This window comes from Vibrio sp. 1CM2L, from assembly GCF_023161695.1.
GTDB lineage: Bacteria > Pseudomonadota > Gammaproteobacteria > Enterobacterales > Vibrionaceae > Vibrio > Vibrio coralliirubri.
In genome coordinates, this window is sequence record NZ_JALNTT010000005.1 from 115,344 (window position 1) to 173,014 (window position 57,671).

Here is a 57,671-nt window from a genome sequence, read left to right on the forward strand (position 1 = left end):
ACTAACTATCAGTGAGTTCTGATAACGCGTTTTCAATAGCCACCGCTCTGCGCTTCTCTTGCTCTTCTCGAATATCTTTGCCTTGAAAACCATCGGCAATAATCGCCTTAACTTCGACTTGCAGCGCCGCTTGGTAAGCCACTTCAAAACGCGCTTTTTGAGGATACGGCTGCTCTTCTAATCCTTTTCGGCCTGCGTGATCGGCTTGGCAGCAAAGCAGTATATCGTCGAGCCTATCTGGCTTACGCCAAACATCAAACTTGTTGAGAACCTTGAGAAAGGTGGTTGGTTTGAGCTCGCCTGCACGATGGATATTAGAATGCTGCTCGCACACTAACAATGCAAGGTCTCTGAACTCATTGGGTACTCTGACTCGTTCACACAGCTTCTTAATGATTTTTAAGCCTGTGTGGCAATGCATTTTGTGGCTTGGCCATTCGTTTTCTGGTGTAACGCCTTTACCTAAGTCATGCACTTGAGCGGCAAAGCGTACCGGTAGCGATGGGCTTAATAGTGCGGCTTGCTGAGCAACCATCAGGGTGTGAATACCCGTGTCGATTTCAGGGTGCCATTTCTCAGGTTGAGGGACGCCAAATAGAGCGTCAATCTCAGGTAATACGACTGCCAATGCACCACATTCTTTCAATATAGAGAGGAACACTTCAGGGTGCGGCGTACTAAGAGACTTATGCCACTCTTGCCAAACTCGCTCTGCAGTGAGGTGTGCCAGCTCACCAGATTGGACGATCTCACTCATCATATCCATGGTTTCAGGTGCAACCGTGAAGTTAAGATGGTGAAGCTTGGCGGCGAAGCGAGCCACACGCAGTACACGAAGAGGGTCTTCAACAAAAGCGTCTGAAACGTGTCTTAAGATACGATCTGAGAGATCTTTCTGACCATGATAAGGATCGTGAAGTTGGCCTTTATCATCTTGAGCTATAGCGTTGATGGTCAGATCTCGACGCATCAGATCTTCTTCCAAACTCACGTCTGGAGCGAAGTAGCACTCAAAGCCAGTGTAACCGGAACCGGATTTTCTCTCAGTGCGAGCCAGTGCGTGCTCTTCTTTGGTTTTTGGGTGCAAGAATACGGGGAAATCTTTTCCCACAGCAGTAAAGCCAAGGTTTTCCATCTCTTGAGGGGTACTCCCTACCACGACCCAGTCTCTATCATAACTATCAATATTGAGCAGCTTATCGCGCACGGCTCCACCGACTAGATAGCGTTGTAGCCCGTTGTCTTTTGGTAGGCTATCGTAAATTTGCAACTTATCACCTCGAAATGTTTTATCACTGCTGGACTTTACTGCAAGCAATGGTACTTTCCATTAATCGTAATTATAGGGCAGCACATGTATAAGGAATATTTTGGCTTCGTTGAGATGCCATTTTCGATTGTACCAAATTCTCGCTACTTGTTTTTGAGTCAGCGCCATCAAGAAGCGATGCAGAACCTACAAGCCGGTTTAGGCGAGGGTGGGGGCTTTGCGATGCTTACTGGTGAGGTTGGTACAGGGAAAACAACGGTCGCTAAGGCGATGTTGTCTTCATTGGATAGTCATACTCAGGCTGGCCTTATACTTAACCCTACGTTTTCAAATACGGATTTACTTGAAGCTATCTGCGATGAGTTTGAAGTCGAGTACCCAGAACAGGCATCGTTGAAACAGCTCAGTCAGGCTATTCATTATTTTCTACTTGATAGCCATGCCGAAGGCATTCAAACCCTATTGGTAATAGATGAAGCTCAACATCTCGCTGCCGATGTGTTGGAGCAGCTACGCCTTCTAACAAACTTGGAAACCGACAGTCGCAAGTTGTTAAAAGTACTGTTGGTCGGCCAACCTGAATTACAACAGCACTTACAAACTACGCAACTGCGTCAGCTAGCGCAGCGCATTACCGGTCGTTATCACTTGCTGCCTCTTAATACCGAAGAAACGGGCAAGTACATCGCGTTTCGTTTGGAGACGGCGGGTGGCGAGCAGATGTTGTTTTCGAACCGTTCTATCAAGCTGATTGCTCAATATACGCATGGTATTCCAAGGCTCATTAACTTGGTGTGTGATAAAGCACTGCAGTTGGCTTTTCATGATGGTGAGCAGCTACCGAGCAATGAAACGGTTAACCGAGCATGTCAGCAGGTTATGTCCTTTCAGGCCGATGTCTATCACGTCGAGAAACCTCGAACTTCTCGTGCTGCGCCTAAGTTATTCCAATACGCAGGGATTGCGACGTTAAGCGTTGGTCTTGCAATAGCGACCTTTAACTTGGCTCCAAGCTATATCAATGCTTGGTTGCCTACGGATGCATCAAATGAAGCGAAGACGGAAGTGTTAGCACGTACTCAGCGTTCTTTGGTATCAGATGTTCCTAAGTTGGTTGCTGAGCCAAAACCTGCCAAGTTTGAATTGCCACAACACATTCAACAACATTTGATGCAGGGGACCAATCGTTCTCTTGCTATCAAAGACTTGTATACGCTGTGGGGATATCAATCTTCACTGCGTGATGGATTATGCTTAAGTGAGCCACAGAGTGTTTTTGTGTGTGAGCAGCAGCAAGCCAATTTGGATACATTGTTAGAACTCGGCGTGCCTGTGGTACTTAATCTCGACATAGACCAAAAGCCTGTGTTTGCTGTGCTGTATGGCGTGTCTGAGGATTCTGTAGAGTTACTGGTGAATGAAAAACTGTTGGTGATGCCGAAGCAATCCTTAGAGCAAATCTGGCAAGGCGATTATGTCGCTATTTGGAAACAGCCGCTGCGAGAGACCCTCAAAGAGGGCTATCAAGGTGAAGCGGTTGCTTTACTTGATCTACTGCTTTCTGAAGTATTAGGAGAGGTTGTTTCCGGTAGTGATGTATTTGATTATGAGTTAAAAATGAAAATCGAAGCATTTCAAACTTGGCAGGGTATGTCGGTTGATGGCATTGCAGGTAAGCGCACCTTGGCAAGATTGCAGAGATTAGCTCAACTCGATTCGCCTAAGTTGATGTCACTAGAAGGGGGCGAAAGCTAATGTCACGTATTATGCACGAACTTAAACACTCCTCTGGAAAACAGTCGTCTATTAATCAGCACTCTCTTAGCAAACCAAGCTTCAAAGGCTACCAGAATCATCATGTTCCTAATTCTGCAAAAGGGATGAGCAACAAACGAGGTTCATCGTTAGCGATGGGGCTACTCTTAATCTTGGTTCCTTCTTTGTTGGTGGGTGGCGTTCTGGCTTATCAATCGTATAGCCAACAACAAGAACCAGTGAACAAAGCTGCCAATGTCGCTCTGCCAGAATTAAAAACTGAATCAGACATTGAGCCTGAAATTGCTGATGCTGATATAGCAAGCATGGATGCCGTGTCTGAGGAAGAAGATGCATTGTTCGCTGTTCGTCCAGCACCGGCGAGCCAACCGTTGAAAGCGCTGCCAAGGCAAGAGATGTATGCACAGATTGATTCTGGTACTAATAGTGCAAACACCGCTGGTGGCTCAGCTGTGATCTTAGCGAATGCTGATAACAACACTCAAATGACAGCCAGTTCTGAATCGTCACCTATTCAACCAACCGTTCAGCCAGGCGCGAGCGATGAAACGACTGATCGGCAATCAAGCACTGATCAGCAAGCAAATAGTGACTTACAATCGGACAGTGACCTGCTGCAAGGGCTAGACCTCAGTGAGTTGCCCCCTGATTTAGCATTGAAACTTGAATCAATCATGGGTGAGCAACAAAGCGCTCCTGAGCCGATGGACTCTAGACCCGCAGGGCAAAGAGGCTCTCAGGTCATTGAGTTGGAAACGCACACCAATAGCTTATCAGGAGTCCTTCCTAAGTTAGACCTACAAACTCATATGTACTCGAGTAGCGAAACTAAGCGTTGGGTAAAAGTGAACGGTCAAGAAGTGGCGCAAGGAGATTGGATTGGACAAGACATTCAATTACTGGAGATTAAGCCACAATCGGTGATCATAGAGTTCAATCAGCAGAAGATAGAAATCCCAGCTCTTTACGAGTGGAAAGGCTAGCGAGCTCCAAAGGTATCTAGATAACAGACAAATAAAAAGGAGCACCTCGGTGCTCCTTTTTGATATTCGATACTGAATTTACTGTACCTGATACAAGCGTTAAGTCTACGCCCAACCGTTTGGTGATTTTCTGCGACGAGGCATGATGTGTGGCAGAACAAGGCCTAGAAGTAGACCAATACCCGCAACACCACCGCCGTACATGAAGTACTTCAATAGAAGGTCGTCTTTCTGAGTGTCTAGCTTAGCGCGTAGTTCACGGTTCTCTGTTTGAGAGCTCGTTAGCTGTTGGCTAATTTCACTGTAGTTCTGTTCTAGTTCAGCAATCTGCTTGTTACGAGAATCTAGAGAGCTTGCTAGGCCAGCTTTTTCGCTGTCAGCACTCTGACGAGCATTCGCTAGCTTACCCTTAACTTCCGTCAGCTCTTTCTCTAGCTTAGGCATACGCAGTGCCATGCTTTCTTGAGTGCTTACAAACTTGCTTTCAACCCAACCTTTACGGCCACGGTTGTCTTGAATTTGGGTGTAACCCGTACTCTTGTTAGTTTGTAGGAATGTAATCTTTTCACCAGCATCAACACTACCGATGATACGGAATGTGTTGTTTGGGCCAGAATGCATATAAGTAAATAGTTTGTCAGCAATATAACGTTCTTGTGCAAAGGCAGCTGGAGCCGCAAGCATTGCGAACAAAACTAAGCTAATCAGTTTTTTCACAGTAAATCCCTTAACGATTCAAATTGGGTAGGCGTATGAGTCAGCCTCAATCAGCAAATAATATTTAGTTTCTTTATGCGGTGCAACAAAGAAGGGAGGCAAAGCCTCCCTTTCTGTGCGTTTGAGTCAATAATGACATGGCATTTACATATCGCTACTGAAGCTCACACTGTTCTGACGCTAGTATTCACTAACGCAGTCGCGATTACATAGTAAACGCAGCTTGAATTCCGTAGAAGAACACAACAGCAAGTAGAGCACCTGCAGGCAGTGTCACAATCCAAGAAGCCACGATATTACGTACAACGCCTAAGTTTAGTGCTGCGATACCACGAGCAAAACCAACACCTAATACTGCACCAACTAGTGTCTGTGTAGTAGAGATTGGAAGGCCAGTACCTGAAGCTAGTACAACTGTACATGCAGTTGCAAGTTGTGCAGCAAAGCCACGGCTTGGTGTTAGTTCTGTAATACCAGTACCAACGGTTGCCATTACTTTATGACCCATTGTTGCAAGACCAACAACGATACCGAAACCACCTAGAGGAAGAATCCACCATGCGATAGTACTCTTACCTGTGATTTCACCCATGTGCTCAACGGTTGATACAACAGCAGACAGTGGACCAATCGCGTTCGCAACGTCGTTTGAACCGTGTGCAAATGCCATCGCACAAGCTGTGATAACCATTAGTACAGAGAAGATGCCTTCAACACCTGCAAAGCCGTGGTCTTCTTCGCGGTTAGCGAATTTCTTCTGGATGTATAGGTAACCGCCGATCATAACAAGCGCAGAAACGCCTGCAGCCCAAACCCATGCTTCAGTGTTGCTTAGGTGCAGACCAACGTGCTTAAGACCTTTCTTGATGGTTACAAGTGCAATTACCATTGTTGTAATGAACATGTATACCGGTACAAAGCGTTTCGCGTTAAATAGCGGGTTCTCTGTATCAAAAATCAGTCGTTGAGCACTTACAAATATGACGTAAGCGAAGAAGCCGGAAATAACGGGTGTGATAATCCAACTGCCCACAATACCTTGAACACTGTTCCAGTCTACAGCTTCAGTACCTACAGAAATACACGCAAAACCGATGATTGCACCGATGATTGAGTGAGTCGTAGAAACCGGCCAGCCCATGTAAGAAGCGAGAAGTAGCCATGTACCAGCAGCAAGAAGTGCCGACATCATGCCGTACACAAGTACATCTGGTTGATGAGCGAATAGAGACGTTTCGATAACACCTTTACGGATCGTGTCTGTTACTTCGCCGCCCGCAAGGTAAGCACCTGCGAATTCAAAGATCATTGCGATAATGATCGCTTGTTTAACGGTTAGAGCTTTAGAGCCTACTGAGGTGCCCATTGCGTTCGCAACGTCATTTGCACCAATACCAATAGCCATCAAGAAACCGAAAGCTGCTGCAACAATAATCAGGACAGTGCCGTAGTTAGCAAGGATATCCATCGTAATACCTAGTTGTTTGATAACAAGCGGAACAAATTTAGACGCAAAAAACCGCTCAGCGAGAGGAATACTCAGCGCATAAGTGGTTTGTTCAAAAAATGCTCTTCGTTATATGGTTAACGTATGATTTAAGATCGAGAAAGCATTACTTCAAGACGAGCGCCTACACGCTGTGCTTGATCTGCAATACCACCAACCCATTCAAGAATTTTGTATAAGAACATGATATCAACTGGATTCAGATCGCCTTCAATTGCCATTAGTTGTTGGCGTAGTTCGATCTGCATCGCATCCGTGTCATCTTCAATTACATCTAATTGATGAATCATTTCGGCAACGAGTGTTACTTCACGGCCTTTAAAGCCAGTCTCAAGTAATTCGTCTAATTCATTGATTACGTTTTGTGCTTGGTTCGCTGCATCTAGACAACGTTTAACGTAAGCGATGAAGTTTTCTTGCATCGGAGCAGGAATGACAAGTTGACGACCATATACACGGCCAGCAATGTCTTTCGCTAGGTTTGCGAGTTTGTCTTGTTGCGTTAATAGCTCCAACATATCGGTGCGATCAACTGGCATAAACAAACCACGAGGAAGTTTAAGGCGAATTTCACGTTTTAGTACGTCAGCTTCTTTCTCAAGGTGAGAAATTTGAGCTCGAATTTCTGATGCTTTTTCCCAGTCACCTTTTGAAGAAACTTCAAAGAAATTAACTAGGTGAGAACAACATTCGTTCACGCATACTACGTGACGCTGCAAAGGTTTAATTGGGGACTTTGCAAATAACCCCATAATTGTATTTACTGGCATGGTCATCCAACCTAATAAATAATAACCTTAAAACAACATACACCATATTCATGGTGAAATGTTAAGCGATGGCTACAAAGTCGCGCATGTTAACCTAATCAATCTCTCATTAAAACTGTTTTAGATCATCATAAGGGCGATATTTCTGACTTGCCGACTTTTCAAATTGGCAATATCCTGTCCCTATCTTCACAGAAAGGTATAACTATGGAAACCGAGATAGAACTGAAGTTTTTTGTTTCTCCTGAATTTTCAGAGACTTTACGCAATAAAATTGCTGAAACTAAAGTACTTCAGCACAGTTGTCGTGAGCTAGGTAACATCTACTTTGACACCGCTGACAACTGGCTACGTAAGCACGATACAGGCTTACGCATTCGACGCTTTGATGACGTATTTGTACAAACCGTAAAGACTGCTGGTCGTGTGGTTGCTGGCCTGCATCAAAGGCCTGAATACAATGCAGAACACGACAGCAACGAACCTAAGTTAGCCCTGCACCCAGAGGATATCTGGCCAGCGGGTAAAGACATCGAAACGTTGCAAGCCGAGCTGACTCCTCTGTTTTCTACCAACTTTACGCGTGAGCAATGGTTGATTGGTATGCCTGATGGTAGCCAAGTCGAGGTCGCATTCGATCAAGGCTTCGTTGAATCAGGCGACCTGCAAGAACCGATTTGCGAAGTCGAACTGGAACTTAAATCCGGTCAAACGGATGCGCTATTTACATTGTCTCGCCAATTCTGCGAACAAGGTGGCATGCGTTTGGGTAACCTAAGCAAAGCAGCTAAGGGTTACCGCCTTGCTCAAGGTTATCAAGGAGATGAAGTCACTCCTTTGACCTTAGTTGATACTGACAAAAGTGATACTGTTGAATCGTGTTTCATTCAATCTTTAGAGCATGCTCTCGCTCATTGGCACTATCACGAGCAGATTTTCACTGAGCGCCAATCGATTGAAGCGCTACATGAGATCAGCCACTCGCTGAGTTTTATTCGTCAAACCTTCACTATCTACGGTGGCATTGTCCCAAGACGCGCGAGTGCTATTTTACGTCAAGAGTTGAAGTGGCTTGAGCAAGAGCTCGACTGGCTGAAAAGCTATGATCACTTCGAAGACTTGCTGGAAGATAAAGGACACGTGCTGCGTAAACTCGATGCGCGTAAGTTCTTAGTCGCTGAGCTTAAAGAGATGCAAGAGCAACTGCCAGATCGTGAAGATCTGCTTACCTTGCTGAGCTCTGCTCGTTACACCGGTTTATTGTTAGATCTGAGCCGTTGGATTTTGTCTCGTGGCTGGCAGCCTTTCTTAGATGAGAAAGCGCGTGAACAAATGGGTCGTGGTATCGAATGGTTTTCTGTGCAGCAACTCGATCGCACATGGGCAGATTTGATGGAAGCTTTCCCGCCAGAGCGAGTGATGACCAGCCAAGCGTATATTGAGCAGCAATACCGTTTGATGCGTAATCTGTATTCTGGTGTTGGTTTCGCTAGTTTATATGATGACGCTGAGCGAAACAGTTTCCGCTTGCCATGGGCCGATATGGTGCAAGGCATTGATGACTTGCTGGCACTTAAAACATTAGAGCCTTTGACTGAGAAGTTGGAAGGCGATGAGAAGGTTCAGCTAGAGCGTTGGTTGGCTCGTCAAGAAGTGTCCATCCTGCATGCGATGGAACAGACACGCCAAATCAGTGTTGAGGTTGAGCCATACTGGCAAGACTAAACTCAATATCTGTATCAATAGAAATATGAATTTGAAAATAGGGCTCCGGCCCTATTTTTTTGTTTGTTGCTCAAGTTTTTCGAGTCGTTCGAGGATTTTCTGTTGCTGCTCGATGATCTTTTCAAGGTGTTTCTCTTTGTTTTCCGCTCGTTGATTCTCATGATGAGTCGGGGAGGTGATCAAAGAAGTAATCAAACCTGAAATCATACCAAACACACCCACACCGCAAATGATCACCAGAGAGGCGACTAACTTTCCTGAGCTCGTGACTGGATAATGGTCGCCATATCCTACCGTACTGATAGTAACGAAAGCCCACCATAAAGCATCTTGCCCAGTGGTGATGTTGGCATTGGGATCTTTGTGCTCTAACAGCAATATTGTTCCCGCCCCTATGGTCAGGAGAATGACCAGCAGCAATATAATTGAGGCGAGGGTGGTTTCTTTGCGATTGCGGAATAGCTCTCTGAAAACACGCTTCCCCGAGCGAAGCACAAGAATCATACGCAGGATCTGAAAAATGCGAGCGAAACGCAGTGGCTCGATCATTGGGATGCTGGCTAAGAAATCGATCCAGTGTACTTTGAGATATTCTTTTTTGTTTTGTGATCTGAATAGATCAATCGTGAGCTGAAAAAGAAAAACACTACAGATTATAAAATCGAGGCCGATAAGGACTTGTTTCGATTCTTTATCGATCGGTACGAACAATAAGCCTGAGATCACAAATAACGCTAAGAAAGAGAGAATCAGTGACAATAAGCTCATCGGCTTGGTGGCGTCTTTGGTATTATTCAACATTCATACGAGGCTCAAAATAAATCGCGAACTTTGACTGACATAGCCACCTCGCGGATATAGAAGCCATCAATATATAAGAATTAATGGAGAACTGACAATGACTAAACTGTCATTCAAGCCGTGGGAAAGGGTAATCTCTGACGTTCGTCTCGTTCCAAAAATGGTCATGCTGATGCTATTCAGCACTATCTTGATCATTTCGAAGCAGCTATGGGACGCAAGTACGTTTTACGATTCATTGTTTGCTGTAACCAACAATGCGCAAGTCGCACAACAGCATTACGAGACTTACCTTGTTCAAGTGGCTTGGCAAACAGCCTTGATGATCATTGTGTTTGTGGTTCTTCTGTTAGCAGCGGCGCGCGTTATGCTGCGCCAGACTCAATACCTTAATGACGCCATTAAAACCATGGCAGACAAGAACTTATCAGTACCGATTCAAATGGACTGTAAAGATGAATACGGTGATGTGGCACGCGAACTTGAAAAAACTCGCGTTCAACTGAATGACATGATCAAAACTCAGGTGGCCTCTTCTGATGAGCTATTTGCTCTGACGGAAGTGATGACCATCAGCATGTCTGAAACCAAAGATTCAGCTCAAGAAGAGTTCAACGAGATCGATCAGCTGGCAACAGCAATGAGTGAGATGACGTCTACTGTTCAAACTGTCGCTGAGCATGCGCAAAGCGCTTCGTCATTGACTGAGCAGGCATCAGGCCAAGCTCTTACTGGTCAGAAGTTCGTTCAAGGGTCAGTGTCTAAGATGAGTGAGCTATCTTCAGATATCGCAGCATCTGCAGCAGCAGTAAACCAAGTAGAAGAGCGCGTTGACTCAATTGGCAGTGTGGTTGGTACTATCCAAGGCATTTCAGAGCAGACAAACCTATTAGCATTGAACGCTGCGATTGAAGCGGCACGTGCCGGCGAAGCAGGCCGTGGTTTTGCGGTTGTTGCCGACGAGGTTCGTAACCTTGCGCAGCGTACTCAGCAAGCGACGGTAGAGATTCAAGACATGATCAGCCACCTACAAAGCAGTGCTAATTCTGCAGTAGAGCTGATGGAGAAGAGTGTTGTAGAAGCGGCTGAAGGCGTTGATCTGGTGACTAACGCGGGAAGTGAGCTTGACGGCATTGTAAGCCAAGTCAATCAAATCAATGATATGAACTTCCAGATCGCGACCGCTGCAGGTCAACAGAGCAGTGTTGCTGAAGAGATGAGCGTCAACCTGACTAATGTACGCGAGCTTGTTGAAGCTTCAGTAGTGGTGGTTGGTGAGCTGCTAGAGACCTCTCAGCTTATGGAAAGCAACGCACAAGAACTCGACGGTAAGATTAAGCAATTTAAGGTTTAGTCCTCAGCACCTAATCTTCATCGGTAAAGGCTTATTTCCAGAGACGGTTTCTCGGTTGTAAGCTCAACCAGATAAGTTAATCGATAAAACGCCCACATTGCTAATGTGGGCGTTTTTTATTGGCGTAACTTTGGTATAACTTATCTTTAGTTATGAAAACTCGTTATTGAAGAACTGAATCGATAAACCGATTGTTCGGCGCGCAGCTTATACAAGGAAGAAACATGCCATTGCCTTCTCAACTCATCACTCACTCCCAGTCTGCTTTTGAGCAATTATTAGAGCATCAAAGCGAAGCAATCAATACTTGGTCTGAGCCACTGACTGAAGATCTTAAACGTGTACTCGGTTTAAGCTGTTTTATTGGTGATTGCCTGCAGCGTGATACGGTTTTATCTGGTGATTTACCTGATATGTTGGCATGTGAAGAGCGTGCTGAAGGTTACCGAGAACGCTTGGCTGAATTACTTTCTGGTTGCACCGATGAAATGAGCGGTCAGCGCGTGCTGCGTCAATTCCGCAATCGAGAAATGACCTACATTGCTTGGCGTGATTTTATGGGGTCGTGGGAGCTAGAGCAGAGCCTAAATCATCTATCGATGTTGGCTGAGGCGATGATCTTCGAAACCTACCAATGGCAGTACGATATTTGTTGTAAAGAGTGGGGCACGCCTTGTAATGAACAAGGCGAAGCACAGCCGATGTTGATCATTGGTATGGGCAAGCTAGGGGGCGGTGAGCTTAACTTCTCTTCCGATATCGATCTGATCTTCACCTACCCAGAGAATGGTGAAACCCAAGGTGCAAGACGCAGCATTGCCAATGCGCAGTTCTTTACACGTCTTGGGCAACGTATTATTAAGGCGCTTGATCAGCAAACCTTTGATGGATTCTGTTATCGAGTCGACATGCGTCTGCGTCCATTCGGTGAGAGTGGTCCACTGGTCATGAGTTACGCTGCGCTAGAAGATTACTATCAAGAACAAGGTCGCGATTGGGAACGCTACGCCATGGTTAAAGCGCGTGTGATGGGCAGTGAGATGTACCCTGAATATCAAGAGCTTCGCCAAATGCTACGCCCGTTTGTGTTCCGTCGTTATATTGATTTTAGTGCGATTCAATCTCTGCGCCGAATGAAGTCCATGATCAGCAGCGAAGTGCGTCGTCGTGGTCTCTCGAACAACATCAAGCTTGGCTCTGGTGGTATTCGTGAAGTTGAGTTTATCGCACAAGTCTTCCAATTGATTCGTGGTGGTCGTGAACCAAGCCTCCGTGGTCGAGGTTTGCTGGAAACCCTAACGGCTATCGAGTCACTGCATTTACTCGAAACAGAAGAGGTGGGTCACCTACGTGATGCTTACTTATTTTTACGTCGTCTTGAAAACCTACTGCAAGCGATGGCTGATAAACAAACTCAAACCTTGCCTGATGGGGAGTTCGAACAACTGCAGCTTGCGGTTGCCATGCAATTTTCCGATTGGGATAGCTTGATTGCGGCAACTCGTGCTCATATGGCGAATGTACATACCGTGTTCGAAGACCTAATTGGCGTTGATGAAGATGACGCTAATCCGATCGCGAGTCACTTTAGTGAACTGTGGGATATGGCCCATAAACCAGACGTGATTGAACATGTACTGGAGCATGATATTGCAGTCGCGAGCCCACCAGAAGCGGCGAAAACGATCATTCAGTTTAAAGCTGATCTAGCTAAGAAAACTCTTGGCCCACGTGGGCGAGAAGTCCTCAATCGACTGATGCCGAAAGTGTTTCAAGCGCTGTACACCGCTAAGGATGCCGAGTTTGGCTTGTCGCGAGTACTGCATCTGCTGCATAAAATTGTTACGCGTACCACTTACCTTGAACTACTAGATGAACACCCTGCCGCGTTGACTCAGTTAGTTCGTTTATGTACGGCAAGCCCGATGATTTCGGAGCAGTTGGGTCGTTATCCAATTCTGTTAGATGAACTCATCGACCCTCAGCAACTCTACAATCCAGTGCCTTTAGAGTCTTATAAGACCGAGCTGCGTGATTACCTTGCTCGCATCCCTGAAGATGATATGGAGCAACAGATGGAAGGCCTGCGTCAGTTTAAGCAGACCTGTATCTTGAGAATTGCAGCCGCGGATATTGCGGGTGCTTTACCGGTCATGAAGGTCAGTGATCATTTGACCTACTTAGCAGAAGCCATTGTGGAGGCGGGGGTCAATCAAGCTTGGTTACAAGTATCCGCCAAGTTTGGTGAACCTACCCATGTCAAAGATCGCGAAGGTCGCGGTTTTGCTGTCGTTGGTTATGGCAAAGTCGGCGGTTGGGAACTTGGTTATAACTCCGATCTCGATATTGTGTTCATGCACGACTGCCCGGTACACATCTATACTGACGGTAAGAAAGAGATCGATGGACGCCAATTCTACTTGAGATTAGCGCAACGTATTATTCATATTTTCTCGACCAGAACCGCTTCTGGGATTCTATACGAAGTCGACACTCGCTTACGCCCTTCTGGTGCATCTGGCCTATTGGTGAGTCCAACCGATGCCTTTGACGCGTACCAGCACAATGACGCGTGGACATGGGAGCACCAAGCCTTGACTCGCGCTCGTATGATTTATGGTGATGAGTTATTGGCTTCGGCATTTAACAAAACGCGTCATGAGGTTTTGTGTTTGGCGCGTGATGAGGCAACACTCAAAAAGTCCGTTGTGGATATGCGTGAAAAAATGCGCGGCCATTTAGGGGGCAAAAAGGCTGATCGATTCATGCTCAAACAAGATGCTGGTGGTATTACCGATATTGAATTCTTGGCGCAATATTTAGTCCTTCGATACAGTAATGAGAAGCCAAAGCTTACTCGTTGGTGTGACAATGTACGAATCTTCGAAAGCTTGTTGTCACAAGGGATTATGGACGAGCAGCAAGGCATGGCATTAACTCATGCTTATACAACGTTAAGAGATGAAATCCACCACCGTAATCTACTCAATCTTGATGCGGATGTGGCGATTGAAAAGTTTGAAATGGAAAGAGAACATGTTGTTCAAGCATGGAAGCAGTGGATGGAAGCATAATCCAGTCACACAGTAGTGACGGATGTGTCTATCTTCATAGGCATTTACTCATTTATCTATAGTTTAGCCTCTGTAATCAGTGTGCTAGACTCTAGCCAGATTCGATTTTTGGAGAGCCATAATGAAACCAATTCTACCTGACTACAGCCAATCAGGCGTTCTTGTTGTCGGTGACGTAATGCTTGACCGTTACTGGTATGGTCCAACTGGCCGTATTTCACCAGAAGCACCTGTACCCGTTGTTAAAGTAGAAAATAACGAAGAGCGTCCTGGTGGTGCAGCCAACGTAGCAATGAATATTGCTTCTCTTGGTGGCCATGCTCATATCGTTGGTTTGACTGGAAAAGATGAGCCAGCTGAGGTGTTAAAAAATACCTTAGGCGCACTAAAGGTTAAATGTGATTTCGTTGAGTTAGAAGATTACCCAACCATTACTAAACTGCGAGTGATGAGCCGTGGTCAGCAGCTAATTCGCCTTGATTTTGAAGACAAATTTGAGAATACGGATCCTGAGCTTGTTTTGTCTCGCATGGAACAAGCGCTTCCTAATGTACGTTCGGTAATTCTATCTGATTACGCAAAAGGTGCCTTGGAGCATGTGCAAAGTTTTATTCAAAAAGCACGTGCGGCAAAGGTTCCGGTATTCATTGACCCGAAAGGCGCAGACTTTGAGCGTTACCGTGGTGCGACTTTGCTTACGCCAAATATGGCTGAGTTCGAGCTGGTTGCGGGCAAAGTAAAATCTGAAGAAGAAATGATCGAAAAAGGACTCGCGTTAATCGAAGAGTTTGATTTCGAAGCTTTGTTGGTAACGCGCAGCGAACATGGTATGACTTTGCTTCGCAAAGGTTTGGAACCATTCCACTTGCCGACTCAAGCGAAAGAAGTGTATGACGTGACGGGTGCGGGTGATACGGTTATCTCGGTACTGGCGGCTTCTGTTGCTGCTGGCAAACCACTGGATGAGGCGTGTGCACTGGCGAACGCTGCTGCGGGTGTGGTAGTAGGTAAGCTTGGTACATCTACACTGTCTACGATTGAGTTAGCGGAAGCGATTCACGGTAGCCAAGACACAGACTACGGTGTTATCTCTGAAGCGGCACTGGTTGAAGCGGTGAAGCGTGCTCGTGCGAAAGGCGAGAAGGTGGTTATGACCAATGGCTGCTTTGATATTCTGCATGCTGGTCATGTTTCTTACATGAATCACGCGGCTGAGCTGGGCGATCGTTTGATCGTTGCGGTGAATACGGACGAATCAGTGAAACGCTTGAAAGGCCCTGGTCGCCCTGTGAACCCTACTGATCGTCGTATGGCGGTATTGGCTGGCTTAGGTGCGGTTGATTGGGTTGTACCATTCTCTGAAGATACACCTCAACGTTTAATCTCTGAGGTACTGCCAAGCATTCTTGTGAAAGGTGGTGATTACAAACCTGAAGAGATCGCTGGTGGTGCGGAAGTGATTGCAGCTGGTGGTGAAGTGAAAGTACTTAACTTTGAAGATGGTTGCTCTACCACTGAAATCATTAAAGCGATTAAAGGTGGCCGAGGCTAAATTTTAGCGCTCAATACCAATATTTGATAGATAATAAAAATGCCGCTCAATGAGCGGCATTTTTGTAACGGTAACTTGAGTAATTAAGAATTACTTACTTGCTACTTTTAGACCTGAGTCGATATCAACAATGTCTTGTTCGCTTAGCGTACCAATGGCTTGGCGAAGCTGAAGTACACTTAGGATGTAGTTGTAACGAGCATCTGAAAGGTTTTTGTTCGCATCGTATAGACGACGAGTCGAATCTAGCACGTCAACGATAGTACGAGTACCTACATCAAAACCTGCTTCTGTTGCTTCTAGAGCAGACTGAGCAGACACTACAGATTGTTCGTAAGCGCGTAGAGCACCAATTGAAGCACTGATGTTGTTGTTGAATGCACGTACGTCTTTTACAACGCTACGGTAAGTCGCTTCTAGATCTTCACTTGCTGCAACGTAGTTGTATTCAGCCTGTTTAGTTAAAGAAGTTGTGCTACCACCCGTGTATAGAGGCACAATTAGGTTAACCCCAACATTGAAATCGTTGTAGTCCCCTTTCGAGCCGTTATTGTCATTACTTTCGTCGCCATAGTTATAGCCACCATCAAGAGTCAAGCTAGGTAAGTGGCCTGAGCTTGCCAGCGAAATGTCATCTTTTGCTATGTCTTGAAGAATACGAGCAGCCAATAAGCTAAGGTTCTTTTCTTCAGCTTGAGCAACAAGTGCTGTTGCAGACTCTGAAGACTTGCTCGCTGAGAAACGGTCAGTATCTAGGATGCTTAGGTTAGAGTGTTCCTGACCTGTAATCTCACGTAGACCTTCGTAGCTGTTAGTCAGATCGTTCTCTGCTAATACTTCATCAGCTAAAACGCCATCGTACTGAGCTTGTGCATCATGTACATCGGTGATTGCTGAAAGACCTACTTCAAAACGCTGCTTAGTTTGCTCAAGCTGACGAGCAACCGCTGCTTTCTCTGCACGAACAAATTCCAGGTTGTCTTGAGCTCGAAGTACGTCAAAGTAAGCTGTTGCTGTACGCAGAATCAACGCTTGTTGTTCTGCCGCGTAAGCTGAATCAAATTGACGAGCAGTCTTCTCTGCCGTATCTAGTGTGATCCAAGAAGAACGTTTGTATAGTTCTTGAGAGAAGCTAATACCGGCTGTCAATTTGTCACTTTCACGACCGTCAATGTCACTGCGGTTAATGTTGTATCCCGCTGTTAAATTAATCTCTGGTAACAAAGAGCTACGGCTTGACGTTACTGCTTCAAAAGCGGCATCGCGCTGCGCTGCTGAACGAAGAAGTTGTGGATCGTTCTGTTTTGCTTGGTCGTAAACTTCAGCTAGCGTATCAGCAAAAGCTGACGAACTCAGGCTGCCAATTGCTGCACTGATAAATAGTGGAAGCAGTTTTTTCATTTTCCTATTCCTGCCTTTTATGGAATTTTCTTTAGAAGAGTTTAACCCAGTTTGGTGGTAATTTACTCGAAACTTTGCACTTTTTTACAGTTAACTGTCCACTTGTGCAATATTTATTTTTTAAAACTTAACTTTAATTATAAATTTTATATAAAAAGTTGAACCTTATCCTTGGTAGTTAACTCGGACAATGAGTAAACTATAAAGATCACTTAGTGAGGTACCAAATGCAACAGTATGACAATCAACGACATGAGTTTACTCCGCAAGATGTGGAAATAGTCTCAAAAGAGACGCTGTTTCGTGGTTTTTTCAAAATGGTTAAGTACACATTTAAACATAGACTGTTTGAGGGCGGCTGGAGCCAACCAATAGAGCGTGAGATGTTTGAGCGTGGACATGCTGCCGCTTTGCTACCTTATGATCCTGTGCGTGATGAAGTGGTGATCGTAGAACAGATCCGTGTCGGTGCCCTAGAGCATGAGAACCCATGGCAATACGAAATTGTTGCTGGGATCATTGATACCGATGAATCACCACAAGATGTCGCTCGTCGTGAGGCGATGGAAGAAGCCGGAGTCGAAGTCGGATCTGTGTTGCCTATTACTTCGTATTACCCTTCATCCGGCGGTTGTTCAGAAAAGCTCGATGTCTTTGTTGGCTCGGTTGATGCAACAACAGCCAAAGGGGTGCACGGATTGGACTACGAAGGTGAAGACATTCGTGTACAAGTGATGAGTCGCGAAGCTGCTTATCAGTTGGTAAAAGATGGTGTATTTGAAAATGGAGCCACGATCATTGCGCTACAGTGGCTACAATTGAACTACCAAGAATTACAGTCAGAGTGGATAGATTAACGTCATGCCAAATATCGCGGTCAAAAAACCGTACCATGTTGATCTTGCTGAATTGATGCGAGTTTACGAGACTAACTATGCCAAACTGAACGCTTTGTTACCGGTTGGGCATGAGGTTGGTGATGTTCGCTGTTACCAAGCCGTTAATATGGTGTATCAATTGACAGTGAATGAGGTCACAAAATACACCACATTAATAGATATATGTCAGAGTGACGCGATGCCAGTGTTTCCTTTGCCAAAAATGTCTGTCAGGCTATATCACGACGCTCGAGTTGCAGAAGTGTGCGCTAGCGGGGATTTTTCGCGAGTCAAAGCGAAATATGACTATCCCAACACTAAGCTTCTGCAAAAGGACGAGAAATTTCAATTGAATAAATTTCTTGGGGAATGGTTAACGTTTTGTTTAAAAACTGGTATCAGCCGAACCCCAATTGCCTTTTAATTGAGCCTATTTATCAACACTTTTAAAGTCTAAACAGTAACGTATCTGGATTTGTTATTTTGGAATTATCACACACTTCAAAATTTGATGAGAGCACTATTAAGCTGGTGCAGCTAACGGACACGCATTTATTTGCGCCGAGCCATGGCAGCTTATTAAGCATCAACACTCAAGATAGCTTTCGTGCTGTAGTCGATGGCATTGTTAGTCAGGGCTTTGACTATCAAGCGATTTTAGCAACCGGTGATATCTCTCAAGATCACAGTGCTGAGTCGTACCAGAAATTTGAGTCAGGGATTCAACCTTTGGAAAAGCCATGCTATTGGCTGCCAGGGAACCATGACTTTAAGCCTAATATGGGCAGTGTTTTACCATCACCACAAATACAGTGTGTTGAGCATGTCTTGCTAGGCGATAACTGGCAGATGGTGATGCTAGACTCGCAGGTGGTTGGTGTGCCTCATGGTCGCCTCAGCGATCAACAGCTTGATCTGTTAGAACAAAAGCTGACGGAGTTCCCTGAACGGAATACCTTGGTTCTATTGCACCACCATCCATTGTTGGTTGGCAGCGCATGGTTGGATCAACATAACCTAAAAGACGCCGATCAATTTTGGGATGTGGTTCAACAGCACACCAATGTTAAAGCGGTACTTTGTGGTCATGTTCATCAAGACATGAACCGAGATCATCATGGTGTACAAGTCATGGCAACCCCATCGACTTGTGTGCAATTCAAACCTAACTCAGATGACTTCGCGGTCGATACTTTGTCTCCGGGTTGGAGAGAGATTGAATTACATCAAGACGGAACGGTCAGCACGCAAGTTCGTCGTCTGCCTCATGGGCAGTTCTTGCCTGATTTTAAGGCTGCTGGTTACTAATGCCAGGCTCTGATCAGCAAGCTAATAAGCCATCACTGCTTCTCTATATTCATGGGTTTAACAGTTCATCACGTTCTCATAAAGCGAACGTAATGGCAGATTACTGTGCGGAGCATCGCGCTGATATTAAAGTTGTAACCCCTCAACTGCCGAGTTTCCCTCAGCAAGCGGCACTCCATTTGCAGCAGCTGGTGGAGCAATATAAAGAGCAATATCAAATAGCGTTGGTCGGTAGCTCGCTGGGTGGTTATCTTTCAACATGGCTGAATAGCCACTATGGTTTTAAAGCGGTGGTTGTAAACCCAGCAGTGAAGCCGTATGAGCTTCTTGCTGACTATTTAGGTGAACAAGTAAACCCATACACAGATGAACGGTATGTACTGGAAACAAAACATATTGATGAACTGAAGGCGTTAGAGGTTTCGGCGATCGCTAAGCCGAGCGACTTCTGGTTACTTCAGCAAACGGAAGACGAAGTTCTGGATTACCGACAAGCGGTAGAGAAGTACCAAGGTGCAACACAGACAGTAGAAGAGGGCGGGGATCATAGCTTTGTTGATTTTGAACGCTACCCACAACAAATCATCACTTTTCTAAATCTTTAATCTGTTCCACCAACCAAGTGATTTTCTCTTGTTTGCCTGTTATTTCATCTATCAATGGTGAAATATCATAGTTTGATGTCTTAGTTTTTGAACTAGCTTGACATCATTACTCAGCTTCCAGACTATATTCCCCAATACTTCGCTCGTTCGCTCTACTATGACGGTTCATAGTAATGATTCTGCTTTAGTGAAACTGGAGCTAGCGAACTGACGCAAACTTTTTGAGTAAACTCCGTATTATGACTGAACAATATAATGCAAAAGACCTCGAGGTACTTGAAGGTCTCGATCCTGTGCGACACCGCCCGGGAATGTATACCGAGACAGAAAGACCTAACCACCTTGCCCAAGAAGTCATTGATAACTCGGTCGATGAAGCACTAGCGGGACACGCTAAGAAGATCAAAGTGGTACTTCATGCAGACCAATCGTTAGAAGTTACCGATGACGGCCGTGGTATGCCTGTCGATATTCACCCTGAAAAAGGGATCTCAGGTGTTGAGCTGATTTTAACTAAGCTCCACTCTGGCGGTAAATTCTCGAATAACAACTACAAGTTCTCTGGTGGTCTGCACGGTGTAGGTATCTCGGTCGTAAACGCGCTGTCAAAACGTGTTGAAGTGACCGTACGCCGAGAAGGTCAGGTTCACGAGATCGCTCTTGAAGGCGGTCATGCCGTAACAGAACTTACTGTAACGGGCACTTGTGGTCATCGTAACAGCGGTACATCAGTACATTTCTGGCCTGATCCTAAGTACTTCGATAGCCCTAAATTTTCGACACTTCGTCTGATTAACAATCTACGTGCAAAAGCAGTGCTTTGCCCAGGTTTAGAAATTACCTTTATCGACAAAGTCGGTGGCGAAGAGCATAAATGGTTCTATGAAGATGGTCTAAAAGACTACCTTGCCGAAGGCGTGAAAGGTTACACCTTACTTCCTGAAGAACCGTATGTTGGCGAATTCGTTGCTGAAACAGAAATGGCAAACTGGGCGATCATCTGGCAGCCAGAAGGCGGCGACATGATCACCGAAAGTTACGTGAACTTAGTACCGACTAAACAAGGTGGTACACACGTAAACGGTCTTCGCCAAGGTCTTCTTGATGCAATGCGTGAGTTCTGTGAATTCCGTAACCTTCTGCCGCGTGGCGTTAAGTTAACGGGTGACGATATTTTCGATCGCTGTTCGTACGTACTGTCGGTGAAGATGCAAGATCCGCAGTTTGCTGGTCAAACAAAAGAGCGCTTGTCTTCTCGTCAAACTGCTGCGTTTGTTTCTGGTGTGGTAAAAGATGCGTTTAGCCTGTGGTTGAACGAAAAGCCACAACTGGCAGAACAGCTAGCAGAAGCTTGTATTGCGAATGCCCACCGCCGTATGCGCGCAAGCAAAAAGGTTGTGCGTAAGAAAATCGCTTCAGGCCCAGCACTGCCGGGTAAGCTAACGGATTGTTCAGTTCAAGACTTAAGCCGTACCGAAATCTTCTTCGTGGAAGGGGACTCGGCGGGTGGTTCTGCTAAACAAGCACGTGATCGTGAGTTCCAAGCAGTGATGCCACTTCGCGGTAAGATCCTAAATACATGGGAAGTCTCAGCAGACCAAGTATTGGCCTCGCAAGAAGTGCATGACATCTCGGTAGCTCTGGGTATCGACCCAGATAACGATGATTTATCAGGCCTGCGTTACGGTAAGATCTGTATCCTTGCCGATGCGGACTCGGATGGTCTTCATATCGCGACACTGCTATGTGCTTTGTTTACTCGCCATTTCCATGCATTGGTTGAAGCGGGTCATATCTATGTGGCAATGCCTCCTCTGTATCGTATCGATTGCGGTAAAGAAGTGTTCTACGCACTTGATGACGCAGAGAAAGACGGTGTGCTTGAGCGACTATCGCAGAAGAAAGCCAAGATCAACGTGCAACGATTCAAAGGTCTGGGTGAAATGAATCCACTTCAGTTGCGTGAAACCACCATGGATCCAAACACTCGTCGTCTTGTGCAGTTAACGATTGATGACAGCGAAGCGACCAACGAGATGATGGACATGCTGCTTGGTAAGAAACGTGCAGATGATCGCCGTACATGGCTACAGACTAACGGTGATATGGCCGAGGTATAATGGATGTCTAACGAAATTACATATGATGGCGTTGAACAGCTGCCAATGCGCAAGTTCACCGAAGATGCCTACTTAAATTACTCGATGTACGTGATCATGGATCGTGCATTGCCGTATATCGGTGATGGCTTGAAGCCAGTACAGCGTCGTATTATCTACGCGATGTCTGAGCTGGGCTTATCGGCTGCATCGAAATACAAAAAATCAGCACGTACCGTTGGTGACGTATTAGGTAAGTATCACCCACACGGTGACTCTGCTTGTTACGAAGCGATGGTATTGATGGCGCAGCCTTTCTCTTACCGTTACCCATTGGTCGATGGTCAAGGTAACTGGGGTGCTCCGGATGACCCGAAATCGTTCGCTGCGATGCGTTATACCGAAGCGAAATTATCTAAGTTTGCTGAGGTTCTTCTAGGTGAACTAGGTCAAGGTACTGTTGACTGGCAACCAAACTTTGATGGCACCATGAAAGAGCCTCAAATGTTGCCTGCCCGTCTGCCTCATATCCTGCTTAACGGTATCACTGGTATCGCGGTAGGTATGGCGACAGATATTCCACCACACAACGTGCGTGAAGTCGCTAATGCAGCCATTCACCTAATTGATACGCCGAAGTCTGAGCTTTCAGATGTGATGGGTTTCATTCAAGGTCCGGATTACCCGACAGAAGCTGAGATTATCTCTCCGAAATCGGACATCGAAAAGATCTACCGTACTGGACGTGGCAGCATCAAGATGCGCGCGGTTTGGCACAAGGAAGGCTCTGATATTGTTATCACGGCTTTACCTCATCAAGTGTCAGGTGCGAAGTTACTAGAACAAATCGCCAACCAGATGCGCGCTAAGAAGCTGCCAATGGTTGACGACTTGCGTGATGAATCTGATCACGAGAACCCAACGCGTATTGTTGTCGTTCCTCGTTCAAATCGTATCGACTGTGACCAATTGATGAGTCACTTGTTCGCGTCTACAGACCTAGAGAAAAACTTCCGCGTTAACTTGAACATGATTGGTTTAGATAACCGTCCTCAAGTGAAAGGCTTAGTTCAAATCCTGAAAGAGTGGATTGAGTTCCGTCGCACAACGGTTCGCCGTCGTTTGCAGTACCGTTTAGATAAAGTACTAGCACGTTTGCACATCTTAGAAGGTTTGCTTGCTGCTTATCTTAATATCGATGAAGTGATTGAGATCATTCGTACAGAAGACGAACCATGTCCTGTGCTAATGAGCCGTTTCAACATTTCTGAAATTCAAGCCAATGCGATTCTTGATATTAAACTTCGTAACTTAGCTAAGTTAGAAGAGTTTAAGATTCGAGCTGAGCAAGAAGAGCTTGAAGCTGAACGTGAAAAGCTTGAAAAGCTACTCGGTTCAGAGCGTCGCTTGAATACGCTGATCAAGAAAGAAATCCAAGCAGATGCGGATAAATACGGCGATGATCGTCGTTCACCTCTGATTGAGCGTGCTGAAGCGAAAGCGCTAACAGAGCGCGACTTAGTACCAAGCGAACCAATCACGGTTGTGTTGTCTGAGAAAGGTTGGATTCGTCATGCCAAAGGGCATGAAGTGGACGCTGAAGGCTTGAACTACAAATCGGGTGATAAGTTCTTAGCGAGTGCTAAGGGTAAGAGTAACCAGCAAGCGGTGTTCCTCGGCAGTGATGGCCGAAGCTACTCCCTTGAGTCACATTCACTACCGTCGGCGCGAAGCCAAGGTGAGCCCATTACAGGCCGCTTGAACGTCAGCCCGGGTACTTCTATTCGCCAAGTGGTGATGGGAGAGAATGAACAATTATGGTTAGTCGGTTCTGATGCAGGTTATGGCTTTGTTTGTAAGGGCAGCGATCTGCTGTCTAAGAACAAGAGCGGTAAAGCCTTGGTTAACTTGCCACAAGCTTCTGAAGTGATGATGCCAAGCCCTATTGCTGACTTGGACAGTAACCAGATCCTGGCGATTACTAACCAAGGCCGTATGTTGTTGTTCCCGATTAAAGATCTACCTCAGCTGAGCAAAGGTAAAGGCAACAAGATCATCAACATCCCTTCTGCGAAAGCAAAAGAGCGTGAAGAGTTTGTCTCGCATCTTATGGCTATCCCAGAGAATGCGACGCTGACTATTTACGCCGGTAAACGTAAGCTTGGCTTGAAACCTGCGGATCTTGAAAACTTCCGAGGTGAGCGTGGTCGTCGTGGCGGCTTACTGCCTAGAGGACTACAGCGAGTGACGCGCATCGATATCGATGAACCTAGCGACGCTTAGTCTTATAGTTAGTTTTGATTGAGCTTATAATTCGCTTTGATCGATAAAAGAAAACCCAGCTTAAGAGCTGGGTTTTTTGTGTCTGGATTTTAACGATTTGAGTCGCTAACTGAATGTTAGCTATCAAATTACTATATAGGTTACAGGCGTGTATCTTCGGCGATGGTCACCTTTAGGGTTTTGCTTTCACCTTGGCGCAATATACCCACATCGATAACTGTACCAGGTCGTAGGTCGGTAACGATGTCCATTACACTCTGGCGACCATTTACTTGGTTATCGTTGATACTGACAATAATGTCTTGAGCTTCAAACCCCGCATCGGCAGCCGGACCATTCGGGTCTATCCCCAACACAACAATCCCGCCGATATTCTTAGTACCCAACATGCGTGAGGTGACTGAGTTGATGTCTTGTCCGTCGATACCAATATAGCCACGAATCACACGACCATCGGCGATGATCTTTTCCATGATTTTATTAGCAAGCGGATAGGGGATAGCGAATGAGATCCCATAGGTTTCCATGTCGGTAGCTTGTTGGAAAGAAGCGGTATTGATACCGACTAGCTCACCTTGTGAATTAACCAGTGCGCCACCCGAGTTACCTTCATTGATTGCCGCATCGGTTTGGATAAAGGCTTGATGGCCATCAGCACTGATCGAAGAGCGGCCGGTTGCAGAGATGATACCAAAGGTTGTTGTTTGACCTAGGTTGTATGGGTTACCGATAGCCAGTACTACATCACCGACGTTGGCTTTGTAATTAGGATTGAGTGGGATCACCGGTAGGTTATCACCGCTGACTCTAAGTATCGCGATATCGGTGCGCTTGTCTGAACCGACAAGTTGCGCAGCTGCTACTCGGCCATCTTGAAGTGCCACAACTATTTGGTCTGCTTGAGCCACAACATGGAAGTTGGTAATGATGTAGCCTTTCTCGCTAACAATCACCCCAGAGCCCAAACCTTGAGTGAGCAGTTTGTTGCGATCGCTTTCAGCGTATTTACGGCTATAAATGTTAACCACTGCAGGTGCCGCTCGGCGAACTGCTTGGTTAAATGAAATCTGAAGAGAGCCAATATTATCGACTTTAGGGCTAGTGACGTCAGCAACAATCGCTGGTCTTAAGCTCGGAAATGCGAGAAGAATAAGCGCCGCTGAAACGAGTCCAAGGGAAATAGAACGAAATAGAAAGGACAGCATGTTTCCCTCTTCAACAAGTAAGGTGTGAAGCCTCCATCAATGGATGACTGACTTGATTACAAGTGAAGCATAGCATTTTGATTGATCTAAAGAAAAGGGAGACTGAGTAAGTTTAAAGCAAACTTACTGAGCCTCCCTGTAATTGCGCTGACGTAAGACTATCGAATTACAAGATAGATAGTTCGGTCGCCTCGCTGGATATTAAGCGCCAGTACACCAGGTTGTTTTTCAAGAATCTCTCTAAACTCAGCCAGGTTCTTAACCGTTTGACGGTTTACTCCGATGATGATGTCATCTTTCAGAAGTTGATAGGCTTCGGCTGGTGAGCCTTGAGCAACATTCGATACCTTGACGCCCGTTGCCGAGTCACTCTCGGTTGTGTTGGTTAACTCAGCTCCGGCCAGTCCTTCATGGAGCTTCTCAGCCTGTGTCTTATTATTGGTGGATTCACCAAGCGTCACATCAAAGGTTTTGCTCTTACCGTCACGAACCACACCCAGCTCAATCTGCTTACCAGCGCCGAGTGTTGCGACCTTAGCTCTTAACTCGCTGAAGGTATCAATGCGTTTGCCATTAATAGAGACAATAATATCGCCCGCTTTCAGTCCTGCTTTATCTGCTGCGCTGTCAGGGACTATTTGGCTAACAAAGGCACCCTTACTTGATTCATAACCGAGTGCTTCTGCCAATTCGGAGGTCACTTCTCCGCCTTGAACGCCAAGCATGCCGCGTTTTACTTCACCGAAATCGAGAATCTGTTCTGTCAGGTTTGTCATCATATTGGATGGGATTGCAAAGCCGATACCGACATTGCCTCCGTTAGGGCCAAGAATGGCAGTGTTGATACCAATCAGCTCACCGTTGAGGTTCACTAGCGCACCACCAGAGTTACCGCTGTTGATTGCCGCATCGGTCTGAATGAAGTTTTCAAAGTTTTCTAGGTTAAGGCCGCTACGGCCGAGCGCAGAAACAATACCGGATGTCACGGTTTGTCCGAGTCCGAATGGGTTACCGATCGCGACACTAAAATCACCGACTCTTAGCTTGTCTGAATCTGCGACTTTTATCTGGGTAAGGTTCTTGGCTTCTTCTAATTTTAGCAGTGCGATATCAGACATCTGGTCGCCGCCAATAAGCTCTGCATCGTACTCTCGACCATCATGCAGTTTTACTTTGATATCGTCCGCGCCATTGATGACATGGTAATTGGTCACGATATGGCCTTTCTTGGCGTCAATGATGACACCAGAGCCTAGTCCGCGGAATGGACGCTCTCGTGTTTGTTCTGGACCAAAAAAGAATTGAAATTGTTCAGGGATTTGCTGGCGTTGTACCTGTTTGCCTTCTACGGCAATACTAACCACAGCGGGGGTCACTTGTTCAAGCATAGGAGCAAGGCTCGGTAATTGTTCATTACCCACACTTAATGGCAGTGCGGCTGTTGCTTGAATGGGGGTGATGATTGAACTTAAGCTTAAAGTCAGTACTGATAAAGCAAGCAAAGGTTTTTTCATCATAAACTCCTCTCTAGTTAAGGCCTTAACCCTCTTATACGTTTAATAAGTATGAGAAGTTTCAAATGACCTGAGTGAAAGTTATGACTCAAAAACCTTTGTAAAGTTCATAGAAGTGTTAAATGTTTACGATGCTTTTGCTGTTACAACATCGGGAGCATCCATGATTTCTTTCTTCTGCTCTGTAAATAAACCGGTTGCGCCATTAGCGTAATCTTTCGGTTGCTCCTCAAGTGTCGCCTCTTTTGCTGAAGACTTCTCTTGTGGCTTGTCCGAATGGGCCGCGGCTGTTTTCACAAACGGGTTATCTTGCTCTGGCAGGTTAGGAATCAGCTCTGAGCTTGTTTTTTCCATGTGTTGGTACAGCTTTGTGTAGTCTTTACCTAATGTGTCCAACATTTCTGCTGATTTCGCAAAGTGATCAGCCAGCTCTTGTCGCTGCTGCTCAAGGGCAAACTTTGCGCTATCTAATTCTTTCTGTACGTTCTTTTGTTTTTTGTATTCAGGTGTCATGAGACGAGAGATAGCGACCCCTAAAATAACTCCGACTAGTAAACCGGCAACGGCATACATCCAAGGCATAACAGCTCCTTATTATTGTTTTTTAACATGTTTGTTACTGCTTAGTTACACGTGATACGGCTCCATGGTACTATGAGAAAGCCGCAGTATAAAGAGAAATGCGTGTGCGCTAGTTAGCAGTTTGATGCTGCATTATTCACCACATCACGTAATTCCTCGTACTGTTTGGGCTCATTTTTAGTTGTTGTCTGATATTGCTTTCATTGTGGAAATGTCGTCATGAATCCCATTAAAAAATACGAACAAGATATAAAAGAACATGGATTTCAAAGAGATCCAGCACAAGAGCAAGCCGTAAAATCTTTAGATGAACTCTTTCATCAATTCCAAGATTACATGAATATGCCCATTCCTCAACTGACTCGCTTCCAGAAATTATTGGGCAAAAAGCCAGAACTGCCACAGCCACCAAAAGGTCTCTATTTCTGGGGTGGCGTAGGGCGAGGAAAAACGTACTTAATGGATACGTTCTACGATGCCTTACCGACCACTAAAAAAATGCGTGTTCACTTTCACCGCTTTATGTATCGAGTCCATGATGAGCTAAAGGCGCTAGGTAATGTGAGTGATCCATTGCCTTTAGTCGCAGACAAGTTGAAGGAAGAAGCGGACATTATCTGTTTCGACGAATTCTTTGTTTCAGACATCACCGATGCGATGATCCTAGGAACCTTATTCCAAGAGTTATTCGCTCGAAACGTTATCTTGGTTGCGACCTCTAATATTCCACCTGCGGATCTGTATCGCAACGGGTTACAGCGAGCGCGTTTCTTACCTGCCATCAAGCTCATTCAAGACAACTGTCATATCCTTAATGTCGATAGTGGCATTGACTATCGTCTACGTACCTTAGAACAGGCTGAAATTTACCATTACCCGTTGGATAGCCAAGCGACTATCAATCTTGAAAAGTATTACGCTCAGCTGGTTGGCGAAGATAAAGAGAAGCTTAAGCAGATTGAGGTTAATCATCGTCAATTAGATGTAGTCGAAGCGAGTGATGGCGTACTGCATGGTACCTTTGCTCAGCTCTGTCAGTCGGCTCGTAGCCAGAACGACTATATTGAGCTGTCTCGGGTTTATCACACCGTTCTATTGGCGGATGTGTTGCAAATGGGCGCGACTTCAGATGACGCTGCGAGGCGCTTCATTGCGTTAGTTGATGAGTTCTACGAGCGCAATGTGAAGCTGATTATTTCAGCGGAAGTGGAGCTAGAAAAGCTCTACACCCATGGTCAGCTAGAGTTTGAATTTAAACGTTGTCAGTCGCGTTTAATTGAAATGCAGAGCCATGAATATTTGGCAAAAGAACACTTAAGTTAGCTTTGATTATCTCGAATAAGAAATAGAATTAAAAAAATCGTGATTTTGTTCAAAAAGAGGTGATTTTTTCTTCGCTCTTCTCTATAATCCTGCGACCTACCGTTACTGCGGGCCTCTAGCGATGAGTAAAATCACGTTATGCCAAGAGTTTTCCAACACTCGAAGGGGTGATGAATGGTAACTCTTAGACAGTGGGAATACGCGAGTATTCCTTAAGTGTAAATTTTTTAAATAGGTAATTATTAGCATGAAAACTTTCGTTGCTAAACCAGAAACTGTAAAACGCGACTGGTATGTTGTAGACGCTGAAGGCAAAACTCTTGGCCGTCTAGCAAGTGAAATCGCTTCTCGCCTACGCGGCAAGCACAAAGCAGAATACACTCCTCACGTAGACACTGGTGATTACATCATCGTTGTTAACGCTGAGAAAGTTGCTGTAACTGGTAACAAAGCTAAGGGTAAGGTTTACTACCGTCACTCTGAGTTCCCAGGTGGTCTTAAAACTATCACTTTTGAAAAGCTAATTGCTAAGAAACCAGAAATGGTTCTAGAACTAGCAGTTAAAGGTATGCTTCCACGTGGTCCTCTAGGCCGCGCGATGTACCGTAAGCTTAAAGTGTACGCTGGTACTGAGCACAACCATGTTGCTCAACAGCCACAAGTACTAGACATCTAAGGGGATTATGAAAATGGCAGAGAATCAATACTACGGCACTGGTCGTCGCAAAAGCTCAGCAGCTCGTGTTTTCATCAAACCAGGCTCTGGTGAGATCGTAATCAACAAGCGTAGCCTTGATGTTTACTTCGGTCGTCCAACTTCTCGTATGGTTGTTAAGCAACCTCTTGAGCTAGTTGAACTAACTGAGAAACTTGACCTTTACATCACTGTTTCTGGTGGTGGTATTTCTGGTCAAGCTGGCGCAATCCGCCACGGTATCACTCGCGCTCTTATGGAGTACGATGAAACTCTACGTCCTGCTCTACGTGCAGCTGGCTACGTTACTCGTGACGCTCGTTGCGTTGAACGTAAGAAAGTTGGTCTACGTAAAGCACGTCGTAAACCTCAATTCTCTAAGCGTTAATTTTTCTTTACGAAAAAGTACACGCTCCCAGTTTTACGACTGGAATTGTGGTTCAAAGCTCGGCTATATGCCGGGCTTTTTGTTTTTATACCCCCCTCTAAATGCTTCCCCTCCTTCGTTTTATTTCCAAATTCTTATATTTTGAAAGCTTTTGTAACCCAATGTGCGCTTTGCCTCATGATTGTTACAAAAAGGTAGCTTTATCTTGTCAAAAAGTAGGGTTTTATTTATCATTTGCCGTCAATAAATAGAACTAAATACATATTTTGTTAGCCATGCTCTTTAATCGGAATTATTTCAATCCACAAGGAGCAAATGGGAGAATGTTTGGATGAGCAACGCGCCTTTAAATAACGGTCGCAGGCGTTTCTTAACCGCAACAACAGCCGTTGTTGGTGGTTTAGGAGCAGCTGCTGTAGCCGTGCCTTTTATTAAATCATGGAATCCGAGTGCCAAGGCGAAAGCTGCGGGCGCGCCGGTGGAAGTGGAAGTCAGTAAGTTAGAACCGGGACAAATGGTTCGTGTCGAGTGGCAAGGTAAACCTGTATGGGTTGTACGCCGTGCTGAGTCGGTACTCGAGAACCTAAAAGCGATCGGTGGTCAACTTCGTGACCCTCAATCTGAAGCTGAACAACAACCAGAATACGCACAGAACGAGTTCCGTTCAATTAAGCCGGAATTCTTCGTTGCTGTTGGCTTCTGTACGCACTTAGGTTGTTCTCCAACTTACCTGCCGGATTCTTTTGCAGAACAAGTTCAGGGTGTTAAGTCTGGTTTCTTCTGTCCTTGTCATGGTTCAAAGTTTGATATGGCAGGTCGAGTATTCCAAGGCGTACCTGCTCCATTGAATCTTGTTGTACCAAAGCATATGTATTTGAGTGACACTAAGATCATGATCGGTGTGGACGAGGGAGACGCGTAATGCAAGGATTGCTTGATTGGGTAGAGAAACGTCTACCCGCGATGAATGCTTATAAAAAGCATTTATCTGAATACCCAATGCCTAAGAACTTTAACTTTTGGTACCTTTTCGGTTCTTTGGCAATGTTGGTACTGGTTAACCAAATCCTTACGGGTATTTGGTTAACAATGAACTACGTACCGTCAGGTGAGGGTGCATTTGCTTCTGTTGAATACATCATGCGTGATGTGGAATACGGTTGGTTATTACGTTACATGCACTCAACAGGTGCTTCGGCATTCTTCGTTGTTATCTACCTGCATATGTTCCGTGGCCTAATCTACGGCTCTTACCAAAAACCTCGTGAGCTACTTTGGATCTTCGGTATGTTGATCTTCTTAGTGCTTATGGCTGAGGCTTTCATGGGTTACCTACTACCATGGGGTCAAATGTCTTACTGGGGTGCTCAGGTAATCATTTCTCTGTTTGGTGCGATCCCTGTTATCGGTGATGACCTAACGCTTTGGATCCGTGGTGACTACATCATCTCTGGTGCAACGCTGAACCGCTTCTTCGCACTGCACGTTATCGCTCTACCAATCGTACTTCTGCTGCTTATCGTACTTCACGTACTGGCACTGCACGAAGTGGGTTCGAACAACCCAGACGGTATCGAGACGAAACTTCCTAAAGGCACAATGGGCGACGACTACAAAACGCAGTTCCCATTCCACAAGGATTACACTAAGAAATACGACATCATTGACTCTATTCCTTTCCACCCATACGGGACCGTGAAAGATATGGTTGGTGTGGCCGGTTTCCTATTCTTCTTCTGTTATGTGCTGTTCTTTAACCCAGAGATGGGTGGATTCTTCCTTGAGCCGCCAAACTTTGAAGCTGCTAACCCACTGAAAACACCAGAGCACATCGCTCCGGTATGGTACTTCACGCCGTTTTACGCAATTCTGCGTGCTGTTCCTGATAAGTTGCTAGGTGTTGTAGCAATGGGCGCATCTATTGTTGTGCTATTCCTACTACCATGGTTCGACCGTTGTAAAGTGCGTTCTTACCGTTACCGTAGCAAACTGCATTTGATTAATATCATCCAATTCACAATAAGCTTTATTGCGCTTGGTGTACTTGGTGCGCTTCCAGCAACGCCAACATACACGCTACTGGCTCAAATCTTTAGCTTAGGTTATTTCATGTTCTTCGTTCTACTGTGGTTCTACAGTAAAAATGAAGCGACGAAACCATTACCAGAAAGGGTGACATTCAAATGAAAAAGTGGATTGTAATTTTATTTGCTATGTTGCCGTCACTGGCAATGGCAGCGGGTGCAAACGTACCATTAGACAAAGCGAACAATGATTTAACAGACAAAGCTTCATTGCAAAATGGCGCTAAGATGTTCATGAACTACTGTTTCGCTTGTCACTCAACGCAGTACCAACGCTATGAACGTGTTGCGAATGATTTAGAGATCCCCGTTGATCTTATGAAGGAAAACCTGATTTTCGACCCTGAAGCGAAAATCGGTGACTTGATGGTTAATGCTATGCCTTCTGATCAAGCGGCAAGTTGGTTTGGTGCTCCGCCACCAGACCTAACATTGGTTGCTCGTGTTCGTGGCGCAGACTGGCTGTACACTTACCTTCGTACTTTCTATGAAGATCCGTCTCGTCCATTTGGTGTGAACAATATTGTTTTCCCAAGCGTTGGTATGCCGCACGTTCTTGAAGAACTGCAAGGTATCCCAACACCAATCTACGATACTCATATGGTAGATGGCGAGGAAGTGACGGTTGTTGTTGGCACTGAGACTGATGGCTCTGGCGAATTAAGTGCTGGTGAATACGACGAAGCAGTTCGTGACCTTGTTAACTTTTTGGTTTACTCGGGCGACCCAGTTCAACTTGAGCGTCACGCTATGGGTTGGTGGGTAATGGCCTTCTTAGTAATCTTCACTATCATCGTGATTTTGCTGAAGAAAGAGTATTGGCGTGATGTGCACTAATTGTGCTATAATACCGTGCTAATTCCCAAATTATGTTAATGTTCAATGGAGGCTTTAGGCCTCCATTGTTTTTATTTAAAGTGTACTGGAGGGCTCCATGGCTGTAGCTGCCAATAAACGTTCTGTAATGACTCTTTTCTCAAGTGCTTCTGATATGTATAGCCATCAGGTGCGCATCGTTCTTGCTGAAAAAGGCGTAAGTGTTGAAGTTGAGTTGGTTGATGAAAAAAATCTACCAGCAGAGCTTGTTGAACTGAACCCGTACAAATCAGTACCTACTCTTGTTGATCGTGAGCTTGCTCTATATGACTCAAAGATCATCATGGAATACCTAGATGAGCGTTTCCCTCATCCACCGTTGATGCCTGTATACCCGGTTGCTCGTGGTAACAGCCGTCTAATGATGTACCGCATTGAGCGTAACTGGTATTCAGTTGCAGAGAAGATCGTTAAAGGCAACGCTGAAGAATCTGAAGCAGCTCGCGTTAAACTGCGCAACGACCTACTGACTCTTGCTCCTATCTTCGCTGAGTATGAATACTTCATGAGCGAAGAGTTTAGCCTAATTGATTGTTACCTAGCTCCGCTACTATGGCGTTTACCTGAGCTTGGTATCGAACTAATTGGTCCTGGTTCTAAAGAGCTTAAGATTTACATGAACCGCGTATTCGAACGTGATTCATTCCTAGCTTCTCTAACTGAAGCTGAGCGTGAGATGCGACTCGTTCGCTAAGCGTTTATGGATATTTCTAATATGACTCCACGCCGACCATACATGCTTCGTGCATTTTATGAGTGGCTGGTTGATAACGAACTAACTCCACACCTTGTTGTTGAAGCAACATTGCCGGGTGTGCGAGTTCCAGAAGAGTTTGTTCAAGATGGTCAGATTATTCTGAACATCGCGCCTCGTGCGGTTGGACAACTTGAACTGGGTAACGAAGCTGTGACGTTTAGTGCTCGCTTTAGTGGTCGTCCACACTCTGTGATCGTTCCGCTTTACGCAGTACAAGCGATTTATGCTCGTGAAAATGGTGCTGGTACCATGTTTGAACCTGAAGAGGCTTACATGGAAGCGTTTGAAGAAGGGATTGAAGAAAGTCCTTTTGAAGAACCAGAAAAAGGCCCATCTTTGAGCGTAGCAACGGCAGACGTAGATGCTGAAGAGCCTGACTCAGATCCTGAGCCACCTCGTCCAGCGAAAGGTCGCCCAAGCCTTCGTGTTATCAAATAACGTTAGTTAAATAACGAACTAAATAAAAAAGCAGCGACTCGTCGCTGCTTTTTCTTTTCTGCTATATAGCATTTAGTTGACTGGCTTTAGGCTAGTTAACAGCCGTCTCTTCTTCACCATATTCAAACGCTCGAATGACCTGTTTTACGCCAGAGATATTACGTGCAACTTCTGTCGCGATATCGGCATGCTCTCGAGTCACGAGTCCAAGCAGGAATACTTCTGAATCCTCAGTAATCACTTTTACTTTGATGCCGTTAAGCTCAGCATTCGCAAGTAGAGCTGATTTCACCTTAGTGGTAATCCAGCTGTCTTTACTGATCGCACTCACAGACAATGGCTCTTTCACTCGAACCTGGTTGTGGATGCTCTCAACGCCAGCCACTTCTTTGGCTTGGTTTTCAAAAGCGCGACGTTCTGAATCTGTGGTTGCTTGCCCCATCAGTACCACCGAACCTCGGTATGAGCTTGCGGTGACACGTACGTTGCCACGGAATGGTTGTTTATTGGTAATCGCTGCAACTTCAAATTCGATGTTGTTGTCGTTCCAAATCTCTTTGGTTGTTCGCGTATCCGTGACTAGGTTTGCAGTGGTTGCAGCACCAGCAATGAAAATGCCAGCACAACCAGACAGAGACAGTGTAAGTAGCGAAACACTAATCAGCTTAAACAGCCTCATAGAGGTTAATGATTTCATTGTGATGCTCCGTATATCACTCTTCGTGAGCAGGGAAGAGTACTTGATCGATTAGGTCACATAGGCAGTGTAGTGTCACCATGTGTACTTCATGAATGCGCGCTGTACGGTGTGAAGGGATACGAATCTCTACATCGTGTTCACCAAGCAAACCTGCCATCTCACCACCATCTTTACCGGTAAAGGCGATGATTGTCATGTCGCGAGTTACCGCCGCTTCCATTGCCTTGATGATGTTCTTGCTGTTACCGCTAGTCGAGATCGCCAACAGGATATCGCCAGTTTGGCCAAACGCACGCACCTGCTTAGAGAAGATCTCTTCATAGTGGTAGTCGTTAGCCACAGCCGTTAGCGTGGTGTTGTCTGCTGTGAGTGCCATTGCTGGAAGGCTAGGGCGCTCTGTTTCAAATCGGTTGAGTAGGCACGATACAAATTGCTGAGCATTCGACGCCGAACCACCATTACCACAACAAAGAATTTTGTTTCCGTTAAGCAAGGTCGCAACCATTGCTTGAGCGGCATGCGTGATTGCGTCAGGCAGAGCTTCTGCAGCCGCAATTTGGATTTGAATACTTTCTGTGAAACTTTCTTTAATGCTGTCTAGCATGTTTATCCTTGGGTAATCGCGTTTTGAATCCAGTCGATAGTGTCATTCGGCCCTTCAATGGCAACAATATCAAACCTGAAATCTGTAGAGTGCACCGACAAGCCTTGCTGCATAAGCCAAACATTGGCTGTTTTGAGCAGTTTCTGTGACTTCTTGGCAGTCACCATTTCAGCGGCATGTCCGTAGCGGGTTTGCTTGCGGTATTTTACCTCAGCAAACACAACCGTATTGTTATGGCGCATTATAAGATCAATCTCGCCACATTTTGCTATGAAGTTTTGTTCTATTAACGATAAACCGTGGTTAATCAGATAAGATTTTGCCACGGTCTCGTATTTATCACCCACTTGCTTGTGGGTGATACTTGGTTTGGATAGGAACTTTCGGCTAAAAAGCCCCATGCTCTGCCCAGCTGATTTCACGTTGAACCACGCAGTTGTTATCGATGGTTAGCACCCCCGTTTCACCTGGAATGCTATAACCCTGTACGGCTTTCATCTGTGGTAGTGCATCCATTAGGTAGTATGCATCCATTCCCAGTGCTTGCAGACGCTTTTGGCCGTTTGAGTGTGCAGGCCATAGGTCGTTGAGCTCTTTATTAAGCTCGTTTTTATTCTCAACTAATAGTGGGATATCGCTGTAGAACACACCGGTTAGGTCTTCATACTGCTTATCACCGCTGTTGCTGCGTGAGTTTGAGAAAAGAGCGGGTTGGCTCGCATCTGGGTTAATTGCAACTTCAATGAAGGGTTTGATTAGCGTTAGCTCTGAGTTCTTAGCCACAATGTAGACAGAATCGATATCACGACGGCTGCGTGGCTCGGTTTCTAGGTCTAGGTTCAGTAACCCGTCCATTTGAGCGATACGCTGTTGGCTCTCTTGCAAGCCGAATACCTGATTCACATTACGTTGCAGTTGGCGTTTGTCAGAGAACAAGCTGATAGCAACATCGTTGCTGCTGTATTTTTTCCACTCTTCTTTAAACGCTTGCTCAACACGCTCACCTAAACGTCCTCTTGGTGCAAGGATCAGCGGGTACTTGTAGCCTTGAGCAAATAGGTGCTTCGCTGCCTGAGCAACTTCTTGCTCTGGCGATAGAGCGAGATAACAAATGTTGGTATCTGGTTCTAGTTGTGTAGGAATGTTCAAAGCTAAAGCTGGAATCGAGTTCTCGTGGTTTTTCTGTGCTTGCTGAAGCTTAGTGATGTTGCTCTTAATCAGCGGGCCAACGATGAAATCAACGTTGTTCTCTTCCAGTGTCGCTTTGATTTCAGCTGCACTTTGCACGTTGGTATCCATTACCGTCAGCGTTGCATCTTCTTCGCGCTCTTTGTCGTTCATCATCGCAAAGATGAAACCGTCACGTACAAGTTGTGCTTGCTTACCGTATTTACCGGTTAGAGGCAGTAATAGTGCAGTGCTGGTTGGCTTGCTGATCTCTAGCGCCAAGATGTCAGTGATCGCCTGAGGTGTATATGTCGCTGCTGGGTGTTGAGGATTCTCTGCTAGCCAATCAGACAGGGTTTCCTGTAGGTTTGGAAGGTTCGAGTTCAGCGTCTTCATATAAATCGCCAGCTGTAACCAACCTGCAAGAACGTCCTCTGTAGGCGACGTCTTAAGCTCTAGAATCTCATATTGAGAGTAGCTATTTAGGTTCTGCCAAATACGGTCAGCAGCTTGTTGTTGGAGCTCGTCGTCAGCGTCTAGATATTCTGAATAAAGAACTAACTCACGGCTTGCTTCAAAATACTCGCTTTGCATTTCAGAAATGTTCGCGCGTAGCTCGTGATAATCTTTCCACTGCTCGTTCGGAAGTTTCCACCAAGGCTGAAAGTTCAGTTGGCTATAAGCTTGTTCAGGCTGCGAGTTATTCACCAACAGTTGAGCGCGCGCTAATTGCCATTCCGCTTGTTGCGTTTCGCTCAGCTCTTGTTTTGCTAAGCGTTTGATCAGCAGAGTTGCTTGATCGGTTTTTCCAGCTTGCACAGAAGCCTTAAGCGCCATGATTAACCAGTCGTTTTGTAGACTTCCTTTGCTACTATCCGCCTGCATCATGTAACTTTCAGTTGATTGCGCTGGATCTAGTGTAATATCAACGCTCGTTGGTGCTTGAGGACCTGAAGAACAAGCCGCCAATGTAATTGCTAATGCAATTGGAGTTAGTAAGCGTGGTACACTGAGTCTCTTATGGTTCATCGTTGCCATGAGTTCTTTAAATTCCGTATAAATTTGTATCTATATTAATCGTTGAAGTGATGGTAAACAAATGACAGATAACAAAACCTTGCTCACAGAGAGCCCAACTCTCTACATTGTGCCAACCCCAATCGGAAATTTGGGAGATATCACTCAAAGAGCAATTGAAATTTTATCAAGTGTCGATGTTATTGCAGCCGAAGACACACGCCACACGGGTAAGCTGCTTGCTCACTTCAATATATCAACCAGAACGTTCGCTTTACATGATCATAATGAACAAACTAAAGCGCAAGTTCTAGTTGAAAGGTTATTAGAAGGTCAGTCTATCGCATTAGTCTCTGATGCGGGTACTCCTTTAATTAGTGACCCAGGTTACCATCTTGTCTCACAATGTCGTCAAGCGGGTGTGAGAGTTGTGCCACTTCCTGGTGCTTGTGCTGTGATTACCGCGTTAAGTGCTTCTGGTTTACCGTCAGATCGTTTCAGCTTTGAAGGCTTCTTACCGCCAAAGAGCAAAGGTCGTAAAGACAAGTTCTTAGAGATCGCAAAGGCAGAGCGCACCTGCATCTTCTATGAATCACCACACCGTATTTCAGACTCTCTACAAGATATGCTTGAGATTCTTGGCCCTGACCGTGAGGTTGTATTGGCGCGTGAGCTAACCAAAACCTTCGAAACCATCCAAGGGCTGCCACTCGGTGAACTTATTGAGTGGATTGAAGAAGACGCGAACCGTAAACGTGGTGAGATGGTGTTACTGATTCACGGTCACCGTGAAGAAGCGAGCACAGAACTGCCAGACGAAGCGACTCGCACACTAGGCATTCTAACCAAAGAGCTACCGCTTAAAAAAGCGGCGGCGATGACGGCGGAAATCTACAATCTGAAAAAGAACGCTTTATACAAATGGGGCCTAGAGCATCTAGATAACTAGAAACCTCTTTATAGAGTAGCTAACCTGTATTGAAAAGCTTGTGAGGAATGATGGTATTGCCGTCATTCCTCTTTTTTGCCTGAATTGTGCAAAAATCACGCAGTTGCTTAGAGGTTTGCACCATATTTGTGATCTCGCTAGACACTGCACCCTAATCTCTATACAATCCGCCCTCGGAGTTGAACGGGTAATCGCTGCTTTGCTGATGTCCTTCGGGAGACTGACGTTGAGGTCCTTCGGGAAACTGACGTTGAAGTCCTTCGGGAGACTGGTAGAGGGGAGGAACGTCCGGGCTCCATAGAGCAGGGTGCCAGATAACGTCTGGGGGGCGCGAGCCCACGACAAGTGCAGCAGAGAGAAGACCGCCGATGGCCTCATTTCTTCGGAAGGGGCACAGGTAAGGCTGAAAGGGTGCGGTAAGAGCGCACCGTGCGACTGGCAACAGTTCGTAGCAAGGTAAACTCCACCCGGAGCAAGATCAAATAGGCCCTCACATTGCGTTGCTCGCGTATGGGGGCGGGTAGATTGCTTGAGCCTGTGAGCGATTGCAGGCCTAGACGAATGGTTACCGCCGCGCAAGCGGAACAGAACCCGGCGTATGTGTCAACTCCACCTATATAAAGAACCCATCATTACTTAACGGTAGTGATGGGTTTTTTGCTTTATATTGACGTAAATTATTTAGATTTCCTTAGAATCCTTCACCCTGATATGAGCTTGGGTCAAAAATTCCCAAAGCCTATACACAATATGGTGGAGATACGGCGTGAAATCAGTACACTAAAACGTTAATAGAACAAATTATTGCCGAACTAATGGCTCAATCCACTCACTGAGAAGACTATGACAGAAGCATTCAAACATATTTCAGTATTGCTTAACGAATCTATTGACGGACTTGCGATCAAACCTGACGGTACCTACATCGATGGTACTTTTGGCCGTGGTGGTCACAGCCGTACAATCCTGTCTAAACTGGGCGAGAATGGACGACTCTTTAGTATTGACCGCGATCCACAAGCGATTGCAGAAGCGCAAAAGATTGATGACCCTCGTTTTACGATTATTCACGGCCCGTTCTCAGGTATGGCTGAATATGCAGAGCGTTATGACTTAGTCGGTCAAGTGGATGGCGTTTTACTGGATCTAGGTGTTTCGTCACCACAGCTAGATGACGCTGAGCGTGGCTTTAGCTTCATGAAAGACGGTCCGCTTGATATGCGTATGGATCCAACAACTGGTATTCCTGTCTCTCAGTGGTTAGTTGAAGCCGATCTTGATGACATCACATGGGTTATTCGTGAGTTCGGTGAAGACAAACACGCTCGTCGTATCGCGAAAGGCATCATTGCTTATCAAGAGAATGAAGAGAACGAACCACTAACGCGTACTGGTCAGTTAGCTAAGCTTATCTCGGATGTAGCTCCAAAAAGCTTCAAAGAGAAAAAGCACCCAGCAACACGTGCTTTCCAAGCATTCCGTATCTACATCAACAGTGAACTTGAAGAGATCGATACAGCCCTGAAAGGCGCAGCAAGCATTCTTGCTCCTGAAGGCCGTTTGTCTGTTATCAGCTTCCACTCACTTGAAGACCGCATGGTGAAGCGCTTTATCCGTAAAGAGAGCCAAGGCCCGCAAGTACCACATGGCCTGCCACTAACAGAAGAGCAGATCAAAGCGTTAGGCAGTGCTGATCTTAAGCCTGTTGGTAAAGCGATCAAACCATCGAAAGGCGAAGTGGATGAGAATACTCGTTCACGTAGCTCAGTATTACGAATCGCAGAAAAGCTATAGTCAATGAAGACCTCCAAACCTAACTTAGCCAAGATAATATTTTTTGATTTGATCTCTGTGGGCAAGGTCCCATTGATGCTTCTTATCTGTATCTTTGCGAGTGCGATGGGGGTCGTTCTTACGACACATATGTCACGTCAGGCGATCACGCAAAAAGACACGGCATTGGTGGAGCGAGAACAGCTTGATGATGAGTGGCGAAATTTAATGCTTGAAGAGACGGCTCTGGCTGAACATAGTCGCGTTCAAGCATCGGCAAAAAGAGAGCTAGACATGAAACGTCCAGACTCTGAAAAAGAAGTTGTGATCACACTGAAATGACCGGTAAAAAGGAAAAAGCACCCGCAAAAACCGTTAAGAAATCAACGAAAGAGCGTGTGACGAGCGAAAAGGATTCGGATCCAATTCTTATTAAATGGCGTTTCAACGTCGTTATTGCTTTCGTGTTTCTTGCCTTTGCTGCACTGGTTGGTCGTGTGGCTTACATCCAAATTATTGAACCAGATAACTTAATTCGTCAGGGCGACCTTCGCTCAGTACGTGTTAAGGCAATTCCTTCTGCTCGCGGTATTATCTCAGACCGCAATGGCGAGCCGCTTGCTGTGAGTGTTCCAGTTGAAGCGGTATGGGCCGATCCTAAAACGATTTTCGATAAAAACGGCATGGCCCAAATTGATCGTTGGTACGCGTTAGCCGATGTACTTGGCTTAGAGCGACAATCGATGATCGACAAGATCTCTAGCAACAAATCCCGTCGATTTATTTACCTACAAAGACAAGTTAGCCCTGCAATGGCTAAGTATATCCGTGAGCTTAAGCTGGTGGGTGTTGGTCTGAAAGCGGAATCTCGACGTTACTATCCTGCAGGCGAAGTCAGTGCGCACCTAATCGGTGTTACCGGCATTGATGGACATGGCCTAGAAGGTGTTGAGCGCAGCTATGACAAATGGCTCACAGGCGAGGCAGGTAAGCGAACGATTCGTAAAGACCGCTACGGACGTGTTGTTGAAAACATTGCTTTAGAAGAGCGTGAAGAAGGCAAACCACTCGAGCTGACGATCGATCAACGATTACAAGCGATCGCCTACCGAGCGATTAAACAGGCGGTGGCCGATCATAAGGCGACTTCTGGCTCTGCTATTTTGTTGGATGTAAAAACCGGCGCTGTGTTGGCGATGGTTAATGCGCCTTCTTATAACCCGAACAATCGCGCTGACTTACAAAGCTTTAAGATGCGTAACCGCGTACTTACCGATGCGATGGAGCCCGGCTCTACCGTGAAACCTTTTGTGGTTTTAGCTGCGCTAGAGAATGGTACGGCAGATCCAGATATCGTTATTGATACTGGCAACGGCATCATGCAGATCGGTGGTAGTCGTGTGCGAGACTCGTCTAAAGTCGGTAAGGCTGATTTAGCGCTGATCCTCAAGAAGTCGAGTAACATCGGTGTGGCGAAGTTGGCACTTAACATGCCTTTAGAAGCTCTGCTTGGGATGTACAGTTCTGTTGGTCTAGGCGAAATGTCAGGGCTGAACTTAATCGGTGAAACTAGCGGTATTTTCCCGAATCGTCGTCGCTGGTCTAAGTTTGAAATTGCAACATTATCATTCGGTTACGGTTTGTCTGTGACACCGATGCAGTTGGCCCACGCGTATGCGACGCTAGCCAATAAAGGCATGTATGAACCGATTCATATTATTAAGAGCAACGACCAAGACTTTTCTAAGCAGATCATCAAGCGCGAGAACGCTGAACTGGTTTTGAATATGCTCGAAGGGGTGACTCAAAAAGGCGGTACAGCAACAAGAGCGGCCGTTCCTGGTTACCGAGTTGCAGCAAAAACGGGTACTTCTCGTAAGGCTGAAGCTGGCGGATACAGCGACGAATACATTGCGATTACTGCAGGTTTTGCCCCGGTTAGTGACCCAAGAGTCGCGCTGGTTGTTGTGGTCAATGAGCCTCAAGGTGACCTTTACTATGGCGGTTCAGTTGCTGCCCCCGTTTTTTCTGAAATCATGAAGGGTGCATTGCAAATACTGAATGTCCCTGCTGATGAAAACAAGTTTCAAGAATAGAGCCAATCAGGATTCAATATGAGTAATAGCCTCACGCTGTCATCTTTACTTTCTCCTTGGGGTGACTTTAGTTCACCTGAGCTGGATTCGATTGCTGTTGAACAGTTGGAGTTGGATAGTCGTGCCATCAAAGACCGCGATATTTTTGTTGCTGTAGTTGGGCATGCTGTTGATGGTCGTCGTTTCATCGACAAAGCGGTCGCACAGGGAGCCAATGCCGTTATCGCACAAGCTGATGCTGAAAAGGCCCATGGTCTGATTGAGTGGTTGGACGCAGTTCCGGTTGTTTACATTAAAGACCTTAACTTGGTGTTATCTGAGTTGGCCGGTCGTGTTTACTCGTCTCAAGCGACTAAGCTGATTGGTGTTACCGGCACCAATGGCAAAACCACCATCACCCAATTGATAGTTCAGTGGCTTGACCTTGTTGGTCAGCGCTCTGCGGTAATGGGCACCACGGGTAATGGCTTTTTAGACCATCTAAAAACCGCGGCGAATACCACAGGCAGTGCGATTGAAATACAGCGCACACTGAGTGAGTTAGCGGAAGAAAACGCGGTTTACACAGCTATGGAAATATCTTCTCATGGTTTGGTGCAAGGTCGAGTAAAGGCTTTGGACTTTGAAGTCGGTGTATTTACTAACTTGAGTCGTGATCATCTTGATTACCATGGCACGATGGAAGAGTACGCTTTAGCTAAGAAGAGCCTGTTTACTGAGCACAAATGCAAGCACGCTGTGATAAATGTTGATGATGAAGTAGGCAAAGCTTGGATGACAGATTTATCGAATGCGATTGCTGTTTCATTACTTCCATTAACGGGCTACCAACAGTCGGTATGGGCATCTGATGTTGCCTATGCAGAAACTGGGATTAAGCTCTCTTTCGATGGTAGTTGGGGACAAGGCGATCTTTCTGTTCCATTAATTGGTCAGTTCAACGCATCAAACGTGCTGGTGGCCTTTGCGACTTTGCTGTCATTAGGTATCGATAAGCAAATCTTGGTCGACACTGCGCCTCAGCTGCAACCTGTGATTGGTCGTATGGAACTGTTCCAAGTGCCGAACAAAGCAAAAGTGGTTGTCGATTACGCGCATACGCCAGACGCTTTAGAAAAAGCATTAGCAGCACTGCGAGTTCACTGTTCTGGAAAACTGTGGGCTATCTTTGGCTGCGGCGGTGACCGTGACACTGGTAAGCGCCCTATGATGGCAGCGACCGCAGAGCAGTTCGCCGATAAAATCATTATTTCAGATGACAACCCTCGTAGCGAAGATCCGGCATTGATTGTCAAAGACATGCTGGCAGGCTTAAGCAAACCTGAATCTGCATTTGTGGAACACGATCGCTACCAAGCGGTTAAGTTCGCGCTTGAACAGGCAGACAGCAATGACATTATTCTTTTGGCTGGTAAAGGCCATGAGGATTACCAAGTATTAAAAGACGAAACGATCCATTACTCAGATCGAGAGTCTGCGCTTCAACTTTTAGGTATTTCATAATGATTGATGTATCACTCGAACAGATTTGTTCAGCGGTCAGCGGTGAGTTGATTGAGGCTGGTAACTCAAACAATGCTGTAATTCATGCCGTTTCTACCGACACTCGCACCGTTGAAGAAGGCGCATTGTTTGTTGCTATTGTTGGAGAGCGTTTCGATGCGCATGACTTTTGTCATCAAGCGGTTGAGGCAAATGCGAGTGCGTTGTTAGTCGAACGAAAACTTGACCTAAATATTACTCAAGTTGTTGTTGAAGACACTAAACTTGCTTTAGGTCAGCTAAGTGCTTGGATCCACAAACAATGTGACGTGCCAACCATGGCGATAACTGGAAGCTGTGGCAAAACAACCGTCAAAGAGATGGTGGCGAGCATTTTGCAACAACGTGGCAAGGTGCTGTTTACGGCGGGTAACTTCAATAATGATATTGGAGTACCACTAACCTTGTTGCGCAGTGAACCCAATGACGACTATGCCGTGATAGAACTGGGCGCGAACCACATTGGTGAAATCGCCTATACCACGCAGCTTGTGAAACCGCAGGTGGCATTGGTGAATAACGTAGCTGCCGCGCATCTAGAGGGCTTTGGCTCAATTGATGGTGTTAAACAAGCGAAAGGTGAAATCTTTCAGGGGCTTGCTGCTGGTGATACTGCTATTGTTAATCTAGAAAGCAACGGTGGTGACTTCTGGAATGAAGTACTCGCAGATGAAACGGTGCTGACATTTTCAGAAAGCGACAGCACGGCAGATTATTTTGCTAAGAATATTCGCATTAATGAGCAGGGCGAAGCGTGCTTTGAGATGCAAACGCCGCAAGGCGCTATGCCGGTTGAGCTTGGCATTATCGGTCAGCATAACGTAGCAAATGCGTTGGCGGCGGCAGCGTTGAGCATTCAGTTTGGTGCCACGCTTGAAGAAGTGAAAAATGGTTTAGCGAATCTTATCTCTGTCAAAGGGCGAGTTGAGGTTCAACAATTAAGTCAGAATATCAAGCTGATAGATGACAGTTATAACGCCAGCGTACCTGCAATGAAGGCGGCAGCCAAACTGCTGTCGAGCTTCAAAGGTCAGCGTTGGTTGATTTTAGGCAATATGGCTGAATTAGGCGACGAAAGCCTTGCACTTCACCGTCAAGTCGGTGAATATGCTGCCCCATTCGCTTTTGAGCATGTACTCACTTACGGTGATGATACCAAGGTGATTAGTGAGGTCTGTAATGGTACCCACTTCGCAACGCATCAAGCGATGATCGCGCACATAGAGCAGCACTTATGCTTGCCAGAAAACGCGTCACATACCTTGTTGGTAAAAGGCGCGAATAGTGCAGGAATGAGTAAAATAGCCGCTGCTTTAAAGGAGAACTTTTCATGATAATTTGGCTTGCAGAGCTACTACAGCCACACCTTTCTTTTTTCCGTTTGTTCGAATACCTATCGTTTCGTGCAATCGCGAGTATTTTGACGGCTTTATGTCTGTCGCTGTGGATGGGACCTCGTTTAATTGAGCGTCTGCAAATGCTACAAATTGGCCAAGTTGTTCGTAACGACGGCCCTGAATCTCACTTTAGCAAACGTGGTACACCAACCATGGGCGGCGTGATGATCCTAGCTGCCATTATTATTACAGTATTAATGTGGGCTGATCTTTCTAACCCTTACGTTTGGGCGGTATTAGTTGTACTTGCTGGTTATGGCGCGGTTGGTTTTGTTGATGACTACCGTAAAGTGGTTCGTAAGAACACCGATGGCTTGATTGCTCGCTGGAAGTACTTCTGGCAATCGGCTATTGCATTGGTTGTGGCATTTGCTCTGTATGCTCACGGGCACGATACTGCAGCAACTCAATTGGTGGTTCCTTTCTTTAAAGATGTGATGCCACAATTGGGTTTATTGTACATCGTACTGACTTATTTTGTTATCGTGGGTACCAGTAACGCGGTGAACCTAACAGACGGCCTAGACGGCTTGGCAATTATGCCAACGGTTATGGTTGCTGCTGGTTTTGCTGTGATTGCTTGGGCGACAGGTAACGTTAACTTTGCAGCATATCTACACATTCCATACATCCCATACACTTCTGAGCTTGTGGTTGTATGTACTGCTATCGTCGGTGCAGGCCTAGGTTTCCTATGGTTCAACACCTACCCAGCACAAGTATTCATGGGCGATGTTGGCTCACTAGCACTTGGCGGTGCATTGGGTGTGATTGCTGTGTTAGTTCGCCAAGAGTTGGTACTGGTTATCATGGGCGGTGTGTTTGTAATGGAGACTCTGTCAGTGATTCTGCAGGTGGGCTCTTACAAATTGCGTGGTCAGCGTATTTTCCGCATGGCACCGATTCACCACCACTACGAACTGAAAGGTTGGCCAGAGCCGCGTGTTATCGTGCGTTTTTGGATCATCTCAATGGTATTAGTACTGGTTGGCCTAGCGACACTGAAAGTTCGTTAATCCTGTGTGAGCCTCTGAGTAGAGGCTCTTTAAAACTATTAAGAGCATCTTGTTTAAATGGAACGTTGGCAAAATATTCAAAATGTAGTGGTTGTGGGGCTCGGTATTACCGGGCTCTCTGTCGTTAAACATCTCGTAAAATATCAGCCTCATACTCGTGTGAAGGTGATTGATACTCGAGAGCTACCACCGGGCCGAGAATCTTTGCCTGAGTCGGTAGAGCTGCATTCTGGTAGTTGGAATAGCCAATGGTTAGCGGAAGCTGATTTGGTGGTTGCTAACCCAGGTATCGCACTCGCGACCCCTGAAATACAAGATGTTATTCAAGCGGGAACTCCGGTTGTTGGCGATATTGAACTGTTTGGCTGGGCGGTAGACAAACCTGTTGTGGCTATCACAGGTTCCAATGGCAAGAGCACAGTGACCGATCTAACGGGTGTACTTGCAAAGGCTGCGGGTCTTAACGTTGGTGTTGGTGGCAACATCGGTATTCCTGCCTTAGACCTTCTAGAGCTTGATGCCGATTTATATGTTCTTGAGCTTTCAAGCTTTCAGTTAGAAACAACATCAAGCCTAAACTTAGCAGCAGCAGCATTTCTGAATCTGTCAGAAGACCATATGGATCGCTACCAAGGCATGGCCGATTACCGCGATGCCAAGCTAAGAATCTTTAATAATGCTCAGTATGCGATTGTAAACCGCGACGACAAAGAGACTTACCCTGACCACAGTATGCCATTAGTAACATTCGGACTCGATGACCAAGAGTTTGGTGTCGCGACAGTTGACGGCATTGAATGGCTAATGGATAACGGTAAACCTGTACTTGCTACCCAAGATTTAACATTGGTTGGACGTCACAATGTGGCAAATGCGTTAGTCTCGCTAGCACTGCTTAAACAAGTCGGTATTGATTACAGCAAAAGCCTTGAAGCTCTGAAAGCCTACAATGGTTTGACGCATCGTTGCCAAGTAGTGGCTGATAAACGCGAAATTAAATGGGTTAACGACTCGAAAGCGACCAACGTAGCCAGTACATTAGCGGCTCTCTCGGGCTTAGAGTGCAAAGGTACTTTGTATCTTCTGGTTGGTGGGGTTGGTAAAGGTGCCGACTTCAGTGAGCTTAAGCCTGTGTTGTCGCAACTAGAGCGCGTTCAACTGTGTTGTTTTGGTGAAGATGCAGCGCAATTTATGCCGTTACACCCATCGTCTAAGACGTTTGAAACTATGGGTGACATTATCGAGAGTATCTCGAAGCAGTTAGTTGCTGGTGATATGGTGATGTTGTCTCCGGCGTGTGCCAGCTTCGATCAATTTAATAACTTCATGGCAAGAGGTGATGCGTTCACTGAACTTGCTCATGAGTATGCCTAACGTGTTGAAGGACTAACATTCAGTGCAAAGAGTGAAAGAGATCAATCAATCTATTTGGCAATGGCTTAACCGTGCCACACCAGAGGCGCTTTACGATCGTCAATTGGTATGGATTGCTCTTGGACTGATGCTGACGGGCTTAGTGATGGTAACGTCAGCTTCGTTTCCTATCAGTGCTCGTTTAACCGATCAGCCGTTTCACTTTATGTTCCGTCATGCCATTTTCCTTGTGTTGGCGTTAGGTGTCTCCAGCGTCATATTGCAAATCCCGATGCAGCGTTGGTTTCAATACAGTATGTATCTACTGGGCTTATCCTTCTTCTTGCTGATTGTGGTACTAGCCGTCGGTAAGTCGGTTAACGGCGCATCGCGTTGGATCCCATTAGGGCTATTTAACTTACAACCAGCTGAAGTCGCCAAGTTATCGCTGTTTATCTTTATGGCGGGCTACTTGGTTCGTAAACAAGACGAAGTGAGAAAAACCTTCTTCGGTGGTTTTGGTAAACCGATCATGGTGTTCGGCGCCTTTGCCGTGTTGCTACTGGGCCAGCCCGACTTAGGTACTGTGGTCGTAATGCTAGTGACTCTGTTCGGCATGCTATTCATTGCCGGTGCCAAGCTTTCACAGTTTATCGCCTTGATGGTGGCAGGTATTGCCGCGGTCGTCGGTTTGATTGTTATAGAACCTTATCGTGTTCGACGTGTTACCTCATTCTGGGAACCTTGGAACGACCCGTTCGGCAGTGGTTACCAGTTAACTCAGTCATTGATGGCGTTTGGCCGTGGTGATTGGATGGGGCAAGGGTTAGGTAACTCAATTCAAAAACTCGAATACCTACCCGAAGCACACACCGATTTTGTATTTGCTGTGTTGGCAGAAGAATTGGGTTTTGTTGGCGTGACCTTGGTGTTGATACTCATCTTTAGCTTGGTTTTTAAAGCCATTTTTATTGGCAAAAAGGCCTTTGAAAATGACCAAGTATTCAGTGGTTACCTGGCATTTGGCATCGGTATTTGGTTTGCATTTCAGACGCTTGTTAACGTGGGTGCAGCTTCAGGCATCGTCCCAACCAAAGGTCTAACCTTGCCGCTGATCAGTTATGGTGGTTCAAGTCTTATCGTGATGTCAGTGGCGGTTTCTATGCTGCTGCGTATCGATCACGAATGCCGAATGCAACAAAAAGAACAAGCCGATAATCAAAACGAATTAGTAGAATAAGAATCTAACGTGATGAAACAAAACAAAAAACTTTTAGTGATGGCTGGTGGTACTGGCGGTCACGTTTTTCCAGGGTTAGCGGTAGCTAAAAAGCTTCAGCAACAAGGCTGGGAAATTCGCTGGTTAGGAACGGCAGACAGAATGGAAGCGGATTTGGTACCAAAGCATGGTATTGAGATCGACTTCATCAAGGTGAAAGGCCTGCGTGGTCAAGGCATTAGCAAGTTAATTAAAGCGCCGTTCCAGATTATTAATGCCATACTTCAAGCAAGACAACACATTAAAGCATGGCAACCTGATGTGGTGCTTGGCATGGGTGGTTACGTGAGTGGCCCGGGTGGTATCGCGGCATGGTTGTCTGGCATTCCAGTGGTTCTGCATGAACAAAATGCAGTGGCAGGTTTAACCAACCAATGGCTGTCTAAGATTGCTAAAAAGGTTTTCCAAGCTTTCCCTGGTGCTTTCCCTACCGCAGAAGTGGTGGGTAACCCAGTACGCGAAGATGTGGTTGCCTTAGCTGAACCCGAGCAACGCATGGCTGAGCGTGATGGTGACATCCGCATCTTGGTTATGGGCGGTAGTCAGGGCGCCAAAATCCTGAATGATACCTTGCCAGTAACGATGGCGCGGCTTGGTGAAGGCTTCACTGTGATGCACCAAGCGGGTAAGAACAATCAACAGCAAGTCATTGAGCAATACAAATCACATTCTGTAGATAATGTTCAAGTGACTGAATTTATTGATGATGTGGCGCAAGCTTATGAGTGGGCAGATCTATTAGTGTGTCGCTCAGGTGCATTAACCGTATCAGAAGTGTCTGCGGCAGGTGTCGGATCTATCTTCGTTCCGTTTATGCACAAAGACAGACAACAAGCGTTGAATGCCGACCATTTAGTTGAATGTGGCGCAGCGTTAATGATTGAACAGCCTCAACTAACGGCTGATAAGCTAGCGAATACTATCGCGCAGCTTGATAGAAATGAATTAAAAATGATGGCTACAAAAGCTCGTCAAGCCGCCAAGCTTGATGCTGATGTGACCGTCGCTGAAGCGATTAAAGCTTTAGCAAAATAATGAGATTGAATAGATGACGATTGAACATACCCAAGACTTAGCGCAAATCCGTGCAATGGTGCCAGAGATGCGCCGTGTTAAATCTATCCACTTCATTGGTATTGGTGGTGCCGGAATGAGCGGGATTGCTGAAGTCTTGCTAAATGAAGGCTACCAGATCACGGGTTCTGATATTGCTCAAAATCCAGTGACTGATCGTTTAGTTAGCAAGGGTGCGACCGTTTATATCGGCCACCAGGCAAGTAACGTTGCCGACGCAAGTGTGGTGGTGGTTTCAACCGCTATCAACGAAGAAAACCCAGAAATTATTGCAGCTCGTGAAGCGCGCACACCGATCGTTCGTCGTGCAGAAATGCTGGCTGAGCTAATGCGTTTTCGTCACGGCATTGCTGTGGCAGGCACGCACGGTAAGACAACCACGACTGCGCTAGTGACACAGATTTATTCTGAAGCAGGTCTAGATCCAACCTTCGTAAACGGTGGTTTGGTGAAAAGTGCTGGCACTAACGCACGTTTAGGTTCAAGCCGTATTCTTATCGCTGAAGCCGATGAGAGTGATGCGTCATTCTTACATCTGCAACCAATGGTTAGTATCGTAACTAACATTGAAGCGGATCATATGGATACCTACGGTGGCGATTTTGAAACGCTAAAGCAGACGTTTATTGATTTCTTACACAACCTACCATTCTACGGCCAGGCTGTGATGTGCGTTGATGATCCAGTAGTGCGTGAGCTTATTCCTCAGGTAAGTCGCCAAGTGATTACTTACGGTTTCTCTGAAGATGCGGATATTCGTATTGAGAACTACGTACAAGAAGGTCAACAAGGTAAGTTCACGGTAGTACGTGAAGGTAAAGCTAACCTTGATATTACGTTAAACATTCCGGGTCGTCACAATGCATTGAATGCATCCGCGGCGATTGCTGTTGCAACAGAAGATGACATCAGCGATGAAGCGATTCTAAAAGCGATGGCAGGAACCGAAGGCACTGGTCGCCGTTTCGATCACCTAGGTGAGTACGAAACAGGTAAAGGCGTTGCAATGTTGGTCGATGATTACGGTCATCACCCAACCGAAGTTGATGTGACGATTCAAGCAGCACGAAGTGGCTGGACTGATAAACGTCTTGTAATGATCTTCCAACCGCACCGTTATAGCCGTACTCGCGATCTGTATGATGATTTTGCGAACGTTCTTGAGCAGGTTGATGTCCTAATTCTGTTAGATGTTTATTCTGCGGGTGAGAAACCTATTGCAGGGGCGGACGGGCGTTCATTAAGTCGAACTATTCGCGGGCGTGGTAAGATAGATCCAATCTTTGTTGCCGATATCAACGCACTGCCATCGGCTTTAGCCAACGTGATTCAAGGTGGTGACCTTGTTTTAACGCAGGGTGCAGGCGATGTTGGTCGAGTAGCGAAGCAGTTGGAATCGTTACAGTTAGACATTAATAAAATGCAGAACGCGTAACAGAATACTGTCTACAGACTGTGGTCAATCGCTCACTTCTTGCGATTGACCTAAAATTGACCAAAAATCTTATTATCAACGTTTGATAGTTTGATTTTGCTCAGTATAATTCATAGGTTAAAGTAAGTGCTTTTACCTCTATTACGAAGATAGGGAATAGAATTGCGAACCAACGACAGGGAATGCGGGCTTTGGTAGAAAGTACTTTTAGCGAAAACCGCCACCTATTCAGTTTACCGTCGCTCAAGAAACACGCCTTAGGCGGGTCTTTTTTTGTCATGGTATTGCTATTCATTGGGTTTCTTTTCTATACCACACTGACTTGGATGTGGGACGATCAGCGATTGCCTCTCTCCAAAATAGTACTTCAAGGCGACTTAACTTACGTAACCGCTGGTGATGTTCAACATGCCTTTAGCGAGCTAGAGCATATTGGAACCTTCATGTCGCAAGACATCGGTGTGTTGCAAGACAGTTTAGAAGCGTTACCTTGGGTTTCAGTGGTCTCCATTCGTAAGCAGTGGCCAGACACAATAAAAGTATTTTTGACTGAGTACCATGCAGCAGCAATCTGGAACGGCAACATGCTGCTGAATGACGATGGTCAGGTGTTTAATGGTGATATCGGCCTGTTAAAGGGCGATAGAGTTAAGCTTTACGGCCCAGACGGCACCAGCCAAGAAGTGATAGAAAAGTGGCGACAGATAACCCCTTTGATTAACAGTCTAGGGTTAACCGTTACCTCACTCGTTCTCAATGAGCGTCGCGCTTGGCAAATAATCCTAGATAACGGTATCCGTTTAGAACTAGGTAAAGATTCTTTAGATGAGCGTGTTGAACGCTTCATTTCGCTTTACAACGAACTTGGTAGTAAAGCGAATCAAGTGAGCTACATCGACCTCAGGTATGATACGGGAGCCGCTGTAGGCTGGTTTCCAGAGCAAGAGTTAGAAGAGAGCACAGATGACTAAGACCGCAGATGACAACATAATCGTTGGTCTTGATATAGGCACTGCGACCATATCAGCTCTGGTTGGTGAAATATTGCCTGATGGTCAAATCAATATCATTGGTTCTGGGCAAAGCCCATCCAGAGGTATGGATAAAGGTGGTGTAAACGACCTAGAGTCGGTAGTTAAGTCGGTTCAGCGAGCTATTGATCAAGCAGAGTTGATGGCGGAATGCCAAATCAGCAATGTATTTATCTCGCTATCGGGTAAACATATCGCAAGCCGAATTGAAAAAGGCATGGGCACTATCTCTGATGAAGAGGTGTCTCAAGACGATATGGATCGAGCGATCCATACCGCGAAATCAATTAAAATAGGTGATGAGCAGAGAATTCTGCACGTGATCCCACAAGAATTTACCATTGATTATCAAGAAGGGATTAAGAACCCACTTGGCTTATCTGGTGTTCGAATGGAAGTCAGTGTTCACCTAATTTCTTGCCATAGCGACATGGCGAGAAACATTATTAAAGCTGTTGAACGATGTGGTCTCACAGTAGAACAAATCGTGTTTTCAGGACTTGCCTCAAGTAATGCGGTAATAACTGAAGACGAGAGAGAGCTTGGAGTGTGTGTGGTCGATATCGGTGCGGGTACAATGGATATTTCCATTTGGACTGGCGGCGCACTCCGACACACAGAAGTCTTTTCCTACGCAGGAAATGCAGTAACCAGTGATATTGCCTTCGCTTTCGGCACGCCAGTGAGCGATGCTGAAGAGATAAAAGTAAACCATGGTTGCGCTCTGAGTGAACTCGTAAGCAAGGATGATTCTGTTAACGTCCCAAGTGTTGGTGGTCGCCCATCGAGAAGTTTGCAACGACAAACTTTGTCGGAAGTGATTGAACCACGTTACACTGAACTTATGGGTCTCGTTAACCAAACTATTGATACGGTTCAATTACAGCTACGAGATGAAGGTATTAAACACCACCTTGCAGCTGGCGTCGTTCTCACTGGTGGAGCGGCACAAATTGACGGATTGGTAGAGTGTGCGGAACGTGTTTTCCGCAATCAAGTTCGAGTTGGTAAGCCGTTAGAAGTTAGTGGCTTAACTGACTATGTTAAAGAGCCGTATCATTCTACGGCGGTTGGTTTACTTCATTACGCAAGAGATTGTCAGATCAGTGATGAAGGTGATTACAGCGAACCTAAGCGTTCAGCACCTTCTATGTCTGGTTTATTTGGTAAATTGCGTAATTGGATACAAAAAGAGTTTTAACCTGAGTTGCAGGAAAAAACGGAGATAACACATGTTTGAACCGATGATGGAAATGTCTGACGATGCAGTAATTAAAGTCGTTGGAGTTGGTGGCGGTGGCGGTAACGCTGTTGAGCACATGGTACGTGAATCAATCGAAGGCGTAGAATTCATCAGTGTTAACACTGATGCACAAGCACTTCGTAAAACAAGCGTGAGCAGCGTGATCCAAATTGGTGGTGATATCACTAAAGGTTTGGGCGCTGGTGCAAACCCACAAGTAGGCCGTGATGCAGCTCTCGAAGATCGAGAAAGAATTAAAGAAGTTCTAACTGGCGCCGATATGGTATTTATCGCAGCTGGTATGGGCGGTGGTACTGGTACAGGTGCTGCTCCAGTTATTGCTGAAGTTGCGAAAGAGTTGGGTGTGCTAACGGTTGCTGTTGTAACTAAGCCATTTAGCTTTGAAGGCAAAAAGCGTTTAGCGTTTGCTGAGCAAGGTATTGAAGAGCTTTCTAAACATGTGGATTCATTAATTACGATTCCAAATGAAAAGCTACTTAAAGTACTTGGCCGCGGCGTAACTCTGCTAGAAGCTTTCGCAAGTGCTAATGATGTACTTAAAAACGCTGTACAAGGTATCGCTGAGCTAATTACTCGCCCTGGTATGATTAACGTCGATTTCGCGGATGTTCGCACCGTAATGTCTGAGATGGGTCATGCAATGATGGGTAGCGGTATCGCAAAAGGTGAAGACCGTGCTGAAGAAGCTGCTGAAACGGCAATTTCTAGCCCACTACTAGAAGACATCGACTTAGCTGGCGCACGTGGCGTTCTTGTGAACATCACAGCAGGCCTAGATATGCGTCTAGATGAATTCGAAACAGTAGGTAATACAGTTAAGGCATTCGCATCTGATAACGCAACAGTTGTGATTGGTACTTCTCTAGACCCTGATATGACGGATGAAATCCGTGTAACTGTTGTAGCAACAGGTATCGGCACAGAGAAAAAACCAGACATTACATTAGTTGCTGGTGGTAAAGCTAAGGTTGCACCAACTCCTCAACCACAGGTAGCGGCTCAAACTGCACCAAAAGTGGAAGAGAAAGTGGCACAACCATTGCAAGAAAAAACTGAGGTTAAACCTCAAGTTAAGCCGCAGCCAACAACGTCACCTGTTTCTTCAGGTACAGGCGCTAGCCAAAGTGCAGCACCTAAGGCTGAGAAAGAGAGTGGATACTTAGATATTCCAGCATTCTTACGACGTCAGGCTGATTAACAAATACCCAAAATTTGACTATCGTCGAATTAATGGTAAAATTCGCGGTCGGTAAATACTGACCGTGATTTGTAGCACTGATAACGAGGCAAGCAGATGATCAGACAACGTACTCTGAAAGAAATTGTGAAAACAACTGGTGTGGGTCTCCACTCTGGTCGTAAAGTCACACTTACTCTTCGCCCGGCAGCTGCAAATACAGGTATTGTTTATCGTCGTACAGATGTAAATCCACCTGTAGATTTCCCAGCTGATCCAGCGTCAGTTCGTGACACTATGCTATGTACAGCTCTTGTTAATGACGAAGGCGTACGTATCTCTACAGTGGAACACCTTAACGCAGCTTTAGCGGGTATGGGCATCGACAACATTATTGTTGAAGTAGATGCTCCTGAGATCCCAATTATGGATGGTAGCGCAAGCCCATTCGTATACTTGCTACAGCAAGCGGGTGTAGAAACACTGAATGCAGCGAAGCGTTTTATTCGTATCAAAAAGCCTATCCGTTTTGAAGATGGCGATAAGTGGGCAGAATTTGTTCCATTTAACGGCTTCCGTATGGACTTTGAGATCGACTTTAACCACCCAGCAATTGAATCTGATGAGCAACGTTTGTTGTTTGATTTCTCTTCACAAGGTTTTGTGAAAGAGATTTCTCGCGCTCGTACTTTCGGCTTCATGCGCGACATTGAGTATCTACAATCTCAAAACCTAGTACTTGGTGGTAGCTTTGATAATGCTATCGTACTGGACGAATACCGAATTCTTAATGAAGAAGGTCTACGTTTTGACAATGAGTTCGTAACTCATAAAGTACTCGATGCGATTGGTGACTTGTACATGTGTGGACACGCTATTATTGGTGAGTTCCGTGCATACAAATCAGGTCACGGCCTAAACAACCAACTACTACGTGCAGTACTTGCTGACGCAGAAGCTTGGGAATGGGCAACATTCGAAGAAGAGGTAGGCTCTCCTGTTGCATTTGCTGAGCCAGGAATGGTTCTAGCGTAATTGTTGTTTACAACAATATAAGATTTCGAAAACCAGGTCATTGACCTGGTTTTTTTGTATCTATTTTCCAGATACAGTGTCGTCAACATCCGAAAGTTGTCTCCCAATGAGCTGCAGTCTGGCTAATCCATCAGCAATTAGAAAGAAAAGTTCCAAGCACATCAAACAAATGGGGTTATAAATGGTCGTTGGTGTGAAAATTACTTACACTAAAGGGCATTAATTTTAACTCAAGCCTTGAAAACTCTACTCTCAAGTACAATATCAAAGATACTAGATTTATCTCAGTATCCTTGGTTAGTAACTGAAGACTAGTTCATAGCTAGTAGAGACACTGACGGCATTTAAAATAGATCGCGGACGATCTGAGAACGAAGAGATTCCAAGCACATGATTACTAAGCTGCTGACAAAGGTAATTGGCAGTCGCAATGACAGAACACTGCGCCGCCTTAGAAAAATTGTAAAAGAAATTAATAACTTCGAACCATCGTTTGAAGCACTTTCAGACGAAGAGCTAAAAGCAAAAACGGTTGAGTTTCGTGAGCGCTTAGATAAAGGTGAATCGCTAGACCAACTTCTACCTGAAGCATTTGCTACGGTACGTGAAGCGTCTAAGCGTGTTTACGGCATGCGTCACTTTGACGTGCAAATGATTGGTGGCATGGTTCTAAATGCTGGCCAAATTGCAGAAATGCGTACTGGTGAAGGTAAGACTCTTACAGCAACCCTACCTGCTTATCTCAACGCCCTACCTAGTAAAGGTGTTCACGTAGTAACGGTGAACGACTACCTAGCAAAGCGTGATGCGGAAACAAACCGCCCATTATTTGAATTCCTTGGTATGACTGTTGGCGTGAACGTGCCAAACATGGCTCCACCAGAGAAGAAAGAAGCGTACCAAGCGGATATCCTATACGGAACAAACAACGAGTTTGGCTTCGATTACCTACGTGACAACATGGCTTTCCGTGCTGAAGATCGTGTTCAACGTGAGCGCTTCTTTGCTGTTGTCGATGAGGTTGACTCAATCTTAATCGATGAAGCTCGTACTCCACTTATTATCTCTGGCCCAGCTGAAGATAGTTCAGATCTTTACACGCGTATTAACACGTTGATCCCTAACCTTGAGCGCCAAGATAAAGAAGATTCTGAAGAGTACCGTGGTGAAGGTCACTACACCATGGACGAGAAATCGAAACAGGTTCACCTGACTGAAAACGGTCAAGAATTTGTAGAAGAGCTAATGGTCAAAAATGGCCTGATGGAAGAGGGTGACACGCTTTACTCTCCAACAAACATCAGCCTATTGCACCATGTTAATGCAGCGCTGCGTGCACACGTACTGTTTGAGAAAGACGTCGACTACATCGTTACTGAAGAAGGCGAAGTGGTTATCGTTGATGAACATACTGGTCGTACTATGCCAGGTCGTCGTTGGTCTGAAGGTTTACACCAAGCTGTTGAAGCTAAAGAAGGTGTGAAGATTCAGAATGAAAACCAGACGCTAGCATCGATTACATTCCAGAACTTCTTCCGTCTATACGAAAAGCTGTCAGGTATGACAGGTACAGCCGATACAGAAGCTTTCGAATTCCAGTCTATCTACGGCCTAGAAACGGTGGTTATCCCAACCAACAAGCCTATGGTTCGTAACGATATGCCAGATGTGGTTTATCGTACCGAAGAAGACAAGTTCAATGCGATCATTGAAGACATTAAAGACCGTGTAGCTGCTGGTCAGCCATCATTGGTTGGTACGGTTTCTATCGAGAAGTCTGAACTACTGTCTAACGCAC

At 45.7% G+C, this 57,671-nt stretch carries 49 protein-coding genes and 1 other RNA gene (1 of these 50 only partly in view); 37 read left to right on the plus strand and 13 right to left on the minus strand.

Going from position 1 to position 57,671, the window contains the following annotated elements; translation table 11 throughout:
- Position 1 precedes the first annotated feature (1 nt).
- Entirely contained in the window at positions 2-1,318 is a 1,317-nt protein-coding gene (locus MSG34_RS17445) for a multifunctional CCA addition/repair protein (RefSeq protein WP_248338795.1), read from the minus strand.
- 36 nt (positions 1,319-1,354) lie between these two features.
- Here MSG34_RS17445 and MSG34_RS17450 point away from each other — a divergent pair, with 36 nt between their 5' ends.
- The gene (locus MSG34_RS17450; RefSeq protein ID WP_248338797.1) at positions 1,355-3,025 is read left to right on the plus strand and encodes an ExeA family protein; all 1,671 of its coding nucleotides are present in this window, start codon (positions 1,355-1,357) and stop codon (positions 3,023-3,025) included.
- Positions 3,025-4,029: a general secretion pathway protein GspB gene (locus MSG34_RS17455; protein ID WP_248338799.1), complete on the plus strand. Its 1,005-nt coding sequence runs from the start codon at positions 3,025-3,027 to the stop codon at positions 4,027-4,029. The genes MSG34_RS17450 and MSG34_RS17455 overlap by 1 nt, the downstream gene beginning before the upstream one ends.
- Positions 4,030-4,134: 105 nt before the next feature.
- On the opposite strand, the gene MSG34_RS17460 is transcribed toward MSG34_RS17455, so the two are convergent.
- The 3 genes from MSG34_RS17460 to MSG34_RS17470 form a co-directional block, all read right to left on the minus strand.
- The gene (locus MSG34_RS17460) at positions 4,135-4,746 is read right to left on the minus strand and encodes a TIGR04211 family SH3 domain-containing protein (RefSeq protein WP_048614910.1); all 612 of its coding nucleotides are present in this window, start codon (positions 4,744-4,746) and stop codon (positions 4,135-4,137) included.
- A 205-nt stretch (positions 4,747-4,951) separates the two neighbouring features.
- The gene (locus tag MSG34_RS17465) at positions 4,952-6,214 is read right to left on the minus strand and encodes an inorganic phosphate transporter (protein WP_017061418.1); all 1,263 of its coding nucleotides are present in this window, start codon (positions 6,212-6,214) and stop codon (positions 4,952-4,954) included.
- Positions 6,215-6,342: 128 nt separating this feature from the next.
- Positions 6,343-7,023 carry a TIGR00153 family protein gene (locus MSG34_RS17470; protein WP_010434644.1) on the minus strand — a complete coding sequence of 227 codons (681 nt, stop codon included), beginning with the start codon at positions 7,021-7,023 and terminating at the stop codon, positions 6,343-6,345.
- Positions 7,024-7,230: 207 nt separating this feature from the next.
- Here MSG34_RS17470 and MSG34_RS17475 point away from each other — a divergent pair, with 207 nt between their 5' ends.
- Positions 7,231-8,748 (plus strand): inorganic triphosphatase, encoded by a 1,518-nt coding sequence (locus MSG34_RS17475; RefSeq protein ID WP_017102953.1) that lies wholly within the window; start codon positions 7,231-7,233, stop codon positions 8,746-8,748.
- A gap of 51 nt (positions 8,749-8,799) precedes the next feature.
- Here MSG34_RS17475 and MSG34_RS17480 read toward each other — a convergent pair whose 3' ends face one another.
- Positions 8,800-9,549 (minus strand): potassium channel family protein, encoded by a 750-nt coding sequence (locus MSG34_RS17480; protein ID WP_248338801.1) that lies wholly within the window; start codon positions 9,547-9,549, stop codon positions 8,800-8,802.
- A 97-nt stretch (positions 9,550-9,646) separates the two neighbouring features.
- Here MSG34_RS17480 and MSG34_RS17485 point away from each other — a divergent pair, with 97 nt between their 5' ends.
- From MSG34_RS17485 to hldE, 3 genes are all read left to right on the plus strand, one after another.
- Positions 9,647-10,903 (plus strand): methyl-accepting chemotaxis protein, encoded by a 1,257-nt coding sequence (locus tag MSG34_RS17485; RefSeq protein WP_248338803.1) that lies wholly within the window; start codon positions 9,647-9,649, stop codon positions 10,901-10,903.
- Between the two features lie 224 nt (positions 10,904-11,127).
- Entirely contained in the window at positions 11,128-13,977 is a 2,850-nt protein-coding gene (glnE, locus tag MSG34_RS17490) for a bifunctional [glutamate--ammonia ligase]-adenylyl-L-tyrosine phosphorylase/[glutamate--ammonia-ligase] adenylyltransferase (protein WP_248338806.1), read from the plus strand.
- A 121-nt stretch (positions 13,978-14,098) separates the two neighbouring features.
- Positions 14,099-15,529: a bifunctional D-glycero-beta-D-manno-heptose-7-phosphate kinase/D-glycero-beta-D-manno-heptose 1-phosphate adenylyltransferase HldE gene (gene hldE, locus MSG34_RS17495; protein ID WP_017061423.1), complete on the plus strand. Its 1,431-nt coding sequence runs from the start codon at positions 14,099-14,101 to the stop codon at positions 15,527-15,529.
- Between the two features lie 90 nt (positions 15,530-15,619).
- Here hldE and tolC read toward each other — a convergent pair whose 3' ends face one another.
- On the minus strand, positions 15,620-16,930 hold the full coding sequence (gene tolC / locus MSG34_RS17500; protein WP_243584037.1) for an outer membrane channel protein TolC: 1,311 nt from the start codon (positions 16,928-16,930) through the stop codon (positions 15,620-15,622).
- Positions 16,931-17,157: 227 nt separating this feature from the next.
- Between tolC and nudF the strand changes: the two genes are divergently transcribed.
- The 6 genes from nudF to parC all read left to right on the plus strand — a co-directional run bounded on the left by nudF (position 17,158) and on the right by parC (position 24,103).
- Entirely contained in the window at positions 17,158-17,787 is a 630-nt protein-coding gene (gene nudF, locus MSG34_RS17505; RefSeq protein WP_102455353.1) for an ADP-ribose diphosphatase, read from the plus strand.
- Positions 17,788-17,791: 4 nt separating this feature from the next.
- Positions 17,792-18,232 carry a DUF1249 family protein gene (locus tag MSG34_RS17510; protein WP_008222561.1) on the plus strand — a complete coding sequence of 147 codons (441 nt, stop codon included), beginning with the start codon at positions 17,792-17,794 and terminating at the stop codon, positions 18,230-18,232.
- 59 nt (positions 18,233-18,291) lie between these two features.
- Positions 18,292-19,116 carry a 3',5'-cyclic-AMP phosphodiesterase gene (gene cpdA / locus MSG34_RS17515; RefSeq protein WP_248338808.1) on the plus strand — a complete coding sequence of 275 codons (825 nt, stop codon included), beginning with the start codon at positions 18,292-18,294 and terminating at the stop codon, positions 19,114-19,116.
- Positions 19,116-19,721 (plus strand): esterase YqiA, encoded by a 606-nt coding sequence (gene yqiA / locus MSG34_RS17520; RefSeq protein ID WP_019824174.1) that lies wholly within the window; start codon positions 19,116-19,118, stop codon positions 19,719-19,721. The genes cpdA and yqiA overlap by 1 nt, the downstream gene beginning before the upstream one ends.
- 239 nt (positions 19,722-19,960) lie before the next feature.
- Positions 19,961-21,841 carry a DNA topoisomerase IV subunit B gene (parE, locus tag MSG34_RS17525; RefSeq protein WP_017061428.1) on the plus strand — a complete coding sequence of 627 codons (1,881 nt, stop codon included), beginning with the start codon at positions 19,961-19,963 and terminating at the stop codon, positions 21,839-21,841.
- A gap of 3 nt (positions 21,842-21,844) precedes the next feature.
- Entirely contained in the window at positions 21,845-24,103 is a 2,259-nt protein-coding gene (gene parC / locus MSG34_RS17530) for a DNA topoisomerase IV subunit A (RefSeq protein WP_048614926.1), read from the plus strand.
- 140 nt (positions 24,104-24,243) lie between these two features.
- Here parC and degS read toward each other — a convergent pair whose 3' ends face one another.
- The 3 genes from degS to zapG all read right to left on the minus strand — a co-directional run bounded on the left by degS (position 24,244) and on the right by zapG (position 27,404).
- Entirely contained in the window at positions 24,244-25,308 is a 1,065-nt protein-coding gene (degS, locus tag MSG34_RS17535) for an outer membrane-stress sensor serine endopeptidase DegS (RefSeq protein WP_017061430.1), read from the minus strand.
- A gap of 158 nt (positions 25,309-25,466) precedes the next feature.
- The gene (locus MSG34_RS17540) at positions 25,467-26,822 is read right to left on the minus strand and encodes a Do family serine endopeptidase (protein ID WP_048609680.1); all 1,356 of its coding nucleotides are present in this window, start codon (positions 26,820-26,822) and stop codon (positions 25,467-25,469) included.
- A 126-nt stretch (positions 26,823-26,948) separates the two neighbouring features.
- Positions 26,949-27,404: a Z-ring associated protein ZapG gene (gene zapG, locus MSG34_RS17545; protein WP_019824592.1), complete on the minus strand. Its 456-nt coding sequence runs from the start codon at positions 27,402-27,404 to the stop codon at positions 26,949-26,951.
- 219 nt (positions 27,405-27,623) lie between these two features.
- Between zapG and zapE the strand changes: the two genes are divergently transcribed.
- The 8 genes from zapE to sspB all read left to right on the plus strand — a co-directional run bounded on the left by zapE (position 27,624) and on the right by sspB (position 33,964).
- Positions 27,624-28,727: a cell division protein ZapE gene (gene zapE, locus MSG34_RS17550; RefSeq protein WP_048614929.1), complete on the plus strand. Its 1,104-nt coding sequence runs from the start codon at positions 27,624-27,626 to the stop codon at positions 28,725-28,727.
- Positions 28,728-28,974: 247 nt separating this feature from the next.
- The gene (gene rplM / locus MSG34_RS17555) at positions 28,975-29,403 is read left to right on the plus strand and encodes a 50S ribosomal protein L13 (RefSeq protein ID WP_010434689.1); all 429 of its coding nucleotides are present in this window, start codon (positions 28,975-28,977) and stop codon (positions 29,401-29,403) included.
- A gap of 13 nt (positions 29,404-29,416) precedes the next feature.
- Complete coding sequence (gene rpsI / locus MSG34_RS17560; RefSeq protein WP_004740758.1) at positions 29,417-29,809, plus strand: 30S ribosomal protein S9; 393 nt, start codon at positions 29,417-29,419, stop codon at positions 29,807-29,809.
- A 331-nt stretch (positions 29,810-30,140) separates the two neighbouring features.
- Positions 30,141-30,731, plus strand: a complete 591-nt coding sequence (gene petA / locus MSG34_RS17565) for a ubiquinol-cytochrome c reductase iron-sulfur subunit (RefSeq protein WP_010434692.1) — start codon at positions 30,141-30,143, stop codon at positions 30,729-30,731.
- Positions 30,731-31,996, plus strand: coding sequence for a cytochrome bc complex cytochrome b subunit (locus MSG34_RS17570; RefSeq protein WP_017061435.1), 1,266 nt, complete (start codon positions 30,731-30,733; stop codon positions 31,994-31,996). The genes petA and MSG34_RS17570 overlap by 1 nt, the downstream gene beginning before the upstream one ends.
- Complete coding sequence (locus MSG34_RS17575) at positions 31,993-32,730, plus strand: cytochrome c1 (RefSeq protein WP_048614931.1); 738 nt, start codon at positions 31,993-31,995, stop codon at positions 32,728-32,730. The genes MSG34_RS17570 and MSG34_RS17575 overlap by 4 nt, the downstream gene beginning before the upstream one ends.
- 97 nt (positions 32,731-32,827) lie before the next feature.
- Positions 32,828-33,463, plus strand: coding sequence for a stringent starvation protein SspA (sspA, locus tag MSG34_RS17580; RefSeq protein ID WP_009848943.1), 636 nt, complete (start codon positions 32,828-32,830; stop codon positions 33,461-33,463).
- A 6-nt stretch (positions 33,464-33,469) separates the two neighbouring features.
- Entirely contained in the window at positions 33,470-33,964 is a 495-nt protein-coding gene (gene sspB / locus MSG34_RS17585) for a ClpXP protease specificity-enhancing factor (protein WP_017072808.1), read from the plus strand.
- A 91-nt stretch (positions 33,965-34,055) separates the two neighbouring features.
- Here sspB and MSG34_RS17590 read toward each other — a convergent pair whose 3' ends face one another.
- The 4 genes from MSG34_RS17590 to MSG34_RS17605 are packed head-to-tail and all read right to left on the minus strand — an operon-like array spanning position 34,056 to position 37,473.
- On the minus strand, positions 34,056-34,661 hold the full coding sequence (locus MSG34_RS17590) for a BON domain-containing protein (RefSeq protein WP_017059276.1): 606 nt from the start codon (positions 34,659-34,661) through the stop codon (positions 34,056-34,058).
- 16 nt (positions 34,662-34,677) lie between these two features.
- Positions 34,678-35,268, minus strand: coding sequence for a phosphoheptose isomerase (locus MSG34_RS17595; RefSeq protein ID WP_004729817.1), 591 nt, complete (start codon positions 35,266-35,268; stop codon positions 34,678-34,680).
- 2 nt (positions 35,269-35,270) lie between these two features.
- A complete protein-coding gene (locus MSG34_RS17600) occupies positions 35,271-35,669 on the minus strand; it encodes a YraN family protein (RefSeq protein ID WP_048614934.1) in 399 nt (132 codons plus the stop codon).
- The gene (locus MSG34_RS17605; protein WP_050622289.1) at positions 35,656-37,473 is read right to left on the minus strand and encodes a penicillin-binding protein activator; all 1,818 of its coding nucleotides are present in this window, start codon (positions 37,471-37,473) and stop codon (positions 35,656-35,658) included. The genes MSG34_RS17600 and MSG34_RS17605 overlap by 14 nt, the downstream gene beginning before the upstream one ends.
- Positions 37,474-37,534: 61 nt before the next feature.
- Between MSG34_RS17605 and rsmI the strand changes: the two genes are divergently transcribed.
- The 17 genes from rsmI to secA form a co-directional block, all read left to right on the plus strand.
- The gene (rsmI, locus tag MSG34_RS17610) at positions 37,535-38,401 is read left to right on the plus strand and encodes a 16S rRNA (cytidine(1402)-2'-O)-methyltransferase (protein ID WP_019824587.1); all 867 of its coding nucleotides are present in this window, start codon (positions 37,535-37,537) and stop codon (positions 38,399-38,401) included.
- 175 nt (positions 38,402-38,576) lie between these two features.
- An RNA gene (gene rnpB, locus MSG34_RS17615) (RNase P RNA component class A) lies at positions 38,577-39,016 on the plus strand.
- 228 nt (positions 39,017-39,244) lie between these two features.
- A complete protein-coding gene (gene rsmH, locus MSG34_RS17620) occupies positions 39,245-40,195 on the plus strand; it encodes a 16S rRNA (cytosine(1402)-N(4))-methyltransferase RsmH (RefSeq protein WP_017059280.1) in 951 nt (316 codons plus the stop codon).
- 3 nt (positions 40,196-40,198) lie between these two features.
- Positions 40,199-40,516, plus strand: a complete 318-nt coding sequence (gene ftsL, locus MSG34_RS17625; protein WP_019824585.1) for a cell division protein FtsL — start codon at positions 40,199-40,201, stop codon at positions 40,514-40,516.
- Entirely contained in the window at positions 40,513-42,270 is a 1,758-nt protein-coding gene (locus MSG34_RS17630; protein ID WP_048618225.1) for a penicillin-binding transpeptidase domain-containing protein, read from the plus strand. Before ftsL ends, MSG34_RS17630 begins: the two co-directional genes overlap by 4 nt.
- A gap of 18 nt (positions 42,271-42,288) precedes the next feature.
- Positions 42,289-43,773: a UDP-N-acetylmuramoyl-L-alanyl-D-glutamate--2,6-diaminopimelate ligase gene (murE, locus tag MSG34_RS17635; RefSeq protein ID WP_248338810.1), complete on the plus strand. Its 1,485-nt coding sequence runs from the start codon at positions 42,289-42,291 to the stop codon at positions 43,771-43,773.
- The gene (gene murF, locus MSG34_RS17640; RefSeq protein ID WP_248338812.1) at positions 43,773-45,146 is read left to right on the plus strand and encodes a UDP-N-acetylmuramoyl-tripeptide--D-alanyl-D-alanine ligase; all 1,374 of its coding nucleotides are present in this window, start codon (positions 43,773-43,775) and stop codon (positions 45,144-45,146) included. The genes murE and murF overlap by 1 nt, the downstream gene beginning before the upstream one ends.
- Entirely contained in the window at positions 45,143-46,225 is a 1,083-nt protein-coding gene (mraY, locus tag MSG34_RS17645; RefSeq protein ID WP_004735991.1) for a phospho-N-acetylmuramoyl-pentapeptide-transferase, read from the plus strand. Before murF ends, mraY begins: the two co-directional genes overlap by 4 nt.
- A 57-nt stretch (positions 46,226-46,282) precedes the next feature.
- Positions 46,283-47,599, plus strand: a complete 1,317-nt coding sequence (murD, locus tag MSG34_RS17650; RefSeq protein WP_248338814.1) for a UDP-N-acetylmuramoyl-L-alanine--D-glutamate ligase — start codon at positions 46,283-46,285, stop codon at positions 47,597-47,599.
- A 22-nt stretch (positions 47,600-47,621) separates the two neighbouring features.
- Positions 47,622-48,818, plus strand: coding sequence for a cell division protein FtsW (gene ftsW / locus MSG34_RS17655; RefSeq protein ID WP_048609688.1), 1,197 nt, complete (start codon positions 47,622-47,624; stop codon positions 48,816-48,818).
- A 12-nt stretch (positions 48,819-48,830) separates the two neighbouring features.
- Entirely contained in the window at positions 48,831-49,892 is a 1,062-nt protein-coding gene (murG, locus tag MSG34_RS17660; RefSeq protein WP_248338873.1) for an undecaprenyldiphospho-muramoylpentapeptide beta-N-acetylglucosaminyltransferase, read from the plus strand.
- A gap of 13 nt (positions 49,893-49,905) precedes the next feature.
- The gene (murC, locus tag MSG34_RS17665) at positions 49,906-51,366 is read left to right on the plus strand and encodes a UDP-N-acetylmuramate--L-alanine ligase (protein ID WP_017059288.1); all 1,461 of its coding nucleotides are present in this window, start codon (positions 49,906-49,908) and stop codon (positions 51,364-51,366) included.
- Positions 51,367-51,557: 191 nt separating this feature from the next.
- Positions 51,558-52,337 (plus strand): cell division protein FtsQ/DivIB, encoded by a 780-nt coding sequence (locus MSG34_RS17670; protein ID WP_029235089.1) that lies wholly within the window; start codon positions 51,558-51,560, stop codon positions 52,335-52,337.
- Positions 52,330-53,598: a cell division protein FtsA gene (gene ftsA / locus MSG34_RS17675; RefSeq protein WP_010434747.1), complete on the plus strand. Its 1,269-nt coding sequence runs from the start codon at positions 52,330-52,332 to the stop codon at positions 53,596-53,598. Before MSG34_RS17670 ends, ftsA begins: the two co-directional genes overlap by 8 nt.
- Positions 53,599-53,629: 31 nt before the next feature.
- Entirely contained in the window at positions 53,630-54,859 is a 1,230-nt protein-coding gene (ftsZ, locus tag MSG34_RS17680) for a cell division protein FtsZ (RefSeq protein ID WP_017059291.1), read from the plus strand.
- A gap of 96 nt (positions 54,860-54,955) precedes the next feature.
- Positions 54,956-55,873, plus strand: coding sequence for a UDP-3-O-acyl-N-acetylglucosamine deacetylase (lpxC, locus tag MSG34_RS17685; RefSeq protein ID WP_010434751.1), 918 nt, complete (start codon positions 54,956-54,958; stop codon positions 55,871-55,873).
- A gap of 390 nt (positions 55,874-56,263) precedes the next feature.
- Positions 56,264-57,671 carry the 5' portion of a preprotein translocase subunit SecA gene (gene secA / locus MSG34_RS17690; RefSeq protein WP_048618232.1) on the plus strand. It continues 1,319 nt past the right edge of the window, so the window shows 1,408 of its 2,727 coding nt (coding positions 1-1,408); its start codon is at positions 56,264-56,266; its stop codon lies beyond the right edge, outside the window.

Coding starts and splice junctions, on each gene's coding strand:
- zapE (WP_048614929.1), top strand. CDS start 27,624: ATGAATCCCATTAAAAAATACGAACAAGATATAAAAGAACATGGATTT.
- yqiA (WP_019824174.1), top strand. CDS start 19,116: ATGCCAGGCTCTGATCAGCAAGCTAATAAGCCATCACTGCTTCTCTAT.
- MSG34_RS17450 (WP_248338797.1), top strand. CDS start 1,355: ATGTATAAGGAATATTTTGGCTTCGTTGAGATGCCATTTTCGATTGTA.
- parE (WP_017061428.1), top strand. CDS start 19,961: ATGACTGAACAATATAATGCAAAAGACCTCGAGGTACTTGAAGGTCTC.
- murD (WP_248338814.1), top strand. CDS start 46,283: ATGGAACGTTGGCAAAATATTCAAAATGTAGTGGTTGTGGGGCTCGGT.
- sspB (WP_017072808.1), top strand. CDS start 33,470: ATGGATATTTCTAATATGACTCCACGCCGACCATACATGCTTCGTGCA.
- MSG34_RS17595 (WP_004729817.1), bottom strand. CDS start 35,268: ATGCTAGACAGCATTAAAGAAAGTTTCACAGAAAGTATTCAAATCCAA.
- murG (WP_248338873.1), top strand. CDS start 48,831: ATGAAACAAAACAAAAAACTTTTAGTGATGGCTGGTGGTACTGGCGGT.
- mraY (WP_004735991.1), top strand. CDS start 45,143: ATGATAATTTGGCTTGCAGAGCTACTACAGCCACACCTTTCTTTTTTC.
- ftsZ (WP_017059291.1), top strand. CDS start 53,630: ATGTTTGAACCGATGATGGAAATGTCTGACGATGCAGTAATTAAAGTC.
- MSG34_RS17600 (WP_048614934.1), bottom strand. CDS start 35,669: ATGGGGCTTTTTAGCCGAAAGTTCCTATCCAAACCAAGTATCACCCAC.
- degS (WP_017061430.1), bottom strand. CDS start 25,308: ATGCTGTCCTTTCTATTTCGTTCTATTTCCCTTGGACTCGTTTCAGCG.
- murC (WP_017059288.1), top strand. CDS start 49,906: ATGACGATTGAACATACCCAAGACTTAGCGCAAATCCGTGCAATGGTG.
- murF (WP_248338812.1), top strand. CDS start 43,773: ATGATTGATGTATCACTCGAACAGATTTGTTCAGCGGTCAGCGGTGAG.
- glnE (WP_248338806.1), top strand. CDS start 11,128: ATGCCATTGCCTTCTCAACTCATCACTCACTCCCAGTCTGCTTTTGAG.
- parC (WP_048614926.1), top strand. CDS start 21,845: ATGTCTAACGAAATTACATATGATGGCGTTGAACAGCTGCCAATGCGC.
- MSG34_RS17470 (WP_010434644.1), bottom strand. CDS start 7,023: ATGCCAGTAAATACAATTATGGGGTTATTTGCAAAGTCCCCAATTAAA.
- murE (WP_248338810.1), top strand. CDS start 42,289: ATGAGTAATAGCCTCACGCTGTCATCTTTACTTTCTCCTTGGGGTGAC.
- MSG34_RS17570 (WP_017061435.1), top strand. CDS start 30,731: ATGCAAGGATTGCTTGATTGGGTAGAGAAACGTCTACCCGCGATGAAT.
- nudF (WP_102455353.1), top strand. CDS start 17,158: ATGCAACAGTATGACAATCAACGACATGAGTTTACTCCGCAAGATGTG.
- lpxC (WP_010434751.1), top strand. CDS start 54,956: ATGATCAGACAACGTACTCTGAAAGAAATTGTGAAAACAACTGGTGTG.
- zapG (WP_019824592.1), bottom strand. CDS start 27,404: ATGCCTTGGATGTATGCCGTTGCCGGTTTACTAGTCGGAGTTATTTTA.
- rplM (WP_010434689.1), top strand. CDS start 28,975: ATGAAAACTTTCGTTGCTAAACCAGAAACTGTAAAACGCGACTGGTAT.
- MSG34_RS17540 (WP_048609680.1), bottom strand. CDS start 26,822: ATGAAAAAACCTTTGCTTGCTTTATCAGTACTGACTTTAAGCTTAAGT.
- sspA (WP_009848943.1), top strand. CDS start 32,828: ATGGCTGTAGCTGCCAATAAACGTTCTGTAATGACTCTTTTCTCAAGT.
- hldE (WP_017061423.1), top strand. CDS start 14,099: ATGAAACCAATTCTACCTGACTACAGCCAATCAGGCGTTCTTGTTGTC.
- MSG34_RS17605 (WP_050622289.1), bottom strand. CDS start 37,473: ATGGCAACGATGAACCATAAGAGACTCAGTGTACCACGCTTACTAACT.
- petA (WP_010434692.1), top strand. CDS start 30,141: ATGAGCAACGCGCCTTTAAATAACGGTCGCAGGCGTTTCTTAACCGCA.
- rpsI (WP_004740758.1), top strand. CDS start 29,417: ATGGCAGAGAATCAATACTACGGCACTGGTCGTCGCAAAAGCTCAGCA.
- MSG34_RS17465 (WP_017061418.1), bottom strand. CDS start 6,214: ATGGATATCCTTGCTAACTACGGCACTGTCCTGATTATTGTTGCAGCA.
- rsmH (WP_017059280.1), top strand. CDS start 39,245: ATGACAGAAGCATTCAAACATATTTCAGTATTGCTTAACGAATCTATT.
- MSG34_RS17630 (WP_048618225.1), top strand. CDS start 40,513: ATGACCGGTAAAAAGGAAAAAGCACCCGCAAAAACCGTTAAGAAATCA.
- MSG34_RS17575 (WP_048614931.1), top strand. CDS start 31,993: ATGAAAAAGTGGATTGTAATTTTATTTGCTATGTTGCCGTCACTGGCA.
- MSG34_RS17510 (WP_008222561.1), top strand. CDS start 17,792: ATGCCAAATATCGCGGTCAAAAAACCGTACCATGTTGATCTTGCTGAA.
- MSG34_RS17480 (WP_248338801.1), bottom strand. CDS start 9,549: ATGTTGAATAATACCAAAGACGCCACCAAGCCGATGAGCTTATTGTCA.
- MSG34_RS17475 (WP_017102953.1), top strand. CDS start 7,231: ATGGAAACCGAGATAGAACTGAAGTTTTTTGTTTCTCCTGAATTTTCA.
- rsmI (WP_019824587.1), top strand. CDS start 37,535: ATGACAGATAACAAAACCTTGCTCACAGAGAGCCCAACTCTCTACATT.
- ftsL (WP_019824585.1), top strand. CDS start 40,199: ATGAAGACCTCCAAACCTAACTTAGCCAAGATAATATTTTTTGATTTG.
- ftsA (WP_010434747.1), top strand. CDS start 52,330: ATGACTAAGACCGCAGATGACAACATAATCGTTGGTCTTGATATAGGC.
- tolC (WP_243584037.1), bottom strand. CDS start 16,930: ATGAAAAAACTGCTTCCACTATTTATCAGTGCAGCAATTGGCAGCCTG.
- MSG34_RS17455 (WP_248338799.1), top strand. CDS start 3,025: ATGTCACGTATTATGCACGAACTTAAACACTCCTCTGGAAAACAGTCG.
- MSG34_RS17485 (WP_248338803.1), top strand. CDS start 9,647: ATGACTAAACTGTCATTCAAGCCGTGGGAAAGGGTAATCTCTGACGTT.
- MSG34_RS17590 (WP_017059276.1), bottom strand. CDS start 34,661: ATGAAATCATTAACCTCTATGAGGCTGTTTAAGCTGATTAGTGTTTCG.